The 57,671-nt window shown below is 73.3% G+C and carries 29 protein-coding genes (1 of these 29 running past the window's edge); 22 read left to right on the top strand and 7 right to left on the bottom strand.

The window, feature by feature from the left end; translation table 11 throughout:
* The 14 genes from ACWEF6_RS07455 to ACWEF6_RS07390 form a co-directional block, all read left to right on the top strand.
* Positions 1-10,255 carry the 3' portion of an SDR family NAD(P)-dependent oxidoreductase gene (locus ACWEF6_RS07455; RefSeq protein ID WP_449682133.1) on the top strand. It extends 4,829 nt beyond the left edge of the window, so the window shows 10,255 of its 15,084 coding nt (coding positions 4,830-15,084); its start codon lies off the left edge, out of view; the stop codon is at positions 10,253-10,255.
* A gap of 10 nt (positions 10,256-10,265) precedes the next feature.
* Positions 10,266-15,551, top strand: a complete 5,286-nt coding sequence (locus tag ACWEF6_RS07450; protein WP_449682132.1) for a beta-ketoacyl synthase N-terminal-like domain-containing protein — start codon at positions 10,266-10,268, stop codon at positions 15,549-15,551.
* Between the two features lie 99 nt (positions 15,552-15,650).
* A complete protein-coding gene (locus ACWEF6_RS07445; RefSeq protein WP_449682131.1) occupies positions 15,651-20,753 on the top strand; it encodes an acyltransferase domain-containing protein in 5,103 nt (1,700 codons plus the stop codon).
* 48 nt (positions 20,754-20,801) lie between these two features.
* A complete protein-coding gene (locus tag ACWEF6_RS07440) occupies positions 20,802-31,064 on the top strand; it encodes a beta-ketoacyl synthase N-terminal-like domain-containing protein (RefSeq protein ID WP_449682130.1) in 10,263 nt (3,420 codons plus the stop codon).
* A 17-nt stretch (positions 31,065-31,081) separates the two neighbouring features.
* Entirely contained in the window at positions 31,082-31,858 is a 777-nt protein-coding gene (locus tag ACWEF6_RS07435; protein ID WP_449682129.1) for an arylamine N-acetyltransferase, read from the top strand.
* Between the two features lie 19 nt (positions 31,859-31,877).
* The gene (locus tag ACWEF6_RS07430) at positions 31,878-32,066 is read left to right on the top strand and encodes a hypothetical protein (RefSeq protein ID WP_310967772.1); all 189 of its coding nucleotides are present in this window, start codon (positions 31,878-31,880) and stop codon (positions 32,064-32,066) included.
* Positions 32,063-33,118 (top strand): 3-dehydroquinate synthase family protein, encoded by a 1,056-nt coding sequence (locus ACWEF6_RS07425; protein WP_449682128.1) that lies wholly within the window; start codon positions 32,063-32,065, stop codon positions 33,116-33,118. Before ACWEF6_RS07430 ends, ACWEF6_RS07425 begins: the two co-directional genes overlap by 4 nt.
* Complete coding sequence (locus tag ACWEF6_RS07420; protein WP_449682127.1) at positions 33,115-34,410, top strand: 3-deoxy-7-phosphoheptulonate synthase class II; 1,296 nt, start codon at positions 33,115-33,117, stop codon at positions 34,408-34,410. The genes ACWEF6_RS07425 and ACWEF6_RS07420 overlap by 4 nt, the downstream gene beginning before the upstream one ends.
* Before the next feature lie 19 nt (positions 34,411-34,429).
* On the top strand, positions 34,430-35,221 hold the full coding sequence (locus tag ACWEF6_RS07415; RefSeq protein WP_449682126.1) for a shikimate dehydrogenase family protein: 792 nt from the start codon (positions 34,430-34,432) through the stop codon (positions 35,219-35,221).
* 139 nt (positions 35,222-35,360) lie between these two features.
* Complete coding sequence (gene rifK, locus ACWEF6_RS07410) at positions 35,361-36,527, top strand: 3-amino-5-hydroxybenzoate synthase (RefSeq protein ID WP_449682125.1); 1,167 nt, start codon at positions 35,361-35,363, stop codon at positions 36,525-36,527.
* Positions 36,524-37,594 carry a Gfo/Idh/MocA family protein gene (locus ACWEF6_RS07405; RefSeq protein WP_310967767.1) on the top strand — a complete coding sequence of 357 codons (1,071 nt, stop codon included), beginning with the start codon at positions 36,524-36,526 and terminating at the stop codon, positions 37,592-37,594. Before rifK ends, ACWEF6_RS07405 begins: the two co-directional genes overlap by 4 nt.
* A gap of 12 nt (positions 37,595-37,606) precedes the next feature.
* Positions 37,607-38,305, top strand: coding sequence for an HAD-IA family hydrolase (locus ACWEF6_RS07400; protein WP_310967765.1), 699 nt, complete (start codon positions 37,607-37,609; stop codon positions 38,303-38,305).
* 5 nt (positions 38,306-38,310) lie between these two features.
* Positions 38,311-39,255, top strand: a complete 945-nt coding sequence (rifN, locus tag ACWEF6_RS07395; RefSeq protein ID WP_449682124.1) for a kanosamine kinase — start codon at positions 38,311-38,313, stop codon at positions 39,253-39,255.
* Positions 39,248-40,471, top strand: coding sequence for a cytochrome P450 (locus ACWEF6_RS07390; RefSeq protein ID WP_449682123.1), 1,224 nt, complete (start codon positions 39,248-39,250; stop codon positions 40,469-40,471). Before rifN ends, ACWEF6_RS07390 begins: the two co-directional genes overlap by 8 nt.
* 57 nt (positions 40,472-40,528) lie before the next feature.
* Here ACWEF6_RS07390 and ACWEF6_RS07385 read toward each other — a convergent pair whose 3' ends face one another.
* Positions 40,529-41,719, bottom strand: a complete 1,191-nt coding sequence (locus tag ACWEF6_RS07385; RefSeq protein WP_449682122.1) for a cytochrome P450 — start codon at positions 41,717-41,719, stop codon at positions 40,529-40,531.
* 276 nt (positions 41,720-41,995) lie between these two features.
* Complete coding sequence (locus ACWEF6_RS07380) at positions 41,996-43,447, bottom strand: MDR family MFS transporter (RefSeq protein WP_449682121.1); 1,452 nt, start codon at positions 43,445-43,447, stop codon at positions 41,996-41,998.
* A gap of 90 nt (positions 43,448-43,537) precedes the next feature.
* Here ACWEF6_RS07380 and ACWEF6_RS07375 point away from each other — a divergent pair, with 90 nt between their 5' ends.
* From ACWEF6_RS07375 to ACWEF6_RS07355, 5 genes are all read left to right on the top strand, one after another.
* Positions 43,538-44,116: a TetR/AcrR family transcriptional regulator gene (locus ACWEF6_RS07375; protein ID WP_449682120.1), complete on the top strand. Its 579-nt coding sequence runs from the start codon at positions 43,538-43,540 to the stop codon at positions 44,114-44,116.
* A 116-nt stretch (positions 44,117-44,232) separates the two neighbouring features.
* Positions 44,233-45,414 carry a cytochrome P450 gene (locus ACWEF6_RS07370; RefSeq protein WP_449682119.1) on the top strand — a complete coding sequence of 394 codons (1,182 nt, stop codon included), beginning with the start codon at positions 44,233-44,235 and terminating at the stop codon, positions 45,412-45,414.
* 38 nt (positions 45,415-45,452) lie between these two features.
* A complete protein-coding gene (locus ACWEF6_RS07365; protein WP_449682118.1) occupies positions 45,453-46,271 on the top strand; it encodes a methyltransferase domain-containing protein in 819 nt (272 codons plus the stop codon).
* Between the two features lie 118 nt (positions 46,272-46,389).
* Positions 46,390-46,884 (top strand): nuclear transport factor 2 family protein, encoded by a 495-nt coding sequence (locus ACWEF6_RS07360; protein WP_449682117.1) that lies wholly within the window; start codon positions 46,390-46,392, stop codon positions 46,882-46,884.
* A gap of 277 nt (positions 46,885-47,161) precedes the next feature.
* Positions 47,162-48,484 carry a cytochrome P450 family protein gene (locus ACWEF6_RS07355; RefSeq protein ID WP_449682116.1) on the top strand — a complete coding sequence of 441 codons (1,323 nt, stop codon included), beginning with the start codon at positions 47,162-47,164 and terminating at the stop codon, positions 48,482-48,484.
* Between the two features lie 134 nt (positions 48,485-48,618).
* Here ACWEF6_RS07355 and ACWEF6_RS07350 read toward each other — a convergent pair whose 3' ends face one another.
* The 3 genes from ACWEF6_RS07350 to rfbH are packed head-to-tail and all read right to left on the bottom strand — an operon-like array spanning position 48,619 to position 51,592.
* Positions 48,619-48,948 carry a non-heme iron oxygenase ferredoxin subunit gene (locus tag ACWEF6_RS07350; protein WP_310967747.1) on the bottom strand — a complete coding sequence of 110 codons (330 nt, stop codon included), beginning with the start codon at positions 48,946-48,948 and terminating at the stop codon, positions 48,619-48,621.
* 12 nt (positions 48,949-48,960) lie between these two features.
* A complete protein-coding gene (locus ACWEF6_RS07345; protein WP_310967746.1) occupies positions 48,961-50,226 on the bottom strand; it encodes a cytochrome P450 family protein in 1,266 nt (421 codons plus the stop codon).
* Between the two features lie 58 nt (positions 50,227-50,284).
* A complete protein-coding gene (gene rfbH / locus ACWEF6_RS07340; RefSeq protein ID WP_449682115.1) occupies positions 50,285-51,592 on the bottom strand; it encodes a lipopolysaccharide biosynthesis protein RfbH in 1,308 nt (435 codons plus the stop codon).
* Between the two features lie 140 nt (positions 51,593-51,732).
* On the opposite strand from rfbH, the gene ACWEF6_RS07335 reads away from it, so the two are divergent.
* Positions 51,733-52,944 carry a glycosyltransferase gene (locus ACWEF6_RS07335; RefSeq protein ID WP_449682209.1) on the top strand — a complete coding sequence of 404 codons (1,212 nt, stop codon included), beginning with the start codon at positions 51,733-51,735 and terminating at the stop codon, positions 52,942-52,944.
* A gap of 29 nt (positions 52,945-52,973) precedes the next feature.
* Positions 52,974-53,597 (top strand): dTDP-4-dehydrorhamnose 3,5-epimerase family protein, encoded by a 624-nt coding sequence (locus ACWEF6_RS07330; RefSeq protein ID WP_449682114.1) that lies wholly within the window; start codon positions 52,974-52,976, stop codon positions 53,595-53,597.
* 55 nt (positions 53,598-53,652) lie between these two features.
* On the opposite strand, the gene ACWEF6_RS07325 is transcribed toward ACWEF6_RS07330, so the two are convergent.
* Positions 53,653-54,951 (bottom strand): aminotransferase family protein, encoded by a 1,299-nt coding sequence (locus ACWEF6_RS07325; RefSeq protein WP_449682113.1) that lies wholly within the window; start codon positions 54,949-54,951, stop codon positions 53,653-53,655.
* Positions 54,952-54,953: 2 nt separating this feature from the next.
* Positions 54,954-55,955: a Gfo/Idh/MocA family protein gene (locus ACWEF6_RS07320; RefSeq protein WP_449682112.1), complete on the bottom strand. Its 1,002-nt coding sequence runs from the start codon at positions 55,953-55,955 to the stop codon at positions 54,954-54,956.
* A gap of 168 nt (positions 55,956-56,123) precedes the next feature.
* Here ACWEF6_RS07320 and ACWEF6_RS07315 point away from each other — a divergent pair, with 168 nt between their 5' ends.
* Positions 56,124-57,533: an NDP-hexose 2,3-dehydratase family protein gene (locus tag ACWEF6_RS07315; RefSeq protein ID WP_449682111.1), complete on the top strand. Its 1,410-nt coding sequence runs from the start codon at positions 56,124-56,126 to the stop codon at positions 57,531-57,533.
* Positions 57,534-57,671: the final 138 nt, after the last annotated feature.

The following is a 57,671-nucleotide window of genomic DNA, read 5'->3' as shown; positions in this document are numbered from 1 at the left end:
GCTCGCCGGGCGGCCCGCGGAGGAGCAGGAAGCGGTCCTGCTGGGCATCGTCCAGACCGAGGCCGCCGCGGTGCTCGGCTTCAACGCGCCCGAGCTGGCCCAGGGCACCAAGGGGTTCAGCGACCTCGGCTTCGACTCGCTGACCGCGGTCGAGCTGCGCAACCGGCTGAGCGCGGCGACGGGCGTCAAGCTGCCCGCCACGCTCGTCTTCGACTACCCGACGCCGGTCGCGCTCGCCCGGCACCTGCGTGAGGAACTGGGGGAGACCGTCGCCGGGGCGCCCGCCGCGCCGGCCACGGTCGCCGCGGACGCGGGCGAGCCGATCGCCATCGTCGGCATGGCCTGCCGCCTGCCCGGCGGGGTGCTGAGCCCGGACGACCTGTGGCGGATGGTCGCCGAAGGCCGCGACGGCATGTCGGCCTTCCCCGAAGACCGCGGCTGGGACCTGGACGGCCTGTTCGACTCCGACCCCGAGCGCCCGGGCACGGCCTACATCCGGCAGGGCGGCTTCCTGCACGAAGCCGCGCAGTTCGACCCGGGCTTCTTCGGCATCTCGCCGCGCGAAGCGCTGGCCATGGACCCGCAGCAGCGCCTGCTGCTCGAAGCGTCCTGGGAAGCCCTGGAGCGCGCGGGCATCGACCCGACGAAGGCCCGCGGCGACGCCGTCGGCGTCTTCTCCGGCGTCTCCATCCACGACTACCTCGAGTCCCTGAGCAACATGCCCGCCGAACTCGAAGGCTTCGTCACCACGGCCACCGCGGGCAGCGTGGCCTCGGGCCGGGTGTCCTACACCTTCGGGTTCGAAGGCCCGGCGGTCACCGTGGACACCGCGTGCTCGTCGTCGCTGGTGGCGATCCACCTCGCGGCGCAGGCACTCCGGCAGGGCGAGTGCACGATGGCGCTGGCCGGCGGGGTCGCCGTGATGGGCTCGCCGATCGGGGTCATCGGCATGTCGCGGCAGCGCGGCATGGCCGAGGACGGCCGGGTCAAGGCGTTCGCCGACGGCGCGGACGGGACCGTCCTGTCCGAGGGCGTCGGCATCGTCGTCCTCGAACGGCTTTCGGTGGCCCGCGAGCGCGGCCACCAGGTGCTCGCCGTGCTCCGCGGCAGCGCGGTCAACCAGGACGGCGCGTCGAACGGCCTCACCGCCCCGAACGGCCCTTCGCAGCAGCGGGTGATCCGGGCCGCGCTGAGCACGGCCGGGCTGCAACCGTCCGAAGTGGACGCCGTCGAGGCGCACGGCACTGGCACCGCCCTGGGCGACCCGATCGAGGCGCAGGCGCTGCTGGCCACCTACGGCAAGAACCGGGAAACGCCGTTGTGGCTCGGCTCGCTGAAGTCGAACATCGGCCACACCCAGGCCGCCGCGGGCGTGGCGGCCGTCATCAAGATGGTCCAGGCGCTGCGGCACGACACCCTGCCGCCGACCCTCCACGTGCAGGAACCCACCAAGCAGGTGGACTGGTCCGCGGGCGCGGTCGAGCTGCTCACCGAAGGCCGCGAGTGGGCCCGCAACGGCCACCCGCGCCGGGCCGGCGTCTCGTCGTTCGGCATCAGCGGCACCAACGCGCACCTCATCCTCGAAGAGGCCCCCGCCGAGGAGCCTTCCGAGGCGGACGTGCCCGAAGGTGTCGTGCCGGTCGTGGTGTCCGCGCGCAGCACCGGCTCCCTGGCGGGCCAGGCCGCCCGGCTGGCCGACTTCCTCGACGACGACGTCCCGCTGACCCGCGTGGCCGGGGCCCTGCTGTCGACCCGGGCGACGCTGACCGACCGGGCCGTCGTCGTGGCCGGCTCGGCCGCGGAAGCCCGGGAGGGCCTGACCGCACTGGCCCGCGGCGAGAGTGCGACCGGCCTGGTCACCGGCACCGCCGGAATGCCCGGCAAGACCGTGTGGGTGTTCCCCGGCCAGGGCACGCAGTGGGCCGGCATGGGCCGCGAGCTCCTCGACGCGTCCCCGGTGTTCGCCGAGCGGATCACCGAATGCGCCGCCGCGCTGGAGCCGTGGACCGACTGGTCGCTGCTGGACGTCCTCCGCGGCGAGGGTGACCTGGACCGCGTCGACGTGCTGCAGCCCGCGTGTTTCGCGGTGATGGTCGGGCTGGCCGCCGTGTGGGCGTCGGTCGGGGTCGTGCCGGACGCCGTCCTGGGCCACTCCCAGGGTGAGATCGCCGCCGCCTGCGTGGCCGGTGCACTGTCCCTTGAGGACGCGGCGAAGGTGGTCGCGCTGCGCAGCCAGGCGATCGCGGCCCGGCTGTCCGGCCGCGGAGGCATGGCGTCGGTCCAGCTCGGCCACGACGAGGTGGCCGCCCGGCTCGCGCCGTGGGACGGACGGGTCGAGATCGCCGCCGTCAACGGCCCGGCCTCGGTGGTGATCGCCGGTGACGCCGAAGCGCTCACCGAGGCCGTCGAAGCCCTCGGCGGCCGGCGGGTGGCGGTGGACTACGCGTCCCACACCCGGCACGTCGAAGACATCCAGGACACCCTCGCCGAGACCCTGGCCGGGATCACCGCCCAGGCGCCGGTCGTGCCGTTCTACTCGACCGTCACCGGCGAATGGATCACCGAAGCCGGGATCGTCGACGGCGGCTACTGGTACCGGAACCTGCGCAACCAGGTCGGGTTCGGCCCGGCCGTGGCCGAGCTGCTCACCCAGGGCCACGGCGTGTTCGTCGAGGTCAGCGCGCACCCGGTGCTGGTCCAGCCGATCACCGACGTGGTGGACGGCACCGAGGTCGACGCCGTCGTCACCGGAACCCTGCGGCGGCAGGACGGCGGCCCGCGGCGGCTGCTGACCTCGATGGCCGAGCTGTTCGTCCGGGGCGTCCCGGTCGACTGGGCCACGATGGCGCCGCCCGCGCGCGTCGAGCTGCCGACGTACGCCTTCGACCACCAGCACTTCTGGCTCAGCCCGCCCGCCGCGGCCGACGCGCCCGCGCTCGGCCTGGCCGGGGCCGATCACCCGCTGCTCGGGGCGGTCGTTTCCCTGCCGCAGTCCGGTGGCCTGGTCTTCACCTCGCGCCTCTCGGTGCGGACCCACCCGTGGCTCGCCGACGGCGTCCCGGGTGCCGCCCTGGTCGAGCTGGCCGTGCGGGCCGGTGACGAAGCCGGGTGCCCGGTCCTCGCCGACCTGACCGTCGAGACACCTCTGGTGCTGCCCGAGAGCGGTGGCCTGCGGGTGCAGGTCGTCGTGGGCGGCGAGCGCACGGTCGACGTGTATTCGCAGCGCGAAGGCGACGAAGACTGGACCCGGAACGCCACCGGGCACCTCGCGGCCACCGCCCCGGCGGCCGAGCCGTTCGACTTCACGGTGTGGCCGCCCGCCGGTGCCGAACCGGCCGGCGGCGGGTGGCGGCGCGGCGAGGAGCTCTTCGCCGAGGTCGCGCTGCCCGAGGGGCAGGACGCCGGCGCGTTCGGCATCCACCCGGCGCTGCTGGACGCGGCCCTGCGCCCGGCCCTCGCCGACGACGAGCAGCCGGCGGAGTGGCACAACGTGGTCCTGCACGCCGCGGGCGCCTCGGCGCTGCGGGTGCGGCTGGTGCCCGGCGGCGTCCTCCAGGCGGCGGACGAAACCGGCGGCCTGGTTGTCACGGCGGAATCGGTCGTGGCCCGGCAGTTCTCGGCCGGGCAGGCCCGCGCCGGATCGCTGTACCGCGTCGACTGGACCGAAGTGTCCCTTGTGGACGGTGTGGTGCCGGATCGGGTCGAGGTGCTCGAAGCGTCCGGCGAGGAGCCCCTCGACCTGACCGCCCGGGTGCTGGAAGCCGTGCAGACGTTCCTCGCCGGCGCGGGGGAGGAAGCCCGGCTGGTCGTGGTGACCCGCGGTGCGGTCCGCGACGTGACCGACCCGGCCGGAGCGGCCGTGTGGGGTCTGGTCCGGGCCGCGCAGGCGGAGAACCCCGACCGGATCGTCCTGCTCGACACCGACGGCGAACTCCCGCTCGGCGCGGTCCTGGCGAGCGGCGAGCCCCAGGTCGCCGTGCGCGGCGGGAAGTTCTTCGTGCCCCGCATCGCCCGCGCGGAGCACCGCGGTGACGCCGTGTTCCGCCCGGACGGGACGGTCCTGATCTCGGGCGCCGGCGCGCTCGGCAGCCTGGTGGCCCGGCGCCTGGTCGAACGCCACGGCGTGCGGAAGCTGGTGCTGGCTTCCCGGCGCGGCCCGGCCGCCGAAGGCGTGGCGGAACTGGTCGCCGAGCTGGCCGCGGACGTGTCGGTGGTGGCGTGTGACGTCTCCGACCGCGCCCAGGTGGCGGCCCTGCTCGACGAGCACCGGCCGACCGCCGTGGTGCACACCGCCGGGGTCCTCGACGCCGGTGTCATCGAGACGCTCGACCGCGACCGGCTGGCCCGGGTGTTCGGCCCCAAGGTCGACGCCGTCCGGCACCTCGACGAACTGACCCGTGACCGGGATCTCGACGCCTTCGTCGTCTACTCCTCGGTTTCGGCCGTGTTCATGGGCGCGGGCAGCGGCAGCTACGCCGCGGCGAACGCCTTCCTCGACGGCCTGATGGCCCACCGCCGGGCCGCGGGCCTGCCGGGCCTGTCGCTGGCGTGGGGCCTGTGGGACCAGAGCACCGGCATGGCGGCCAACACCGACGAGGCCACCCGGGCCCGGATGAGCCGCCGCGGTGGCCTGCAGATCATGACCCAGGACGAGGGCATGGACCTGTTCGACGCGGCCCTGCCTTCGGCGGAATCGCTGCTGGTGCCGGCCAAGCTGGACCTGCGCGGGGTGCGCGCCGACGCTGCCGCGGGCGGGACCGTGCCGCACCTGCTGCGCGGCCTGGTCCGCGCGGGCCGCCAGCAGGCGCGCACGGCGTCCACTGTGGACAGCGGGCTGGCCGGCCGGCTGTCCGGGCTCGCCCCGAAGGACCAGCTCACCCTGCTGCTGGACCTGGTCCGGGCGCAGGTGGCGGCCGTGCTCGGGCACGCCGACGCGAACGCCGTCCGCGTGGACACCGCGTTCAAGGACGCCGGCTTCGACTCGCTGACCGCGGTCGAGCTGCGCAACCGGATGCGGACCGCCACCGGGCTCAAGCTGCCCGCGACGCTGGTCTTCGACTACCCGAACCCCCAGGCCCTCGCCCGGCACCTGCGCGAGGAACTCGGCGGCGCGGCCGAGACGCCGGTGACCACGGCGGTCGCGAAGGCCGACCTCGACGAGCCGATCGCCATCGTCGGCATGGCCTGCCGCCTGCCGGGCGGTGTCGCCGGTCCCGAGGACCTCTGGCGGCTGGTCGCCGAGGGCCGGGACGCGGTGTCGGAGTTCCCGGCCGACCGCGGCTGGGACCTCGAGAGCATCTACGACCCGGACCCGGCCCGTCCGGGCAAGACCTACACCCGGCACGGCGGGTTCCTGCACGAAGCCGGCCTCTTCGACGCGGGCTTCTTCGGGATCTCGCCGCGCGAGGCCGTCGCCATGGACCCGCAGCAGCGGCTGCTCCTGGAGTCCTCCTGGGAGGCCATGGAAGACGCCGGGGTCGACCCGCTTTCGCTCAAGGGCACCGACGTCGGCGTGTTCACCGGCATGTTCGGCCAGGGCTACGTGGCCCCGGGGGACAGCGTCGTCACCCCGGAGCTGGAGGGCTTCGCGGGCACGGGCGGGTCGTCGAGCGTGGCGTCCGGCCGCGTGTCGTACGTGTTCGGGTTCGAAGGCCCGGCCGTGACGATCGACTCGGCGTGCTCGTCCTCGCTGGTCGCGATGCACCTCGCCGCGCAGTCCCTGCGGCAGGGCGAGTGCTCGATGGCGCTGGCCGGCGGGGCGACGGTGATGGCGAACCCCGGCGCGTTCGTGGAGTTCTCCCGCCAGCGGGGCCTCGCCGTCGACGGGCGCTGCAAGGCGTTCGCCGCCGCGGCCGACGGCACCGGCTGGGCCGAGGGTGTCGGCGTGCTCGTCCTCGAACGGCTTTCCGTGGCCCGCGAACGCGGCCACCGGATCCTGGCCGTGCTGCGCGGCAGCGCGGTCAACCAGGACGGCGCGTCCAACGGCCTGACCGCCCCGAACGGGCCCTCGCAGCAGCGGGTGATCCGGCGGGCCCTGGCCGGTGCCGGGCTGGCACCGTCCGATGTGGACGCCGTCGAAGCGCACGGCACCGGGACCACGCTGGGTGACCCGATCGAGGCGCAGGCCCTGATCGCCACCTACGGCAAGGACCGCGAGACGCCGTTGTGGCTCGGCTCGCTCAAGTCGAACATCGGCCACGCGCAGGCCGCGGCGGGGGTCGCGGGCGTGATCAAGATGGTGCAGGCGCTGCGGCACGAAGTCCTGCCGCCGACGCTGCACGTCGACGAACCGACCCCCGAGGTGGACTGGTCCGCCGGGGCGGTCGAACTGCTGACCGAGGCGCGCGAGTGGCCGCGCACCGGCCGGCCGCGCCGGGCCGGGGTGTCCGCGTTCGGCGTCAGCGGCACGAACGCGCACCTGATCCTGGAGGAGGCGCCCGCCGAAGAGCCGGTGCCCACGCCCGAGGTGCCCGTGGTGCCGGTCGTGGTTTCCGCCCGCAGCACGGCTTCCCTGGCCGCCCAGGCCGGCCGGCTCGCCGGGATCGCGGCGGGTGACGCGCCGCTGGCGGGCGTGGCCCGGGCACTGGTGGCGAACCGGGCCGCGCTGACCGAACGCGCGGTCGTCGTCGCGGGCTCCCGCGAAGAAGCCGTGACGGGCCTGGAAGCGCTGGCCCGCGGCGAAGACACGGCCGCGGTGGTCACCGGCCGGGCGGGGGCGCCGGGCAAGCTCGTCTGGGTCTTTCCTGGCCAGGGCTCGCAGTGGGCCGGCATGGGCCGGGCGCTGCTCGAAGAGTCCCCGGTGTTCGCCGAGCGGGTCGCCGAGTGCGCGGCGGCGCTGGCGCCGTGGGTCGACTGGTCGCTGCTCGACGTGCTGCGCGGGGACGCCGACCTGCTGGACCGCGTCGACGTCGTGCAGCCGGCCAGCTTCGCCATGATGGTCGGCTTGGCCGCGGTGTGGCAGGCCGCCGGCGTGCGGCCGGACGCCGTGGTGGGGCACTCCCAGGGCGAGATCGCCGCCGCCTGCGTGTCGGGGGCGTTGTCGCTGCAGGACGCGGCGAAGGTCGTGGCCCTGCGGAGCCAGGCGATCGCCACCCGGCTGGCCGGCCGCGGCGGCATGGCCTCGGTCGCGCTGAGCGAAGAAGAAGCGACCGCCTGGCTGGCGCCGTGGGCCGACCGGGTCCAGGTGGCCGCGGTCAACAGCCCCACCTCCGTGGTGATCGCCGGGGAAGCCCAGGCCCTCGACGAGGTCGTCGAAGCGCTGTCCGGGCAGGACGTCCGCGTCCGGCGGGTGGCCGTGGACTACGGGTCCCACACCAACCAGGTCGAAGCGATCGAGGACCTGCTCGCCGAAACCCTGGCCGGGATCGAGGCGCAGGCCCCGGAGGTGCCGTTCTTCTCGACGCTCACCGGCGACTGGATCACGGAACCGGGTGTCGTGGACGGCGGCTACTGGTACCGGAACCTGCGCAACCGGGTCGGGTTCGGCCCGGCGGTGGCCGAGCTCGGCCGCCAGGGCCACGGCGTGTTCGTCGAGGTCAGCGCGCACCCGGTGCTGGTCCAGCCGCTCAGCGAGATCAGCGACGACGCGGTGGTGACCGGGTCGCTGCGGCGCGACGACGGTGGCCTCCGCCGCCTGCTGACATCGATGGCCGAGCTGTTCGTCCGGGGTGTGGCACTCGACTGGACCGCGGTCCTGCCTGCGGCCGGCCGGGTCGACCTGCCCAAGTACGCCTTCGACCACCGGCACTACTGGCTCCGGCCCGCCGAGTCCGCGACCGACGCGGCCTCGCTGGGCCAGGCGGCGGCCGACCACCCGCTGCTGGGCGCGGTCGTCGAGCTGCCGCAGTCCGACGGCCTGGTCTTCACCTCGCGGCTGTCGGTGCGGACGCACCCGTGGCTGGCCGACCACGCGGTCGGCGGTGTCGTGATCCTCCCGGGCTCCGGGCTGGCCGAGCTGGCCGTGCGGGCCGGTGACGAAGCCGGGTGCACCACCCTCGACGAGCTGATCATCGAGGCGCCGCTGGTCGTGCCCGCCCAGGGCGCGGTCCGCGTTCAGGTCGCGCTGAGCGGCCCGGACGAGACCGGCTCGCGCACGGTGGACGTCTACTCGCAGCGCGACGGCGGCACCGGCTGGACGCGGCACGCCACCGGCGTCCTGTCGTCGGCACCCGCCCAGGCTGCGGCGTTCGACTTCCGGGCCTGGCCGCCCGCGGACGCCGAGCGCGTCGACGTCGGCACCTTCTATACCGGCCTCGCCGACCGGGGTTACGGGTACGGGCCGGCGTTCCAGGGGCTGCGGGCGGTGTGGCGGCGCGACGGCGACGTCTTCGCCGAGGTCGTGCTGCCGGAGGACCTGCGCAAGGACGCGGGCCGGTTCGGCGTCCACCCGGCACTGCTCGACGCGGCCCTGCAGGCCGCGACCGTCGGTGGTGAGCCCGGTGAGCCGGTGCTCGCCTTCGCGTGGAACAGCCTCGTCCTGCACGCCGCGGGCGCCTCGGCCCTGCGGGTCCGGCTTTCGCCGAGCGGCTCGGACGCGCTGTCCGTCGAAGCCGCCGACGAGACCGGCGGCCTGGTCCTGACCATGGACTCGCTGGTGTCCCGGCCGGTTTCGGCCGAGCAGCTGGGCGCCGCGGCCGGCCCGGGCCACGACGCGATGTTCCGCGTCGGCTGGACCGAGCTCCCCGGGGGCCGGCTGACGGCCGCCGTCGAGGACGCCGAAGTCCTGGAGGTCGCCGGAGGTGACTCCGCGCTGGCCGCGACCACCCGGGTCCTGGAGAAGCTCCAGGCGTGGTTGGCCGGACCCGAAGAGGAACGCCTGGTCGTCGTCACGCGCGGGGCGGTGCCCGCCGGGGGCGACCACACGCTGACCGACCCCGCGGCGGCGGCGGTGTGGGGCCTGGTCCGGTCCGCCCAGGCGGAACACCCGGACCGGATCGTCCTCCTGGACACCGACGGCGAACTCCCCCTGGACGCCGTCCTGGCCTCGGGCGAGCCGCAGCTCGCGGTCCGCGGCACGACCCTCCTCGTGCCCCGGCTGACCCGCGCCACCCGGATCGCGGACACGCCCGCCGCGTTCGACCCGGACGGCACGGTCCTGGTCTCGGGCGCCGGAGCGCTGGGCACGCTGGTGGCCCGGCACCTGGTGACCCGGCACGGCGTGCGGAAGCTCGTCCTGGCCAGCAGGCAGGGCCTGGACGCCGACGGCGCGAAGGACCTGATCAGTGACCTGCCCGACGCGGACGTGTCCTTTGTGGCCTGTGACGTCTCGGACCGCGACCAGGTGGCCGCTCTCCTCGCGGACCTGCCGGAGCTCACCGGGGTGGTGCACACCGCCGGCGTCTTCGAGGACGGCGTGATCGAGGCGCTGACCCCCGACCAGTTGGCGAACGTCTACGCGGCGAAGGTCGACGCGGTCCGCCACCTCGACGAGCTCACCCGGGACCGGGACCTCGGTGCGTTCGTCGTGTTCTCGTCCGTCGCCGGGGTCATGGGCGGCGGCGGCCAGGGCCCGTACGCGGCGGCCAACGCCTTCCTGGACGCGGCGATGGCCCACCGCCGGGCCGCGGGCCTGCCGGGCCTGTCCCTGGCCTGGGGCCTGTGGGAACGCAGCGGCGGCATGGCCGCCCACCTCAGCGAGGTCGACCACGCGCGGGCCGGCCGCAACGGCGTCCTGGAACTGAGCCGGGCCGAGGGCCTGGAGCTGTTCGACCTCGGGCTGCGGATGGCCGGCTCGCTGCTGGTGCCGATCAAGCTCGACCTGGCCGCCCTGCGGGCGGGCGCGGTACCGGTGCTGTTCCGCGGCCTGGTGCGGCCGGTCCGGAGCCAGGCCCGTTCGGTGTCCACTGTGGACAAGGGGCTGGCCGGGCTCGCCCCGGCCGAGCGGGAGGCGCGGCTCGTCGACCTGGTCCGCGGGCAGGTCGCGGTGGTGCTCGGCTACGACGGCCCGGAGGCGGTCCGCCCGGACACCGCGTTCAAGGACACCGGGTTCGACTCGCTGACGTCGGTGGAGCTGCGCAACCGGCTGCGCGAGGCGACCGGGTTGAAGCTGCCCGCCACGCTGGTCTTCGACTACCCGAACCCCCTGGCCGTGGCCCGGTACCTGAGCGCGCGGCTGGTACCGGAGAGCACCGGGAACGGGCACGGCGGGGACGGCGACCGGCTGCGGCACGCGCTCGCGGCCGTCGTGACCGAAGAGCCGTCGATCGCCGAGCTCGGTGTCGACGACCTCGTGCAACTGGCTTTCGGCGACGAGTGATGGGGAGCAAGTGGTGAGTGCGTCGTATGAAAAGGTCGTCGAGGCGCTGCGCAAGTCCCTCGAAGAGGTCGGCACGCTGAAGAAGCGGGTCAGCGCCGCCAGTGAGCCGATCGCGATCGTCGGCATGGCGTGCCGGCTGCCCGGCGGCGTCACCGGCCCCGCCGACCTGTGGCGGCTGGTGGCCGAGGGCGGCGACGCCGTGTCGGGGTTCCCCACCGACCGCGGCTGGGACCTGGACACCCTGTTCGACGCGGACCCCGACCACGCGGGGACGTCGTACACCGACCAGGGCGGCTTCCTCCACGACGCGGCCCTGTTCGACCCGGGCTTCTTCGGGATCTCGCCGCGGGAAGCGCTGGCCATGGACCCGCAGCAGCGGCTGCTGCTGGAGGCGTCCTGGGAAGCCCTGGAAGACGTCGGCCTCGACCCGACGTCGTTGAAGGGCACCGACGTCGGCGTGTTCACCGGCGCCGGCGGCTCGGGCTACGGCGGCGGCCTGACCGGGCCGGAAATGCAGAGCTTCGCGGGCACCGGGCTGGCGTCGAGCGTGGCGTCGGGCCGGGTGTCCTACGTCTTCGGGTTCGAAGGCCCGGCCGTCACGATCGACACGGCGTGCTCGTCGTCGCTGGTCGCGATGCACCTCGCCGCGCAGGCCCTCCGGCAGGGGGACTGCTCGATGGCGCTGGCCGGCGGCGCGATGGTGATGTCGGGCCCCGACTCGTTCGTCGTCTTCTCCCGGCAGCGGGGCCTGGCCGCGGACGGCCGGTGCAAGGCGTTCGCCTCGGGCGCCGACGGCATGGTGCTCGCCGAGGGCATCAGCGTGGTCGTGCTGGAACGGCTGTCGGTCGCCCGGCAGCGCGGGCACCGGGTGCTGGCCGTGCTGCGGGGCAGCGCGGTGAACCAGGACGGCGCGTCCAACGGCCTCACCGCCCCGAACGGCCCTTCGCAGCAGCGGGTGATCCGCGCCGCGCTGGCGAACGCCGGCCTCGGACCGTCCGATGTGGACCTCGTCGAGGCGCACGGCACCGGGACGAGCCTGGGTGACCCCATCGAGGCGCAGGCGCTGCTGGCCACCTACGGGCAGGAGCGGGAGACGCCCCTGTGGCTCGGCTCGCTCAAGTCGAACATCGGCCACACGCAGGCCGCCGCGGGCGTGGCGAGCGTGATCAAGGTCGTCCAGGCGCTGCGGCACGGCGTCATGCCGGCGACCCTGCACGTCGACGAGCCCAGCGCCCAGGTGGACTGGACCGAAGGCGCGGTGGAACTGCTGACCGAGAGCCGTGCCTGGCCGCGCGGCGAGCGGCCGCGCCGGGCCGGGGTGTCCTCGTTCGGGGTCAGCGGCACGAACGTGCACCTGATCATCGAGGAAGCCCCCGCCGAGCCCGTCGTGAGTGAAAAAGCGGGTTCTAACCCTCCTTACCACTCACGACCGGCCGTGGTGCCGCTCGTCGTGTCCGCGCGCAGCACCGGTTCCCTGGCCGGGCAGGCCGGCCGGCTGACCGGGCTGGACGTGCCCCTGGCGCAGCTCGCCGGGGCGCTGGTGTCCGGGCGCGCGGTGCTGGAGGAACGCGCCGTCGTCGTGGCCGGTTCGGACGAGGAAGCCCGCGCGGGACTGGCCGCGCTGGCCCGCGGTGAGGCCGCGCCCGGCGTCGTGACCGGGTCCGCGGGCAAGCCGGGCAAGGTCGTCTGGGTGTTCCCGGGTCAAGGGACGCAGTGGGTCGGCATGGGCCGGGAGCTCCTGGATGCCTCGCCCGTGTTCGCCGAGCGGATCAAGGAGTGCGCGGCCGCCCTCGATCAGTGGACCGACTGGGCCCTGCTCGACGTCCTCCGCGGCGAAGGCGACCTGGACCGCGTCGACGTGCTGCAGCCCGCGTGCTTCGCGGTGATGGTCGGGCTGGCCGCCGTCTGGGCGTCCGTGGGGGTCCGGCCGGACGCCGTCGTCGGGCACTCGCAGGGCGAGATCGCCGCGGCCTGCGTGTCGGGCGCGCTGACGCTGGACGACGCCGCGAAGGTGGTGGCCTTGCGCAGCCAGGCGATCGCGGCGCGGCTGTCCGGCCGCGGCGGGATGGCGTCGGTCGCGCTGAGCGAAGCCGAGGCGGACGCGCGGCTGGCGCTGTGGGACGGCCGGATCGAGGTCGCCGCGGTCAACGGCCCGGCTTCGGTGGTGATCGCCGGGGACGCCCAGGCGCTGAACGAAGCCCTGGAAGTGCTGGCCGGCGACGGCGTCCGCGTCCGGCAGGTCGCCGTCGACTACGCCTCCCACACCCGGCACGTCGAGGACATCCGCGACACCCTCGCCGAGGCACTCGCCGGGATCACCGCGCAGGCCCCGGCCGTGCCGTTCTTCTCGACCGTCACCGGCGAGTGGGTGCAGGACGCCGGCGTCCTGGACGGTGGCTACTGGTACCGCAACCTGCGCAATCAGGTCGGGTTCGGCCCGGCGGTGGAAGCCCTGATCGCGCAGGGGCACGGCGTGTTCGTCGAGGTCAGTGCGCATCCGGTGCTGGTGCAGCCGATCAGCGAGCTCACCGACGCGGTCGTCACCGGGACGCTCCGGCGCGACGACGGCGGCCCGCGGCGGCTGCTGACGTCGATGGCCGAGCTGTTCGTCCGCGGCATCGACGTCGACTGGGCCACGCTGGTCCCGCCCGCCCGCGTCGAGCTGCCGACGTACGCCTTCGACCACCAGCACTTCTGGCTCCGGCCGGCCGCGCAGGCGGACGCCGTCTCCCTCGGCCAGGCCGAGGCCGGGCACCCGCTGCTCGGCGCGGTCGTGCGGCTGCCGCAGTCGGACGGCCTCCTGTTCACCTCGCGGCTGTCGCTGCGGACCCACCCGTGGCTGGCCGACCACACCATCGGCGGCGTGGTGCTCTTCCCCGGTACCGGGCTGGTCGAGCTGGCCGTGCGGGCCGGGGACGAGGCCGGCTGCCCGGTCCTCGACGAGCTCGTGACCGAAGCGCCGCTGGTCGTGCCCGCGCAGGGCGGCGTGAACGTCCAGGTCACGGTGAGCGGCCCGGACCGGAACGGCTCGCGCACGGTCGACATCCACTCCGAGCGCGACGACGGGTGGACCCGGCACGCGACCGGCACGGTCTCGGCGACCCCGGCCACCGGCACCCGGTTCGACTTCACCGCGTGGCCGCCGCCGGACGGGCAGCGCGTCGAGATCGGCGACTTCTACCCCGACCTCGCCGAGCGCGGATACGCGTACGGGCCGCTGTTCCAGGGCGTGCGGGCGGTGTGGCAGCGCGGCGAAGAGGTGTTCGCCGAGGTCACCCTGCCCGGCGACCGGCGGGACGACGCCGCCCGGTTCGGCCTGCACCCCGCGCTGCTCGACGCGGCCCTGCAGACCGGGACGATCGCCGCGGCCGCGTCCGGACAGCCCGGCAAGTCGGTCATGCCGTTCTCCTGGAACCGGCTGGCGCTGCACGCGGCGGGGGCCGCGGGCCTGCGGGTCCGGGTCGCGCCCGGCGGACCGGACGCGCTGACCGTCGAGGCCGCCGACGAGACCGGTGCGCCGGTCCTGACGCTGGCCTCGCTGATCCTGCGGGAGGTCGCCCTCGACCAGCTCGACACCGCGCGCACCAGCTCGCTGTACCGGGTCGACTGGCCCGAACTGACCACTGTGGACAGTGTGGCCCCGGCGGGCCGGGCCGAGGTGCTGGAAGCCTTCGGCGAGGAGCCCCTGGCGCTGACCAGCCGGGTCCTGGAGGCCGTGCAGGCGTTCCTCACCGACGCGCCGGACGAAGCCCGGCTCGTCGTGGTGACCCGCGGCGCCGTCCGTGAGGTGACCGACCCGGCCGGGGCCGCGGTGTGGGGCCTGGTCCGGGCCGCGCAGTCGGAGAACCCGGACCGGTTCGTCCTGTTCGACACCGACGGCGAGGTGCCCCTGGACGCGGTGCTGGCCACCGGCGAGCCGCAGCTGGCGTTGCGCGGCACCACGTTCTCGGTGCCGCGGCTCGCCCGCGTCACCGAACCGGCCGAAGCGCCCCTGACCTTCCGCCCGGACGGGACGGTCCTGGTCTCCGGGGCCGGGACGCTCGGTGCGCTCGCCGCCCGCGACCTCGTCACCCGGCACGGCGTGCGCCGGCTGGTGCTGGCCAGCCGCCGCGGCCGCGACGCCGACGGCGTCGAAGACCTCATCACCGAGCTGACCGGGCACGGCGCGTCGGTGTCCGCGGTGACCTGTGACATCTCCGACCGGGACCAGGTGGCCGCGCTCCTCGAGGAGCACCCGGTGACCGCGGTCGTGCACACGGCGGGCGTGTTCGACGCCGGGGTCACCGGGGCGCTGAACCGCGACCGGCTGGCCAAGGTCTTCGCCCCCAAGGTGGACGCCGGCCGCCACCTCGACGAGCTGACCCGCGACGCCGACCTCGACGCGTTCATCGTCTACTCGTCCGCCTCCTCGATCTTCATGGGCGCGGGCAGCGGCGGGTACGCGGCGGCGAACGCCTTCCTCGACGGCCTGATGGCCGCCCGCCGCGCGGCGGGCCTGCCCGGCCTGTCGCTGGCCTGGGGCCCGTGGGAGCAGCTCACCGGCATGGCCGGCACCATCGACGACCTCACCCTGGCCCGGATGAGCCGGCGCGAAGGCCGCGGCGGCGTCCGTGCGCTCGGGTCCGCCGAGGGCATGGCGCTGTTCGACGCCGCACTCGCGGCCGGAGAAGCCCTGCTGGTGCCGATCGAACTCGACCTGCGCGAGGTCCGGGCCGACGCGGCCGCCGGCGGCACCGTCCCGCACCTGCTGCGCGGCCTGGTCCGGGCGGGCCGGCAGGCGGCGCGCACGGCGTACGGCGACGACGGCGGCCTGGCCCGCAAACTGGCCGGGCTCACCGTCGCCGACCAGGAAACGCTGCTGCTCGACCTCGTCCGCGGGCAGGTCGCGGTGGTGCTCGGGCACGCCGACAGCTCCGGCGTCCGCGCCGACGCGGCGTTCAAGGACGCCGGGTTCGACTCGCTGACGTCGGTGGAACTGCGCAACCGGCTGCGCGAGGCGACCGGCCTGAAACTGCCCGCCACGCTGGTCTTCGACCACCCGAACCCGCTGGCACTGGCCCGGCACCTGCGGACGGAACTCGCCGTCGAGGAAGCGTCCCCCGCGGACGCGGTGCTGGCCGGCCTCGCCGGGTTGGAGGCGGCCATCACGGCCGTCGCCGACAGCCCGGACGGCGACCGGATCACCGCGCGGCTGCGGGAACTGCTCAAGACCGCCGAAGCCCGGCCGGACCAGACCGACGATCTCGACACGGCCAGCGACGAGGAGCTCTTCGCCCTCGTCGACGGGCTCGACTGAAACCAAGCTGTGACATCCGGGGCTTCGCCCCGGGCCGGGGGCTTCGCCACCCGGACCCCCGAAAAGCGAGACAAGCGAAACTTCTGGGAGTTGAGTTCAGTGGCTGACGAGGGACAGCTCCGCGATTACCTCAAGCGGGCGATCGCCGACGCCCGCGACGCCCGCACGCGGCTGCGCGAGGTCGAAGAGCAGGCGCGGGAGCCGATCGCCATCGTCGCCATGGCGTGCCGCTACCCGGGCGGGGTGGCCTCGCCCGAGGACCTGTGGCGGCTGGTGGCCGACGGGACCGACGCCGTCTCCGCGTTCCCCGCCGACCGCGGCTGGGACGTCGACGGCCTGGTCGACCCGGACCCCGACCGCCCCGGCACGACGTACACCGACCAGGGCGGCTTCCTCCACGACGCCGGCCTCTTCGACGCGGGCTTCTTCGGGATCTCGCCGCGCGAGGCCGTCGCGATGGACCCGCAGCAGCGGCTGCTGCTGGAGACGTCCTGGGAAGCCCTCGAACGCACCGGCACCGACCCGCTTTCGCTGAAGGGCAGCGACGTCGGCGTGTTCACCGGCGTCGCGAGCATGGGCTACGGCGCCGGCGGCGGCGTGGTCGCCCCGGAACTGGAAGGTTTCGTCGGCACCGGCGCGGCACCCTGCATCGCGTCCGGCCGCGTGTCGTACGTCCTCGGCTTCGAGGGCCCGGCGGTCACCGTCGACACCGGGTGCTCGTCGTCGCTGGTGGCGATGCACCTCGCCGCGCAGGCGCTGCGGCGCGGTGACTGCTCGATGGCCCTGGCCGGCGGCGCGATGGTGATGGCCCAGCCCGGCTCCTTCGTGTCCTTCTCGCGGCAGCGCGGGCTCGCCCTGGACGGGCGCTGCAAGGCGTTCGCCGAAAGCGCCGATGGGATGGGGCTGGCCGAAGGCGTCGGCGTGGTCGTGCTGGAGCGGCTGTCGGTCGCCCGCGAGCGCGGCCACGAGGTCCTCGCGGTGCTGCGCGGCATCGCGGTGAACCAGGACGGCGCGTCGAACGGCTTGACCGCGCCCAACGGCCCGTCGCAGCAGCGGGTGATCCGCGCCGCGCTGGCCGAAGCGGGCCTGGCACCGTCCGATGTGGATGCCGTCGAAGGCCACGGCACCGGCACGACGCTGGGTGACCCGATCGAGGCGCAGGCCCTCCTGGCCACCTACGGCAAGGACCGCGAGACACCGTTGTGGCTCGGGTCGATCAAGTCGAACATCGGGCACACCCAAGCGGCCGCGGGCGTGGCCAGCGTGATCAAGATGGTGCAGGCCCTGCGCCACGGCGTCCTGCCCCCGACGCTCCACATCGACCAGCCGTCCACCGAGGTCGACTGGTCGGCGGGCGCGGTCTCGCTGCTGACGGAGGCGCGGGAGTGGCCGCGCGAAGGCCGTCCGCGCCGGGCCGGGGTGTCCTCGTTCGGGATCAGCGGCACCAACGCGCACCTCATCCTGGAAGAAGCGCCCGAAGACCTCGTGAGTGAAAAAGCGGGTTCTAACCCTCCTTTCCACTCACGACCGTCCGTGGTGCCGGTCGTGGTGTCGGCTCGTGGGCCGCTGGCCGGTCAGGCCCGGCGGCTGGCGGGGTTCCTCAGCGCATCCGACGTGCCCCTGCCCGCGGTCGCCGGAGCGCTGGTGTCCGGCCGCTCCCGGTTCGACGACCGGGCCGTCGTGCTGGCGGCCACCCGGGACGAGGCCGTGGCGGGCCTGGAAGCGCTGGCCCGCGGGGAAGACGCGGCCGCGGTCACCGGCCGGGCCGGTTCGCCGGGGAAGGTCGTGTGGGTGTTCCCGGGCCAGGGCTCGCAGTGGGCCGGCATGGGCCGGGAACTCCTCGACGCCTCGCCGGTGTTCGCGGCGCGGATCGCCGAGTGCGCGGCCGCGCTGGAGCCGTGGATCGACTGGTCGCTGCTGGACGTCCTCCGTGGCGAGGGCGACCTGGAGCGGGTCGATGTGCTGCAGCCCGCCTGCTTTGCGGTGATGGTGGGGTTGGCCGCGGTGTGGGAGTCGGTCGGTGTCCGGCCGGACGCGGTGGTGGGCCACTCGCAGGGCGAGATCGCCGCCGCCTGCGTGGCGGGTGCGCTGTCGCTGCAGGACGCGGCGAAGGTGGTCGCCCTGCGCAGCCAGGCCATCGCGGCGAAGCTGGCCGGACGCGGCGGCATGGCGTCGGTCGCGCTGAGCGAGGAAGACGCGCTCGCCCAGCTGACGCCGTGGGCGGACCGGGTCGAGGTGGCCGCGGTCAACAGCCCGTCGTCGGTCGTCATCGCCGGCGACGCCGAAGCCCTCGACCAGGCCCTCGAAGCGTTGGCGGGCCAGGAAATCCGGGTCCGGCGGGTGGCCGTGGACTACGCCTCGCACACCCGGCACGTCGAGGACATCCAGGAGCCCCTGGCCGAGGCACTGGCCGGGATCGAGGCCCAGGCGCCGGCCCTGCCGTTCTTCTCCACCCTGACCGGCGGCTGGATCCGCGACGCCGGCGTCTTCGACGGTGGCTACTGGTACCGGAACCTGCGCAACCAGGTCTGCTTCGGCCCGGCCGTGGAAGCCCTGATCGCGCAAGGGCACGGCGTGTTCGTCGAGGTCAGCGCGCACCCCGTGCTCGTCCAGGCGATCAGCGGGATCGCCGACGACGCGGTCGTCACCGGGACGCTCCGGCGCGACGACGGCGGCCTGCGGCGGCTGCTGACATCGATGGCCGAGCTGTTCGTCCGCGGCGCCGACGTCGACTGGGCCACGCTGGTGCCGCCCGCCCGGGTCGCCCTGCCGACGTACGCCTTCGACCACCAGCACTACTGGCTGCGGTACCTCGAGACGGCGACCGATTCGGCCGGCCCGGTGGTGCGGCTGCCGCAGACCGGCGGCCTGGTCTTCACCTCGCAGTGGTCCCTGAAGTCGCAGCCGTGGCTGGCCGACCACACCGTGGACGACGTCGTGGTCGTACCCGCCACCGCGCTCGTCGAACTGGCCGTCCGGGCCGGTGACGAGGCCGGGACCCCGGTGCTGGACGAGCTTGTCATCGAGACGCCGCCGGTGGTACCGGACCGCGGCGCGATCCGGGTGCAGGTCAGCGTGTCCGGGCCCGCCGAAGACGGCACCCGGACCCTGCAAGTGCACGCCCAGCCCGATGACGCCACCGACGAGTGGACCCGGCACGCCACCGGCACCCTCTCGGCGACGCCGTCGCCTCCGGGCGCGTGGCAGGGCGGCGACGAGATCGTCACCGAAGTCTCCCTGCCCGACGGCGTGGACGCCGGCGCCTTCGCCCTCCACCCGGCGCTCCTGAACGCGGCCCTATCCGGCGAAGACGGCGTCACGCAGCCCATGGAATGGCGCGGCCTGACGCTGCACGCCGAAGGCGCGTCGACCTTGCGGGTCCGGCTGGTGCCCGGAGGTGCCCTGGAAGCGGTCGACGGCGCCGGCAACCTGGTCGTCACGGCGAAGGAAGTGGTGCTGCGGCCGGTGTCCGCCGGGTCGCCGAGCGGCACCCAGGACGCGCTGTTCCAGGTGAACTGGATCGAGCTCCCCGGGAGTCACGAGGCCGACGGCGTCGCCGACGTGCTGGAAGTCCCCGGCGGCGAATCCCCGCTCGCGGCGACGTCCCGCGTCCTGGAGAAGCTGCAGACCTGGCTGACCGAGCCGGAGGCGGAGCGGCTGGTCGTCGTCACGCGCGGCGCGGTGCCCGCCGGGGACACCCCGGTCACCGATCCGGCCGCGGCGGCGGTCTGGGGTTTGGTCCGGTCCGCGCAGGCGGAAAACCCGGACCGGATCGTCCTGCTGGACACCGACGGCGAAGTCCCGCTCGGCGCGGTGCTGGCCACCGGGGAGCCGCAGGTCGCCGTGCGCGGCGCCGCCCTCCACGTCCCGCGCCTGGCTCGCGCCGACGCCGCACCGGTGTCCGGTCTGCGCGGGCCGGTCCTGGTCTCCGGAGCCGGGGTGCTCGGCGAGTTCGTCGCCCGGCACCTGGTCACCCGGCACGGCGTGCGGAAGCTGGTCCTGGCCAGCCGCCGCGGCCTGGACGCCGACGGCGCGAAGGACCTGGTCACCGACCTCACCGCGGCCGGCGCGGACGTCTCCGTCGTCGCCTGCGACCTGGCCGACCGCGACCAGGTGGCCGCCCTGCTCGACGCGCACCGCCCGGCGAGCGTCATCCACACCGCGGGCGTCCTGGACGACGGCGTCATCGGGACGCTCACCCCGGACCGGCTGGCCAAGGTCTTCGCGCCCAAGGTCGACGCCGTCCGCCACCTCGACGAACTCACCCGCGACTGGGACCTCGACGCCTTCGTCGTGTTCTCCTCCGGCTCCGGCGTCTTCGGCTCGCCCGGCCAGGGCAACTACGCGGCCGCCAACGCGTTCCTGGACGCGGCGATGGCGAGCCGCCGGGCCGCGGGCCTGCCCGGCCTGTCGCTGGCGTGGGGCCTGTGGGAGCAGGCCACCGGCATGACCGCGCACCTCGGCGGCGCCGACCAGGCCCGGATGAGCCGCGGCGGCGTGCGGCCGATCACGGCCGAGGAGGGCATGGCCCTGTTCGACGCCTCGCTGGGCGCCCGGCCCGCGCTGCTCGTGCCGGTCAAGCTCGACCTGCGGGAGCTGCGGGCCGGCGGCACCGTGCCGCCCCTGCTGCGCGGCTTGGTCCGGACCGGGCGGCGGCAGGCGCAGAGTGCGTCCACAGTGGACAACGACCTGCTGCGGAAGCTGGCCGGGCTGGGCGCGCCCGAGCAGGAGGCCCTGCTCGTCGACCTGGTGCAGAACCAGGTCGCGGCGGTGCTCGGCCACACCGGGCCGGACGCCGTCCGCGCCGACACCGCGTTCAAGGACGCCGGGTTCGACTCGCTCACCTCGGTCGACCTGCGCAACCGGCTGCGGGAGAGCACCGGGCTGAAACTGCCCGCGACGCTCGCCTTCGACTACCCGACCCCGCTGGTCCTCGCCCGGCACCTGCGCGACGAACTCGGCGCCGGCGACGACGCGCTTTCGGTCGTGCACGCCCGGCTCGAAGACGTCGAGGCCCTGCTCGGCGGGCTGGTCCTCGACGAATCCACGAAGACCGGCCTCACCCTCCGGCTGCAGGGCCTGGTGGCCCGGTGCAACGGGGTGAGCGACGCCCCGGACGGCGAAACGCTGGCGGACCGGCTCGAGGCCGCGTCCGCCGACGAAGTCCTCGACTTCATCGACGAGGAGCTGGGCCTCACCTGACCCGGTCCGAGACCCACGCTCCCAGCAAACCCTTGTGAGGACCCAGGAATGGCCACGGACGAGAAACTCCTCAAGTACCTCAAGCGCGTCACGGCGGAACTGCACAGCCTGCGCAAGCATGGGGCTCGGCACGCCGACGAGCCGCTCGCCGTCGTCGGCATGGCCTGCCGGTTCCCCGGTGGCGTGTCCTCGCCCGAAGACCTGTGGCGGCTGGTCGCCGACGGGGTCGACGCCCTGTCGGGCTTCCCCGACGACCGCGGCTGGGACCTGGACGGCCTGTTCGACCCGGACCCGGACAACCCCGGGACGTCCTACACCAGCCAGGGCGGGTTCCTGCGCGGTGCCGGGCACTTCGACGCGGGCCTGTTCGGCATCTCGCCGCGCGAGGCCCTCGTCATGGACCCGCAGCAGCGGGTGCTGCTGGAGACGTCGTGGGAGGCCCTGGAGGACGCCGGGGTCGACCCGCTTTCGCTGAAGGGCAGCGACGTCGGCGTGTTCTCCGGCGTCTTCACCCAGGGCTACGGCGCCGGGGCGATCACGCCGGACCTGGAAGCCTTCGCGGGCATCGGGGCGGCGTCGAGCGTGGCGTCGGGCCGGGTGTCCTACGTCTTCGGGCTCGAAGGGCCGGCCGTCACCATCGACACCGCGTGCTCGTCGTCGCTGGTGGCCATCCACCTCGCCGCCCAGGCCCTGCGCGCGGGCGAGTGCTCGATGGCGCTGGCCGGCGGCGCGACGGTGATGCCGACGCCCGGCACGTTCGTGGCCTTCTCCCGGCAGCGGGTGCTGGCCGCCGACGGCCGCTCCAAGGCCTTCTCCTCGACCGCCGACGGCACCGGCTGGGCCGAGGGCGCCGGCGTCCTCGTCCTCGAACGGCTTTCGGTGGCCCAGGAACGCGGGCACCGGATCCTCGCGGTGATCCGCGGCAGCGCGGTCAACCAGGACGGCGCGTCCAACGGCCTCATCGCGCCGAACGGGCCTTCGCAGCAGCGGGTGATCCGCAAGGCCCTCTCCGGGGCCGGGCTGGTCGCGTCCGATGTGGACATCGTCGAGGCGCACGGCACGGGCACCGCGCTCGGCGACCCGATCGAAGCGCAGGCACTGCTGGCGACCTACGGCCAGGGCCGCGAACGGCCCCTGTGGCTGGGCTCGGTCAAGTCGAACTTCGGGCACACGCAGGCGGCCGCCGGGGTCGCGGGCGTGATCAAGATGGTCCAGGCGCTGCGGCACGGCGCCATGCCGCCGACCCTGCACGTGGCCGAGCCGACGCCGGAGGTCGACTGGTCGGCCGGTGCGGTCGAGCTGCTGACCGAGGCGCGCGAGTGGCCGCGCGAAGACCGGCCCCGCCGGGCCGGCGTGTCCGCGTTCGGGATCAGCGGCACGAACGCCCACCTGATCCTGGAGGAGGCCCCGCCCCAAGACCTCGTGAGTGAAAAGGCGGGTTCTAACCCTCCTTTCCACTCACGACCGGTGGCGCTGGTCGTGTCGGCGGGCAGCCCGGCCTCTTTGGCCGCTCAGGCCGGTCGCCTGGCCGACGTCCTGGAGTCCGGCGCGTCACGGGCCCACGTGGCGAGCGCGCTGCTGACGAGCCGGGCGCTGCTGAACGACCGCGCGGTCGTCGTCGCCGGAACGGCCGAAGAGGCCGTGGCCGGGCTGCGGGCACTGGCCCGCGAAGAACGCGCACCCGGCGTGGTCACCGGTTCGGCCGGGCCGGGCAAGGTCGCCTACGTCTTCCCGGGCCAGGGTTCGCAGCGGCTCGGGATGGGCCGCGAGCTGTACGACCGGTACCCGGTGTTCGCGACGGCGTTCGACGCAGCCTGCGCGGAACTGGACAAGTGCCTGGCCGGCCGGGGCGGGCACCCCGTGCGGGACGTCGTGCTGGGCGCGGTGCCGGCCGGCACCGGGCTGCTGGACCAGACGATGTTCACCCAGGCCGGGCTGTTCGCGGTGGAGAGCGCGCTGTTCCGGCTCGCGGAGTCCTGGGGCGTCCGGCCGGACATCGTGCTCGGCCACTCCATCGGCGAGCTCACCGCCGCCTACGCCGCGGGCGTGTTCTCGCTGCCGGACGCGGCCCGGATCGTCGCGGCCCGCGGGCGGCTGATGCAGGCGCTGGCGCCGGGCGGGGCGATGGTGGCCGTCGCCGCGTCCGAAGCCGAGATCGCCGGACTGCTCGGGGACGGCGTCGAACTCGCCGCCGTCAACGGCCCGTCCGCGGTGGTCCTCTCCGGGGACGAAGACGCGGTCCTCGCGGCCGCCGCCCGGATGCGCGAGCGCGGGCACAAGACCAAGCAGCTCAAGGTTTCCCACGCCTTCCACTCCGCGCGGATGGAGCCGATGCTCGCCGAGTTCGCCGCCGAGCTGGCCGGCGTGACCTGGCACGAGCCGGAAATCCCGGTGGTCTCCAACGTGACCGGCCGGCTCGCCGAACCCGGCGAGCTCACCGAGCCGGGCTATTGGGCCGAGCACGTCCGGCGGCCGGTGCGGTTCGCCGAGGGCGTCACGGCCGCGGCGGAGTCCGGCGCCTCCCGGTTCGTCGAGCTCGGGCCGGGCGCGGCGCTGACCGCCCTCGTCGAGGAGACGGCCGAGGTCACCTGCGTCGCGGCCCTGCGGGACGACCGCCCGGAAGACACCGCGCTGATCGCCGCGGTCGCCGAGCTGTTCGTCCGCGGGACAGCGGTCGACTGGTCCGCGCTGCTGCCGCCGGTGACCGGGTTCGTCGACCTGCCGAAGTACGCCTTCGACCAGCGGAACTATTGGCTGCACCCGGCCGCGCAGGCCACCGACGCGGCTTCGCTCGGGCAGGTCGCGGCCGACCACCCGCTGCTGGGCGCGGTCGTGCGGCTGCCGCAGTCGGACGGCCTGGTCTTCACCGCGCGGCTGTCGCTGAAGTCGCACCCCTGGCTGGCCGACCACGTCATCGGCGGGGTCGTGCTGGTCGCGGGCACCGGGCTCGTCGAGCTGGCCGTCCGGGCCGGGGACGAAGCCGGCTGCCCGGTCCTCGAGGAGCTCGTCATCGAGGCCCCGCTGGTCGTCCCCGACCACGGCGGGGTCCGGATCCAGGTCGTCGTGGGCGCGCCGGGGGAGACCGGGTCGCGCGCGGTCGAGGTGTACTCCCTGCGCGAGGACGCCGGGGCCGAGGTCTGGGCCCGGCACGCGACCGGCTTCCTGGCCGCTTCCGCGGAAGCGGCCGAGCCGTTCGACTTCACCGCCTGGCCGCCGCCCGGCGTCGAGCGCGTAGACGTCGAGGACTTCTACGACGGGCTCGTCGAGCGCGGGTACGCCTACGGGCCGTCGTTCCGGGGCCTGCGGGCGGTGTGGCGGCGCGGCGACGAGGTGTTCGCCGAGGTCTCGCTGTCCGAAGACGACCGCGCGGACGCGGCCCGCTTCGGCATCCATCCCGGCCTGCTGGACGCGGCCCTGCACGCGGGTATGGCCGGTGCGGCCACGACGGAAGAGCCCGGCCGTCCGGTGCTGCCGTTCGCCTGGAACGGCCTGGTCCTGCACGCCGCCGGGGCGTCCGCGCTGCGCGTCCGGCTCGCTCCGAGCGGCCCGGACGCGCTGTCCGTCCAGGCCGCGGACGAAGCCGGCGGTTTCGTCGTGACGGCGGATTCGCTGGTCTCCCGGCCGGTGTCGACCGAACAGCTCGGCGCGGCGGCGAACCGGGACGCGCTGTTCCGCGTGGAGTGGACCGAAATTCCCCCGGCTGGAGACGTTCCGGCGGACCACGTCGAGGTGCTCGAAGCCGTCGGCGAAGACCCCCTGGAACTGACTGGCCGGGTCCTGGAGGCGGTGCAGACCTGGCTCGCCGGCGCAGCCGACGACGCTCGCCTGGCCGTGGTGACCCGCGGCGCCGTCCACGAGGTGGCTGACCCGGCCGGTGCCGCGGTGTGGGGCCTGATCCGGGCCGCGCAGGCGGAAAACCCGGACCGGATCGTGCTGCTGGACACCGACGGCGACGTCCCGCTGGGCCGGGTGCTGGCCACCGGCGAGCCGCAGGTCGCCGTCCGCGGCACCACCCTGACCGCCCCGCGGCTCGCCCGCGCCGCGGCTGCGGAGGCGCCGGCCGTGACCGGCGGGACGGTCCTGATCTCGGGCGCCGGCTCGCTCGGCGTGCTCACCGCCCGGCACCTGGTCGCCCGGCACGGCGTCCGGCGGCTGGTGCTCGTCAGCCGCCGCGGCCCCGACGCCGACGGCATGACCGAGCTGACCGCGGACCTCACCGCGCAGGGCGCCGAGGTCTCCGTGATCGCCTGCGACTTGGCCGACCGGGACCAGGTGGCCGCGGTGCTGGCCGAGCACCGGCCGACCGCCGTCGTGCACACGGCCGGTGTTCTCGACGACGGCGTCTTCGAGTCGCTGACGCGGGAGCGGCTGGCGAAGGTCTTCGCGCCGAAGGTCGACGCGATCCGCCACCTCGACGAGCTCACCCGCGACCTCGACCTCGACGCCTTCGTCGTGTTCTCCTCCGCCTCCGGGGTCTTCGGCTCCGCCGGGCAGGGCAACTACGCCGCCGCCAACGCGTACCTGGACGCCGTGGTGGCGAACCGCCGGGCCGCGGGCCTGCCCGGCACGTCGCTGGCTTGGGGCCTGTGGGAACAGACCGACGGGATGACCGCGCACCTCGGCGGCGCCGACCAGGCGCGGGCGAGCCGCGGCGGGGTCCTCGCCATCTCACCCGCCGAAGGCATGGAGCTGTTCGACGCAGCTCCGGACGGGCTCGTCGTCCCGGTCAAGCTCGACCTCCGCAAGACCCGCGCCGGCGGGACGGTGCCGCACCTGCTGCGCGGCCTGGTCCGCCCGGGACGGCACCAGGCGCGTCCGGCGTCCACTGTGGACAAGGGACTGGCCGGGCGGCTCGCCGGGCTCGCCCCCGCGGAGCAGGAGGCGCTGCTGCTCGACGTCGTCCGCACCCAGGTCGCGCTGGTGCTCGGGCACGCCGGACCGGAGGCCGTCCGCGCGGACACGGCGTTCAAGGACACCGGCTTCGACTCGCTGACGTCGGTGGAACTGCGCAACCGGCTGCGCGAGGCGAGCGGCCTGAAGCTGCCCGCCACGCTGGTCTTCGACTACCCGACTCCGGTGGCGCTGGCCCGCTACCTGCGTGCCGAACTCGGCGACACGGTGCCGGACGCGCCGGCCGTGGCGGTGACCGCCGCGGACGCCGGCGAGCCGATCGCCATCGTCGGCATGGCGTGCCGGCTGCCCGGCGGCGTCACCGACCCCGAAGGCCTGTGGCGCCTGGTGCGCGACGGCCTCGAAGGGTTGTCGCCCTTCCCCGAGGACCGCGGCTGGGACCTGGAGAACCTGTTCGACGACGACCCCGACCGCTCGGGCACGACGTACACCAGCCAGGGCGGCTTCCTCGAAGGCGCGGGCCTGTTCGACGCGGGCTTCTTCGGCATCTCGCCGCGCGAGGCGCTGGCGATGGACCCGCAGCAGCGGTTGCTGCTGGAAGCCTCCTGGGAGGCCCTGGAGGGCGTCGGGGTCGACCCGAGTTCGCTGAAGGGTGCCGACGTCGGGGTGTTCGCCGGCGTGTCCAACCAGGGCTACGGAATGGGCGCGGACGCGGCCGACCTCGAGGGCTACGCGAGCACCGCGGGCGCGTCGAGTGTCGTGTCGGGCCGCGTGTCCTACGTCTTCGGCTTCGAGGGCCCGGCGGTCACGATCGACACGGCGTGCTCGTCGTCGCTGGTCGCGATGCACCTGGCCGGGCAGGCCCTGCGGCAGGGCGAGTGCTCGATGGCCCTGGCCGGCGGGGTCACGGTGATGGGCACGCCCGGCACGTTCGTGGAGTTCGCCAAGCAGCGCGGGCTGGCCGGCGACGGCCGGTGCAAGGCCTACGCCGACGGCGCGGACGGCACCGGCTGGGCCGAGGGTGTCGGGGTTGTCGTGCTGGAGCGGCTTTCGGTGGCACGCGAACGCGGGCACCGCGTCCTGGCCGTGCTGCGCGGCAGCGCGGTCAACTCCGACGGCGCGTCCAACGGCCTGACCGCCCCGAACGGGCCGTCGCAGCAGCGGGTCATCCGCCGCGCCCTAGCCGGGGCCGGCCTGCAACCGTCCGATGTGGACGTCGTGGAGGGTCACGGCACCGGGACGGCGCTGGGCGACCCGATCGAGGCGCAGGCCCTGCTGGCCACCTACGGCCAGGACCGCGACCCGGAGCAGCCGCTGTGGCTGGGGTCGGTGAAGTCGAACTTCGGGCACACGCAGTCGGCCGCCGGGGTCGCCGGGGTGATCAAGGTGGTCCAGGCGCTGCGGCACGGCGTCCTGCCGCCCACCCTGCACGTGGACCGGCCCACCAGCCAGGTCGACTGGTCCGCCGGGGCGGTCTCGCTGCTGACCGAGGCCCGGGAGTGGCCCCGGAACGGCCGTCCCCGCCGGGCCGGGGTGTCCTCGTTCGGGATCAGCGGCACCAACGCCCACCTGATCATCGAAGAAGCCCCGGATCCGGGTCTGCCGCAGCTTGTCGTGAGTGAAAAAGCGGGTTCTAACCCTCCTTTCCACTCACGACCGGCTGTGGTGCCGCTGGTCGTGACGGCCCGCAGCGCCGGTTCCCTCGCCGGGCAGGCCGATCGGCTGGCCGCGGTCCTGGACGACCAGGCCCTCGCCGACGTCGCCGGTGCCCTGCCGGGCCGTGCCCGGTTCGGCGAGCGTGCGGTCGTCGTGGCGGAGACGGCCAAGGAGGCCCGCACCGGGCTGGCCGCCCTCGCCCGCGGCGAGGACGCGCCGGGCCTGGTCACCGGCCGGGTGTCCGCGTCCGGCCTGCCGGGCAAGCTCGTCTGGGTGTTCCCGGGCCAGGGGACGCAGTGGGCGGGCATGGGCCGGGAACTCCTCGAATCCTCGCCGGTGTTCGCCGCGCGGATCGCCGAGTGCGCGGCCGCGCTGGAGCCGTGGGTCGACTGGTCGCTGCTCGACGTCCTGCGCGGCGAAGGCCCCGGCCTGCTCTACCGGGTGGACGTCCTCCAGCCCGCGAGTTTCGCGATGATGGTCGGCCTGGCCGCGGTGTGGTCGGCGGCCGGGGTCGTCCCGGACGCGGTGGTCGCCCACTCCCAGGGCGAAATCGCCGCCGCGTGCGTGTCCGGCGCGCTCTCGCTCGAAGACGCGGCGAAGGTGGTCGCCCTGCGCAGCCAGGCCATCGCCGCGAAGCTCTCCGGCCGCGGCGGCATGGCTTCGGTCGCGCTGAGCGAAGAAGACGCCGTCACGCGCTTGGCGCCGTGGGCGGACCGGGTCGAGGTGGCCGCGGTCAACAGCCCCACGTCGGTGGTGGTCGCCGGGGACGCCGAAGCGCTCGCCGAAGCCCTCGAAACGCTGACCGGCCAAGGCGTCCGCGTCCGGCAGATCGCGGTGGACTACGCCTCGCACACCCGCCACGTCGAGGACATCGAGGAGACCCTGGCCGAAGCACTGGCCGGGCTCGACGCGCGGGCGCCGCGGGTGCCGTTCCTCTCCACCCTCACCGGCGAGTGGATCACCGGAGCCGGGGTCGTCGACGGCGATTACTGGTACCGGAACCTGCGTGGCCAGGTGCGGTTCGGCCCGGCCGTGGAAGCCCTGATCGCCCAGGGCCACGGCGTGTTCGTCGAAGTCAGCGCCCACCCGGTGCTGGTGCAGCCGATCACCGAACTCACCGACGCTGTCGTCACCGGCACTCTCCGGCGCGACGACGGCGGCCTCCGGCGGCTGCTGACGTCGATGGCCGAGCTGTTCGTCCACGGGGTCGACCTCGACTGGTCGGCGCTCGTGCCGCCCACCCGGGCGGACCTGCCGGCGTACGCCTTCGACCACGAGCACTACTGGCTCCGCGCGGCGGACACCGCGTCCGACGCCGTCTCGCTCGGCCTGGCCGGGGCCGATCACCCGCTGCTGGGCGCGGTCGTCGAGCTGCCGCAGTCCGACGGCCTGGTCTTCACCTCGCGGCTGTCGCTGCGGACGCACCCCTGGCTGGCCGACCACGCGGTCCGGGACGTCGTGATCGTCCCCGGCACCGGGCTGGTCGAGCTGGCCGTGCGGGCCGGCGACGAAGCCGGCTGCCCGGTGCTCGACGAGCTGGTCATCGAGGCGCCGCTGGTGGTGCCCCGCCGCGGCGGGGTCCGCGTGCAGGTCGCCCTCGGCGGCCCCGGCGCGGACGGCTCGCGCACGGTGGACGTCTACTCCCTTCGCGAAGACGCCGACAGTTGGGTCCGGCACGCCACCGGCGTTCTCCAGCCGGACGACCGGCCGCAGGGAACCGCCGCGTTCGACTTCGCGGCCTGGCCGCCGCCCGAGGCGAAGCCCATTGATATCGGCGGCGCCTACGACGTGCTCGCGGACGTCGGTTACGGCTACGGGCCGACGTTCCGGGCCGTGCGGGCGGTGTGGCGGCGCGGGGACGAAACCTTCGCCGAGATCGCCCTGCCCGAGGACGCGGAAGCCGGCCGGTTCGGCATCCACCCGGCCCTGCTCGACGCGGCCCTGCACTCGACGATGGTCAGCGCCGCCGCGGACACCGAGTCCTACGGCGACGAGGTGCGGCTGCCGTTCGCGTGGAACGGGCTGCGGCTGCACGCGGCGGGGGCCTCGGTGCTGCGGGTGCGCGTCGCCAAGCCCGAGCGGGACAGCCTGTCCCTGGAGGCCGTGGACGAGACCGGCGGCCTGGTCGTGACGCTGGATTCCCTGGTCGGCCGTCCGGTCTCGAACGACCAGCTCACGACGGCGGCGGGCCCGGCGGGTGCCGGTTCGCTGTTCCGGGTGGACTGGACCCCGTTGTCCTCTGTGGACACTTCGGCGCCGGTGCCGTCGTGGGTTCCGGTCGCCACCGCGGAAGAGGTGGCGACGCTGGCCGACGACGTCGAGACCGGCGTGGCCGAGGCCCCGGCGGTGGCCGTCATGGAGGCGGTGGCCGGCGCGGATCCGGTGCTGGCGCTCACCGTCCGGGTGCTGGACGTCGTCCAGTGCTGGCTGGCCGGCGGCGGGCTGGAGGCGACGAAGCTCGCGATCGTGACCCGGGGCGCGGTGCCCGCCGGCGACGGCGTGGTGACCGACCCGGCCGCGGCCGCGGTGTGGGGGCTGGTCCGGGCCGCCCAGGCGGAGAACCCGGACCGGATCGTCCTGCTCGACGTCGAGCCGGACGCCGACGTGCCGCCGCTGCTGGCTTCGGTGCTGGCCGACGGCGAGCCGCAGGTCGCGGTCCGCGGCACGACGGTGGCCATCCCGCGGCTCGCCCGGGTGGCCCGGCCGGACTCGCCCGCCGGGTTCACGACCCGCGGGCCGGTGCTGATCACCGGCGGCACCGGGTCGCTCGGCGGCCTGGCCGCCCGGCACCTGGTCGAGCGGCACGGCGTCCGGCAGCTCGTGCTGGCCAGCCGCCGCGGCCTGGACGCCGAAGGCGCGAAGGACCTGGTCACCGACCTCACCGCACTCGGCGCCGACGTCGCGGTCGCTGCCTGCGACGTCGCCGACCGGGACCAGGTGGCCGCGCTGCTGGCCGAGCACCGGCCGGCCGCCATCGTGCACACGGCCGGCGTCTCGGACGCCGGGGTGATCGGGACGGTGACCCCGGACCGGCTGGCCGAGGTGTTCGCGCCCAAGGTCGACGCGGTCCGCCACCTCGACGAACTGAGCCGCGACCTGGACCTCGACGCGTTCGTCGTTTACTCCTCGGTGTCCGCGGTGTTCATGGGCGCCGGCAGCGGCAGCTACGCCGCGGCCAACGCCTACCTGGACGGGCTGATGGCCCACCGGCGCGCGGCGGGCCTGCCGGGCCAGTCGCTGGCGTGGGGCCTGTGGGACCAGACCACCGGCGGCATGGCGGCCGGCACCGACGAAGCCGGCCGGGCCCGGATGACCCGGCGCGGCGGCCTGGTCGCCATGAACCCCGCGGACGGCATGGACCTGTTCGACGCCGCCATCGGGTCCGGGGCGGCGCAGCTGGTGCCCGCCCAGCTCGACCTGCGCGGCCTGCGGGCCGAAGCGGCGTCCGGCACCGAGGTGCCGCACCTGCTGCGCGGCCTGGTCCGCCCGAGCCGGCAGCAGGCCCGCACGGCGTCCACAGTGGACGAAGACTGGGCCGGCCGGCTGGCCGGGCTCGCACCGGCCGAGCGGGCGAAGGTCCTCCTGGAGCTGGTGCGCGCCCAGGTGGCCGCGGTGCTGGGCTACCGGGCCGCCCACCAGGTCGACCCGGACCAGGGCCTGTTCGAGATCGGCTTCGACTCGCTCACCGCGATCGAACTCCGCAACCGGCTGCGCGCCCGCACCGAACGGAAGATCGCGCCCAGCGTCGTCTTCGATCACCCGACGCCGGCCCTGCTCGCCGCGCACCTGACCGAGCTGCTCTGAAAGAAGGTGGATGGACGTTGTTCGACGTGGAGACCTACCTCCAGCGGATCGGCTGCGCCGGCGAAACCGGCGTGGGCCTCGAGACGCTCGCGAAGCTGCAGAAGCACCACCTGATGGCGATCCCGTACAACAGCCTCGCCTACCAGCTGCGGGACGCGGTGAACGTCGTCGACCTCGACGAGGACGACGTGTTCGTGACCAGCATCGCCGAAGGCAACGGCGGCGCCTGCTACCACCTGAACCGGCTGTTCCACCGGCTCCTCACCGAACTGGGCTACGACGTCACGCCGCTCGCGGGCAGCACCGCCGAAGGCCGGGAGACCTTCGCGACCGACGTCGAGCACATGTTCAACCTGGTCACCCTGGACGGCGGCGACTGGCTCGTGGACGTCGGCTACCCCGGCCCCACCTACGTCGAGCCGCTGCCGGTCTCGCCCGCGGTGCAGACCCAGTACGGGAGCCAGTTCCGGCTGGTGGAGCGGGAAACCGGGTACGCGCTGCAACGCCGGGGCGCGGTCACCCGCTGGAGCGTCGTCTACACCTTCACCACGCAACCGCGGCAGTGGCGCGACTGGAAGGAGCTGGAGGACAACTTCCGGGCCCTGGTCGGGGACACCAGCCGCACCGACACGCAGGAAACCCTGTGCGGCCGGGCGACCGCGAACGGCCAGGTCTTCCTGCGGCAGCGCCGCTACCTGACCGTCGAGGACGGCCGCGAGCAGGTCCGCACGATCACCGACGACGAAGAACACCGGACGCTGGTGGCCCGTGTGCTGTCCGGCGACCTCGGCTGAACTGGGGAAAGGCACCACGATGACGGAAAAAGAGGGCCTGCTGGCGAAGTTCGCCGGCCTGTGCCGGACGGCGTACCGGCAGCACTACGTCCCCTACCTGAACTTCTTCTACGGCGGCGAATACCTCCACCACGGCAGCGAGCCGGTCTCCCGGATCGCCGACCTGCCCTACCTGACGCTGCCGGAGCCGCGGGAGCCCTCGCCGTGACGACGACGATCCCGGTACGCCTGGAAGAACGTTCCTACGACGTGCTCGTCGGCCCCGGGGTGCGGCACGCGCTGCCCGGGGTCGTCCGGCGGCTCGGCGCCCAGCGGGCCGTGGTCGTCTCGGCCCGCCCGGCGGAGTGGGTGCCGGACACCGGCGTCGAGACGCTGCTGCTGCCGGCGCGCGACGGCGAGCCGGACAAACGACTGTCCACAGTGGAAGAGTTGTGCGGTGAGTTCGCGCGGTTCGGGCTGACCCGGTCCGACGTCGTCGTTTCCTGCGGCGGCGGCACGACCACCGACGTCGTCGGGCTCGCGGCCGCGCTGTACCACCGGGGGGTCGCCGTGGTGCACCTGCCGACGTCCCTGCTCGCGCAGGTGGACGCCAGCGTCGGCGGGAAGACCGCGGTGAACCTGCCGGCGGGCAAGAACCTCGTCGGCGCGTACTGGCAGCCGAGCGCGGTGCTGTGCGACACGGACTACCTGACCACCCTGCCGCGGCGGGAGCTGCTGAACGGCCTCGGCGAGATCGCGCGCTGCCACTTCATCGGCGCACCCGACCTGCGGGGGCTCTCGCTGCCGGAGCAGATCGCCGCCAGCGTCACCCTCAAGGCGGGCATCGTCGCGCAGGACGAGCGCGACACCGGGCTGCGGCACCTGCTCAACTACGGCCACACGCTGGGCCACGCGCTGGAGATCGCCACGGACTTCGCGCTGCGCCACGGCGAGGCGGTGGCCATCGGCACGGTCTTCGCGGGCCGGCTCGCGGGCGCGCTCGGCCGGATCGACCAGTCCGGAGTGGACGAACACCTCGATGTCGTCCGCCACTACGGCCTGCCGGCCGCGCTGCCCGAGGACGTCGACCCGGCGGTGCTCGTGCGCCAGATGCACCGGGACAAGAAGGCGATCACCGGGCTCGCCTTCGTGCTGACCGGGCCGCGGGGCGCGGAGCTGGTCAGCGACGTGCCGCCGGAGGTGGTCACGGACGTCCTGGCCGGGATGCCCCGCGACCGCCTGGAGAACCTGGTGGGGGCGACGGAAGCGGCGGCGCCGTGAACCGGCTGCGCACCGGCCCGGCGGCCGATCGGGTGCTGGCCGCCCGGCTGAGCGCGGCGCTGGCCAAGCCGGCCGCGCAGCAGCCGTGCTGGCCGGACGCCGCCCGGGCGGAGGCGGTGGTCGAGCTGCTGCACAACGCCGAGCCGATCGTGGCGCCGGAGGAGACCGCGCGGCTGCGCACGCGGCTCGCGTCGGTCGCCCGCGGCGAGGCGTTCCTGCTGCAGGGCGGGGACTGCGCGGAGACGTTCGCCGGCAACACCGAACCACACCTGCGGGCCAACCTGGGCCTGCTGGAGCGGATGGGCGAAGTGCTGGCCGAGGCGGCCGGCCTGCCGGTTGTCAAGATCGCCCGGATGGCCGGGCAGTTCGCCAAGCCGCGGTCCAAGACCGTCGACTCGCTGGGACTGCCGGTCTACCGCGGCGACATCGTGAACTCCCCGGAGTGCTCGGCCGCGGCCCGGACCCCCGACCCGCACCGGATGCTGATGGCCTACGCCCACGCGGCCAGCGCGATGGACCTCGTCCGCAAGCTCTGCGCCGAGGGCATCGAAGAACCGCTGCCGGCGCTCGCCGGTGCGTCCCACCGCGGCGAGTCGTGGTTCGCCGAGGACGCCCGGCCGCCACGGCCGAGCGAGATGTACGTCAGCCACGAGATGCTGCTGCTCGACTACGAGCGGGCCGTCCTGTCGGCGGACACCGGCGGGCCGGAACCGCGGCTGTCCAGCGGGCTGGCGCACTTCCTGTGGATCGGCGAACGCACCCGGCAGCTCGACGGCGCCCACATCGCGTTCGCGGAGCTACTGACCAACCCGATCGGCCTGAAGCTGGGGCCGTCCACCACGCCGGAACAGGCCGTCGAGTACGTGCGGCGGCTCGACCCGCACCGCACGCCCGGCCGGCTGACGCTGGTCAGCCGGATGGGGCACGCCCACGTCCGCGAGCTGCTCCCGCCGATCGTGGAGAAGGTCGCCGCCTCCGGGCACGAGGTGATCTGGCAGTGCGACCCGATGCACGGCAACACCCGGACCTCGGGCAACGGCTACAAGACCCGGCACTTTGGCGACGTCGCCGACGAGCTCGCCGGCTTCTTCGCCGTCCACCGGGCGCTCGGCACCCACCCGGGCGGCATCCACGTCGAGGTGACCGGCGACGACGTGACCGAATGCCTCGGCGGGGCCGCGGGCATCGCCGAGGCCGACCTGCCGGACCGCTACCTGACCGCCTGCGACCCGCGGCTCAACGCCGACCAGTCGGTCGAACTCGCCCACGCGATCGGGAAGATGCTGCGCTAGCCGCAGCGGGAAGGCCGAGATGACCATCAGCGGCACCACCCGCCTGTACGTCGTGCTGGGCGATCCGGTCGCGCAGGTCCAGTCGCCCGGGCTGCTGAACCCGCTCTTCGCGGACCTCGGCGTCGACGCCGTGCTCGTCCCGGTGCACGCGCCGGCGCCGGACTTGGAGCGGATCGTCGCCGGGCTGAAGGCGGTGGGCAACCTCGACGGCATCTTCGTCACCGTGCCGCACAAGGTGGCCGTGGCCGGGCTCGCCGACCGGTGCAGCCCGATGGTCGAGATCACCGGCAGCGCCAACGCGTTGCGCCGGGAAGCCGACGGCCGGTGGTACGCCGAGAACTTCGACGGCACCGGCTTCGTGGCCGGGCTCGTCGAAGCCGGCCACGACCCGAAGGCCCGGACGGTCGCTCTCGTCGGCGCCGGTGGAGCAGGCAGTGCCATCGCGGCCGCGGTGCTGGCCGCGGGCGCCGACCGGCTCGCGGTGTGCGACCCGGACACCGCGAAACTGACGGCGTTGCAAGCCCGGCTGGACGCACACTGGCCGGGCCGGACGTCGGTGTCGGCCGAACCGGACCTCGTTGGCGCCGAGATCGTCGTCAACGCGACGCCGCTGGGCCTGCGTCCCGACGACCCGCTGCCGTTCCGGCCGGAGGAGCTGGCGCCGGGCCGCGTGGTCGCCGACATCATCATGAAACCGCGCGAAACCCGCCTTCTGCGCGAAGCGGCCGCTCTCGGCCACGACGTCCACTATGGAATTCACATGCTCGGCGGGCAGCTCGGCTCCTATCGCGCTTTCTTCGGCCTGGGCTGAAGATCGGCACTACCAAGCCGGGGGATGTGAGGGTGTCAGCGCCGACCTAGCCTGGTCTTGACGCTGATATTTCGCAGCATTCCGGACACGGCACGGGCTTTTTTCTGCCATTCGAACCCCAGCGGAGATTCGGAGAACCATGAACGCGCGAAAGGCACCGGAATTCCCCGCGTGGCCGCAGTACGACGACGCCGAGCGGGACGGCTTGGTCCGCGCGCTCGAACAGGGTCAGTGGTGGCGCATGGGCGGGGACGAGGTGAACTCCTTCGAGCGCGAGTTCGCCGCCCACCACGGCGCCGCGCACGCGCTGGCGGTCACGAACGGCACGCACGCGCTGGAACTCGCCCTGCAGGTCATGGGCGTCGGCCCGGGCACCGAGGTCATCGTGCCCGCCTTCACCTTCATCTCCTCCTCGCAGGCGGCCCAGCGGCTCGGCGCGGTCACCGTCCCGGTCGACGTCGACGCGGCCACCTACAACCTCGACCCGGAGGCGGTCGCGGCCGCCGTCACCCCGCGCACCAAGGTGATCATGCCGGTGCACATGGCCGGGCTGATCGCCGACATGGACGCGCTGGCGAAGATCTCCGCCGACACCGGCGTCGCGCTGCTCCAGGACGCCGCGCACGCGCACGGCGCCCGCTGGCAGGGCAAGCGCGTCGGCGAGCTGGACAGCATCGCCACCTTCAGCTTCCAGAACGGCAAGCTGATGACCGCCGGCGAAGGCGGCGCGGTCGTCTTCCCCGAGGGCGAGACCGAGAAGTACGAGACGGCGTTCCTCCGGCACAGCTGCGGCCGTCCCCGCGAAGACCGCCGGTACCTGCACAAGATCGCCGGCTCCAACATGCGGCTCAACGAGTTCTCCGCGTCCGTGCTGCGCGCGCAGCTGGCCCGCCTCGACGAGCAGATCGCCGTCCGCGACGAGCGCTGGACGCTGCTGTCGGAGCTGCTCGGCGAGATCGACGGCGTCGTGCCCCAGGGCGGCGACGTGCGCGCCGACCGCAACTCCCACTACATGGCCATGTTCCGCGTCCCCGGGCTCACCGAGGAGCGGCGCAACGCGCTGGTCGACCGGCTCGTCGAAGCCGGCCTGCCCGCCTTCGCCGCGTTCCGCGCGATCTACCGCACCGACGCCTTCTGGGAGCTCGGCGCCCCCGGCGAGAGCGTCGACGCGATCGCGGAACGCTGCCCGAACACCGACGCGATCAGCCGGGACTGCGTCTGGCTGCACCACCGGGTGCTGCTGGCCGACGAGCCGGCGCTGCAGGCGACCGCGGAGATCATCGCCGCCGAAGTGGCGCGGGCATGAGTGTCCGGGCCGCGGTGGTCGGGCTCGGCTGGGCCGGGCGGGAGCTGTGGCTGCCCCTGCTGCGCGAGCACGCCGACTTCGAGGTGGTGGCCGCGGTCGACGCCGACCCGGCGTCCCGGCAGGCGTTCACGAAGGCGACCGGCATCCCGACGCACCCCGCGGTGTCCGCGCTGACCGCGCGCGACGTCGACCTGGCCGTCGTCGCCGTGCCCAATTACCTGCACACCGAGGTGGCGGGCGCGCTGCTCGCCACCGGGATCTCCGTCTTCCTCGAGAAGCCGGTCTGCCTGACCTCGGCCGAGATCGACGTCCTCGCGGCGGCCGAACGCAGTGGCGGCATGCTGCTGGCCGGCAGCGCCGCCCGCTACCGCGGTGACGTCGGCGCGCTGCGGGACGTCCTCCCGGACCTGGGCGACATCCGGCACGTCGCGATGGGCTGGATCCGGGCCCGCGGGGTGCCGCGTGCGGGCGGCTGGTTCACCCAGCGCGAGAAGGCCGGCGGGGGAGCGCTGTACGACCTCGGCTGGCACCTGCTCGACACGCTCGCGTTCCTGCTCGGCCCGGCCGCCTTCACCCAGGTCATCGGCGTGACGTCGGACGACTTCGTCAACGCGGGCGCCTGGCGCGCGGCCTGGCGGCAGGACCAGCTGGGCGCCGACGCCGCCGACGTCGAGGACACCGCGCGCGGCTTCCTGGTCCGGGACGACGGCGTCTCGGTCTCGCTGCGCGCGAGCTGGGCCTCGCACCAGGCGCGGGACGTCTCGGTGATCCACGTCGAGGGCAGCGCCGGCACCGCGGACCTGCGGTGCACCTTCGGCTTCAGCCCCAACCGCGAGCCCGAGCCGGTGCTGACGGTGACCCGCGAGGGCACCACCACGCAGCTGCCGGTGCCGATCGAGCGGATCGGCGTCGAGTACACGCGCCAGGTGAGCGACCTCGCCGCGATGCTGGCCGACCCGGGCAGCCGCGGCCGGGCCGTCGCCGAAGCGCGGCCGATCGTCTCGATGATCGAGGACTTCTACGCCTCCGCCGGTTCGGTGCGGGGCGCGGTCCCGGCGTACCAGTAGAGAGGGCGCTCCATGACTTTCCCGATCGTCGATCGGCCGGACACCGGGGCCGATCCCTCGGTGCCGGTCCGGCACGCGGTCATCTTCGACCTCGACGGCGTCGTCGTCGACAGCTTCGCGGTGATGAGCGAGGCCTTCGCCATCGCCTACGCCGAAGTCGTCGGCGACGGCCCCGCGCCCTTCGAGGAGTACCGGCGCCACCTCGGCCGCTACTTCCCGGACATCATGCGGATCATGGACCTGCCGCTGGAAATGGAGGAACCCTTCGTCCGCGAGAGCTACCGCCTCGCCGGCGAGGTCCAGGTCTTCGACGGCGTCACCGAGCTGCTGGTGACGCTGCGGGCGCGCGGGCTGCGGCTGGCCATCGCCACCGGCAAGAGCGGGCCGCGGGCCCGGTCCCTGCTGGACAACCTCGGCCTGCTGCCGTTCTTCGAGCACGTCATCGGCTCCGACGAGGTCGCCCGGCCGAAGCCGGCCCCCGACATCGTCCGGCACGCGCTCACCCTGATGGACATCGAGCCGGAGCGGGCCATCATGATCGGCGACGCGCCGACCGACCTGGCCAGCGCGCGCGGGGCCGGTGTCGCTTCGGCCGCCGCGCTGTGGGCGCCCCCGGACGACATCGGCGAGCTGCTCGCCGCCGGTCCGGACGTGGTGCTGCGGCAGCCGGCCGACCTGCTCGCGCTCTGCCCGTCGGTGCCCGGCCGCTGACCGACGTGCGCACCCCGTACCACCTCGGCATCGACGTCGGCGGCACCAAGGTCGCCTTCCGCGTCGAAACCGGCACCGCGTGCGTCGAGGAGACGTCGTTCGGCTGGGGTCCCCGGCACCGCGCCGAGGCCGACCTCGCGCAGCTGGCCGCGCACGTGGCCGCGCTGCGCGACCGCCTCGGCGCGCCGCTGGAGGCGGTCGGGGTCGCGATGCCCGGCACGGTCGGCCCGGACGGCCGGGTCGTCACCTGGCCGAGCCGTCCGGAGTGGACGGACGTCGACCTGAAAGCGGTGCTGCACGAGCTGTTTCCCGAAGCGGCCGTCGCCTGGGCGGACGACGGCGACCTCGGCGCGCTCGCCGAAGCGCAGGCTTCGGGCTGCGAAAACCTGCTGTACGTGGGAATCGGTACCGGCATCGGCGGCGGCCTGGTCCTCGGCGGCGTGCCGTGCCCGGGCCTCGGCCGCGGCTCGTTCGAGATCGGGCACGTCATCGCCGAGCCGGACGGCCCGCGGTGTGTCTGCGGCCGCCGCGGCTGCCTCCAGGCGCTCGCCTCCGGCCCGGCGACCCTCCGCCGCGCCGGAGCGCTGCGCGGCGCGGACGTCACGTTCGACGACCTGCGCGAGGCGGTGGCCGCCGGACAGCCGTGGGCGATCGAGGCGATCGACACGACGGCCCGGGCGCTGGCCGCCGCGGTGACGAGCGTCCAGGAGCTCGTCCACCCGGAGCGCGCCCTGCTCGGCGGCGGCTTCGCGGCCGGGTTCCCTTCGCTGGCCGGCCGCGTGGCCGCGCACCTCGGCACGCTGGCCCGCCCCGGACTGTCCCCGCTGCCGCTGGCACCGGCTGCGCTGGGCGGCCTGTCCTCCCTGCGCGGCGCGGTGGCCCTCGCCCGCCTGATCGCCGGCGGGTCCGGCGAGAGGGAGAACGTCACACAATGGAGTACACATGACTGAAACGACCGTCGACGCCCGCTGCCCGGTGGCCTTCCCGCTGGAACGCCCGGCACCGCCGGAACCGGCCGCCGAGTACCGCCGGCTGCGCGCCGAGGACCCGATCATCAAGGTCTCGCTGCCGACCGAGCAGGAGGCCTGGCTGGTCACCAGACACGCCGACGTCCGGGCGCTGCTGGTCGACGAACGGATGAGCGCCGACCGCAGCCACCCCAACTTCCCGCTGCGCCGGCCGGTGCAGCAGGTGCTGCGCAAGGGGTTCAGCGCCCAGGCCAAGTCGCTGCTCGCGCTGGACCTGCCGGAGCACACCGCGCCCCGGCAGATGCTGGCCAACGAGTTCACCCTCCGCCGGATCAACACGCTGCGGCCGATCATCCAGCAGATCGTGGACGAGCGGATCGACGCGATGCTCGCCGCGGGCCCGCCGGCCGACCTGGTCAGTGACCTGGCGACGCAGGTGCCGTCCCGGATGATCTGCGAGCTGCTCGGCGTCCCGCTGGACAGCCGGGAGTTCTTCCAGGACCGCACCCTGGTCCTGCAGCTGCCGGGCAGCACCCCGCAACAGCAGCTGGCGGCGGCCGACGACCTCAACAAGTTCCTGGACGAACTGGTCACGGAGAAGGAGCTGGTGCCGAGCGACGACGTGCTCGGCCGGCTGATCGTCCGCAACCGGGGCACCGGGGTGTACACCCACGACCTGCTGGTCGGCATGGCGCAGAACCTGCTCATCGGCGGCCACGAGACCACGATCAACGCGATCGCCCTCGGCACCATCGGCCTGCTGCAGCGCCCGGAGGTCATCGCCGAGCTGCAGGCCGACCCGGGCCTGATCGTCTCGACGGTCGAGGAGATCCTGCGCTACTACCCGATCTTCGACGTGATGGTCCGGGTGGCCAAGGAGGACATCGAGATCGGCGGCGTCACGATCAAGGCGGGCGACGGCGTGGTGCTGGCGCTCGGTTCCAGCAACCGCGACGAGGAGCGCTTCGCCGACGCGGACACGTTCGACGCCCACCGCGGCGACCGCCACCACATCACCTTCGGCCACGGGATCCACCAGTGCCTCGGCCAGAACCTGGCCCGGGTGGAGCTGGAGATCGTGTTCAGCACCCTGTTCCGCCGCATGCCGACGCTGCAGCTGGCGGTCGACGTCGATTCGGTGCCGTTCAAGGTGACCTCGACGATCACCGGGGTGTTCAGCCTGCCGGTCACCTGGTAGCCGTCGTGAGTGGTAAGGCGGGTTAGAACCCGCCTTACCACTCACGACCGGCCGGGGTCACCAGGCGACCGGGAGCTCCACCAGGCCCGTGAAGGACTCCCCGGGGTTGACCGGGATCTCGTCCGCCGCCACCGCGAGGCGCAGGTTCGGCAGGCGCTTCACCAGCGTGCCGAAGGCGATCTCCATGATCGCGCGCGCCAGGTCCAGGCCCACGCACTCGTGGGGGCCCGAGCCGTAGCCGAGGTGGTCGCCGGTGTCGGAGCGGTGCCAGTCCAGGACTTCCGGCTGCCCGTAGTGCTCCCCGTCCCGGTTGATCAGGGAGAGCACGAAGAACACGCCGTCGCCCTCGGCGATGGTGGTTCCGTCGACGTCGATGTCGGCCGCCGCCACCCGCTGGATGCCGTCGGTGACCGCGGCGACCCGGCTCAGCTCGTCGACGGCCGCGGGCAGCAGCGCCGGGTCGGCGCGCAGCTCGGCGAGCCGCTCGGGGTGCTGGAGCAGCGCGCTGGCGCCGATCGCGATCGAGCTCGACGTCGTGTGGTGGCCGCTCACCAGCATGATGAGCAGCAGCTGGAGCACCTCCGCGGCACCGTCGTCCCCGACGACGGTGAGGTAGGCGTCGAGGAGGCTGTCAGCTGGGTGCTGCCCGGCCAGCTTGGCCACGTACGCCACGAGCTCGTCGTAGGCCGTCACCGCGGCCGGTCCGAACAGCTGGCCGGTCTGCTGCTTGAAGTACTCCTGGTCTTCGCGCGGAATGCCCAGCGCCTCGTACAGCGAGAACAGCGCGGCGGGCGAGGCGAAGGCCGAAACGAGGTCGGCGGGCGCACCGTGGGCGACCATCTCGTCCACCTGCCGGTCGGCGACCGCCTGGAGCTTCGGCCGCAGGGCGTCGATCAGCCCGGGCGTGAACCCCGCCTCGGCGACTTCCCGCCGGGCGCGGTGTTCCGGATCGTCGACCCCGACGAGCGCGGTGAGCCGGCCGATGACCTTCTTCTGGTCCGCGCCGAAGTTCCGCGCCGCGGCGGCGGCCGCGTTGGCCACCGGCCACGCGGGATCGCTGTGGTCACTGGAAATCCGCGGATCGGCGAGCAGCCGCCGGGCCAGCGCGTACCCGGTGACGGCCCAGGCTTCCCGGCCGTCGTAGAGGCTGATCCGCGAGAGCGGCCGCCGGTCGGCCAGCAGCCGGTAGCCCGGCGCCGGCCGGTAGGGGCAGGTCCGGTTCTGGGGAAAGGCAACGGGTTCGGTCATCAGGCTCTCCTCGGGGAAGGAGCCGCGTCACCGAAACCGGCTCCGCCGGACAACGGTAGGAACGCGCGCCCGGCCGAGGATCCCCCATCCTGATAGGACTTTCGCGCAGGGCCACGGCGGATTGGTTTCGTGGCAGGGGTTACGCACCGCAGGCGGCCCGGCCGGGCAGGTCGGCGACAAGGACCGGCAGCGCCCCGAACAGGAGGGCCTCTTCAGTCCGGCCGGCCGGACTGAAGAGGCCACTCGACTGAGCCGTCGACGGGGGAGATCGGCGGCTCAGGCTTCGACGGCCACGCCGGGGGCGGGCTCGGACACCGGCGCGGGCTTGGGGCGGCCCGGCAGGAACAGGCACAGCGGCACCGCCAGCGCGGTGAAGCCGATCGACCACCAGAACGTGGTGCCGTAGGCGTGGATGAGCGCGTCCGGCGTCTTCGCGCCGGCTGAAGCGTGCTGGAGGATCATCGCCAGGACCGCGATCCCCAGCGAGCCGCCGATCTGCTGGATGATGAGCACCAGGATCGTGGCGTTCGGGATCTGGGCGTGGTCGAGCCCGATGTAGGCGGAGCTGGCGAGCGGGATCGTCGCGACCCCCATGCCGAGGCCGCGCACCAGCAGCAGCGCCATCAGCAGCACGTCCGGGGTGCCGGCGGTGACGAACGCGAACGGCACGGTGGTCAGCACCACGGCACCGAACCCGACCAGCGCCACCGTGCGGGGGCCGATCTTGTCGGTGTAGCGGCCGGCGACCCACCGGGACAGCAGCGTGCCGACGCCCTGCGGGATGAGCAGCAGCCCCGCGCCGAGCGCGTCCACGCCCCGGGCCTGCTGCCAGAACAGCGGGAGCAGCAGCATCGCGCCGTACAGCGTCGCGCCGCTGAGGAAGTACAGCACCGACGACGACGCCACCGACCGGTGGCCGAAGAGCCGGACGTTCACCAGCGCCCCGGCGCCCCGCGGGAGGGCCCAGACGACGAACCCGGCGATCAGCGCGAGGCCGATCAGGAGCGGGACCAGCACGTCGGGGCTGCCGAAGCCGGCGCCGGTCCGGGACAGGCCGAAGACGAGGGCGACCGCACCCGGCGACAGCAGGAGCAGGCCGACGACGTCGAGGCGGCCGCGGTCCCCGCCGGCGGGGCGGTCGGCGGGGAGGTTCCGGTACGCGAGCCAGAGGCCGGCGACGCAGAACGGGATGTTGACCAGGAACAGCAGCCGCCAGTCGCCGGTGGCCAGCAGGAGGCCGCCCAGCACCGGGCCGAGGATCGGACCGAGCGCGATGGGCAGCGAGATGGTCGCCATCACGCGGCCGGTGTTGCGGCCCTGGGCGGCCTGCATGATCAGGGTCATCATCAGCGGCATCATCAGGCCGCCGCTGATGCCCTGGACGGCCCGGAACACGATGAGGCTGGTGGCGTCCCACGCCACCGAGCACAGCACCGAACCGATCAGGAAGAGCGCGAGCGCGCCGAGCCACAGCCGCTTCCCGCCGAGCGCCGACTGGGCCCACCGGACGATCGGGATCGTGGCGAACATGGCCAGCAGGTAGCCGGTGCTGACCCACTGGATCGTGGCGATCGGCGCGTGCAGCTCGCCGGCCAGGTCGTTGATGGCGACGCTGACGATCGTGGTGTCGAACATCGCCGCCAGCGCCCCGACGATGATCGTGAACGCCAGCCGCCACACCGCGGGATCGACGCGGTCGGCCGGCGTGGACTCGCTGGAGGAAGACACGGACACTCCTAAGATACGTCTGTGTTTCTTATTTGGTCATCGTAAGCTGGCGTGAATAAGATGCGCAAGTGTTTCTTGAGGGAGGCCGGCATGGGTGAGCGGCGACGGGGCGCGGTCCTGGAGCAGGCGCTGCTGGACGCGTCCTGGCAGGAGCTCGAAGAGGGCGGCTACGCGCGCTTCACCATGGACGCCGTCGCCGCGCGCGCCGGGACCAGCCGCCCGGTGCTGTACCGCCGCTGGAGCGACCGGTCCGAGCTGCTGCGCGCGACGATCGTCCACGCCCTGCAGCGCAACCGCGTCCGCGCGCCCGAGGACACCGGCTCCCTGCGCGGCGACCTGCTGGCCCTGATGTCGGAGATCAGCCGGACCCGGGCCGAGTTCGTCACCATGATGAGCGTCCACCTGGCCGGGTACTTCGAAGAAACCGGCACCGACCCCACGGCCCTGCGCGAGGTCATCGGGCACGACCAGCCGCACGCGCTGGACGTCGTGTACGAGCGTGCGGCGGCCCGGGGCGAAGTCGACCTCGCCCGGCTCTCCGCCCGGGTCAAGGCCCTGCCGTTCACCCTGCTGCAACTGGAACTGCTCACCACGCTCAAGACCGTGCCCGTCGCGGCCCTCGAAGAAATCCTCGACACGATCGTGCTGCCGCTGCTGGGGACGGACTGACGGCCGTGCGCACCGATTCCACCAGGACTGAGGATGTCCCGGCCCCGAGTGGGCGGGCAGGCTGGGGTGCCGTCACCGGCCGGTCGCGTCCCGCGGCCACCACCGAAGGGAACGTCATGGTCGCTGTTGCCGACACCTGGGGAGCCCCGCAGTCGCTGTTCTGGCTGCACGGGCAAACGCCGGCCGAACCGGTCACCTTCGACCCGGCCACCAAGGTGTGGAACGTCTACGGCCATGCCGACGCGCTGCGGATCCTCAACGAGCCGGCCACCTTCTCCTCCGCGGTCCAGCGCAAGATCCCGATCGACGACCGGGTCAACGAGGGCAACCTGCTGCGCATGGACGGCGTGCCGCACGCCAAGCTCCGCAAGATCGTGAGCCGCGTCTTCACTCCGAAGGTGGTGGCGGGCCTCGAACCGAGGATCACGGAGCTGACGAAGGAACTGCTCGCCGACGTCGGCGAGCGCGACCGGTTCGAGCTGGTCGAGCAGCTGGCCTACCCGCTGCCGGTCATCGTCATCGCCGAGCTGCTCGGCGTGCCCGCCGAGGACCACCCGCTGTTCAAGCAGTGGGTGGACATGATGTTCCGCGGCCGCGAAGAGATCTTCATCGAGGCGGACGGCGACGAGAAGGTCGTCATGGACGGCGCCGAGGAAGTCCTCCGCTACATCGCCGAGCACGTCGCGCAGCGCCGCTCGAACCCCGGCGCCGACCTGCTCTCCAAGCTCGTCGAAGCCGAGGTCGACGGGGAACGCCTCAGCGACGCCGAAGTCGTGAACTTCGGCTTCGTGCTGCTGCTCACCGGGCACATCACCACGACCATGCTGCTGGGCAACGCGGTGCTCTGCCTGGACACCTACCCGGAGTGGCAGGACCGGGTGCGCGCCGACCGGTCGCTGGTGCCGCCGGTGATCGAGGAGTCCCTGCGGCTGCTCCCGCCGTTCGCCGCCGTTTCCCGGCTCACCAACGAAGAAGTCGAGCTGAGCGGGCAGCGGATCCCGGCCGACGAGCTGCTGATGGTGTGGCTCGCCGCGGCCAACCGGGACGCGACCGCGTTCCCCGGCCCGGACACCTTCGACCCGTCCCGCGACCCCAACAACCACCTGTCCTTCGGGCGCGGGGTCCACTTCTGCATGGGTGCGCCGCTGGCCCGGCTCGAAGGCCGCGTCGCGCTGAACACCCTGCTGGACCGGTTCCCGCGGCTGAGCACCGATCCGCAGGACCGTCCGGTGTTCAAGACCATCCCGATCATGACCGGCATCGACAAACTCCCGCTGCGCACCGGTTTCACCGGCTGAGCGCGACCCGCCCGAAGAACTTCTGCTGAGGAGCACAGGTGACGACGAATCCGGCGCCGTTCAAGGTCGGCGAGGCCTACGACAGTTTCGCGGAGCTGCTCGACCGGCTCTGGGGTGACAACCTGCACCACGGGTACTGGGACGACGCCGACGGCGGCATGACGCTCGAGGACGCCACCACCCGGCTGACCGACAAGCTGGCCGGGCTGCTGACCATCGAGCCGGGCGACCGGCTGCTCGACATCGGTTGCGGCATCGGCGAACCCGCCATCCGGCTGGCCGCCGCGCACGACATCACCGGGGTCGGGATCTCGATCGCGGCGGGGCAGATCGAGCGGGCGAACGCGCGCGCGGCCGCCGCCGGGCTGGCCGGGCGGCTGTCGTTCGAGCTCGCCGACGCGATGCAGCTGCCGTTCCCGGATGAGTCGTTCGACGTCGTCTGGGCGCTGGAATCGTTGCACCACATGCCGGACCGGTGGCACGTGGTCGAGCAGGCGGCCCGGGTGCTGCGGCCGGGCGGCCGGATCGCGATCGGCGACTTCATCCTGCGCGGCGGCGGGAAGACGCCCGACGCGTCCAGTGTGGACCTGGTCGAGATGGGCGCGCTGAAGCTCGTCGACGTCGACGAGTACCGCTCCCGGCTCGAGGCGGCCGGGCTGGTGCCCGAGCGGGTCGAGGACGTCAGCGACCACACCCGGCCGTCGTGGGACAAGGCGGCGGAGCGGTTCGAAGCGCTGCGGGAGCCGGCGCTGCAGCACATCGGGTTGCAGCAGTTCGAAACCACACTCTCGCGGTTCCGCCAGTTCGCCGACGAACCGGCGGTGGGGTACGTCCTGCTGACCGCGCGCAAAGCATGAGCTTCCCGTTTTCCACCCGGAAGAAAATCGCAACAAGGCAGGAGACGCCAAGAACATGAATGCAGGAAGAGTCGGTCGGACCACACGTGGATCCCTCCGTGCGGTCGGGCTGCCGGCGGTGCTGTTCGCCGCCCTCGTCACCGCGGGTTGCGGTGCCGGCAGCGCGTCCGGTGCGGACGCCCCCAAGACCGACGACCGAGGTGAGATCACCCAGCAGATCTACCGGTTCTACGCCGACATGGAAGAGCGGCAGTTCGACAAGCTGAACACGGTGCTCGCCGACGGCGTCGTCGTGAAGACCCCCTTCGGCACCACCACCGGGCGCGACAAGGTCATCGCCCAGACGGCGGAGGCGGCCAAGCAGGAGGATCGCGCCCAGCACGTCGTCACCAACGTCCTGGTGGACGTGACCGGCGACAAGGCCACCGTGCGCGCGTTCGTGGACCAGCTCATCGGCAGCAGCAAGACGCCACAGGGCAAGATGGGTCCCCAGCCCACGACGACGGTCAGTTCCGTGATGCGCTACGAAGCCACCAAGACGCCGGACGGCTGGCGCCTGTCCCACATCGAGGGCGACGTCCTGTGGGCCGCGCAGGCTGCCGCCGGGCAGTGAAACCGCGGTTCTGAACAGCCGGTGGGGTGAACCACCGACTGGGGGCCCGAACTTCCGACCGGCCGCGGATCGTGTCTCGCGAGAGGCGCGGTCCGCGGCCGGTTCGTTTCCGAAAAGGACACTCCGGACATCGCACGCAAAACCTCCCCGATGATCGCGAATTCCGGCCTCTACCAGGCCAAAGGCGGGCCGAACTACCCACGTGAGTAATGGTTCCGGCGCTCCGGCTGGGCGAATCTTGGCTGAATTCACCTGATCGCCCCTCGGGAGGGGATACATGGATACCAGCAGCGAGACCTGCCCCGTGGACACCGGCAGCACCGGGACCTGCCCCCTCGACATGAACGATCCGGAGCTGCTCCGCGACCCGTTCGGGGGCTACTCGCGGCTGCGCGAGGAAGGCCGCGTCGTGCGGGCCCTGTGGCCCGGCTCGACCACCCCGCTGTGGCTGTTCACCCGCTACGACGACGTCAAGGAAATGCTGGCGGACAAGCGGTTCGCGAACAACCCCGGCAGCGTGCCCGGTGCGGACGTCGAGAAGGTCCACCAAGAACTGGTCGAGGCGCTCGGGCTCGAAGAGAAGTACATCAAGATCTTCACCAGCAGCCTGCTCGACGCCGACGGCGAGGACCACGTCCGGTTGCGCCGGCTGGTTTCGCGGGCCTTCACCGCGCGGCGCGTCAACGACCTGCGCCCCCGCGTGGAGGAGATCACCGCGCGCCTGCTGGACGACCTGGAGCGGCAGGCGGCCGTGGACGACGAGGACGGCATCGGCGTCGTCGACCTCCTCGAGTACTTCACCTACAAGCTGCCGATCAACGTCATCTGCCAGCTGATCGGCATCCCCGAGCGCTACTGGCCCCAGTGGCGGCAGTGGGGCAAGGACGCGTTCTCGCTCGTCCCCGGCGCGCAGAACGAGCCGATGCGCGGCATGGTCGACCAGATCACCGAACTGGTCGCGCTGCGCCGCGCCGAGCCCGCCGACGACCTGCTGACCGGGCTGATCAACGCGCACGACGACGACGGCGACGGGCTCACCGAGACCGAGCTGATCACCATGGTGCTGACGCTGGTGCTGGCCGGCACCGAGAACACCGCGCAGACGATCGGCAACGGCATGATCGCCCTGCTCACCCACCCCGACCAGCTGGCCGCCCTGCGCGCCGAACCCGAGCTCATGCCGGGGGCGGTGCACGAGCTGCTGCGCTGGTGCGGCGCGTTGCACAGCACGCAGTTCCGGCACGCGGTCGAGGACGTCGAGATCGCCGGCGCGAAGATCAAGCAGGGCGAGAAGACGATGGGCATGCTCGTGGCGGCCAACTACGACCCGCGCCACTTCGAGGACCCGATGCGGCTCGACATCCGCCGCCAGACCGACGGCCAGCGCGAACTCCACGTCGGCTTCGGCGCCGGTTTGCACTACTGCCTGGGCGCGCACCTGGCCAAGCAGGAGTTCGAGGTCGCCTTCACCGGCCTGATCAACCGCTTCCCCGACATGGAGCTGACCGGCCCGCCGGAGAACCTCGACCGCGGCAACATGCCGGGCTCGTGGCGGCTCAAGCGCCTGCCGGTCCGCCTGAAGGGCGGGGCGCAGGCCTAGCAAGGTCTGCCGCGGCTTGTCGTGAGTGGTAATTCGGGTTAGAACCCTGATTACCACTCACGACCCCCGTGTTGTTCGTGCGAAACCGAAAGGGCCGCTCACGGTGAACCCGTGAGCGGCCCTTCGCTTGTCGATCAGTTGACGGCGCTGCCGGCGTCCACGAACACGTCGTCACCTTCGACGTGGACCCGGTAGACGTCCACCGGTTCGGTGCCCGGCGGGACGGACGGTTCGCCGGTCCGCAGGTCGAAGCACGCGCCGTGCATCCAGCACTCGATGCCCTTGTCGGTCACTTCGCCCTCCGACAGGCGCTGGAACGCGTGCGAGCACTCGTCCCGCAGGGCGTGCACCTCGTCGCCGTCGCGCACCAGCACGATCGGGACGTCTCCGACCTTCACGGCGAACGGTTTCCGGTCGTCGAGGTCGGACAGCGAGCACACCTTGGTCACATTCGGCGAACGCATGGCCTTCTCCGTTCAGGACTTCGGCGTGGCCAGGCGCACCGGGAGGTCCTTGGTCCGGGTGAAGCCCGGCCGCAGGATCCACGGGATCTCCGAGCGCGGAACCGCCAGCGTCAGGTCCGGGAAGCGCGTGTACAGCCCGCGCAGCGCCACTTCCGCCTCCAGGTAGGCCACGTGCTGGCCGAGGCAGCGGTGGATGCCCTTGCCGAAGCCGAGGTGGCTTTCGCTGCCGACGGCGAGCCGGTCGATCTTCAGCTTCTCCGGCTCCGGGAACTTCCGCGGGTCGCTGTTGGCGGCCATGATCAGCGGCACGACCGGCATCCCGCGCGGGATCACCGTGCCGCCCACCTCGATGTCCTCGGTGGCGAACCGCGGCTGGCCGAACTGGATCGGGCCGAGGCGCTGCAGCTCGCGCACCGCCTGCGGCCACAGCGTCGGGTCCGCCTTCAGCCGGGCGAGCTGGTCCGGGTGCTCGTGCAGGGCCAGCACCGAGTTGCCGATCAGGTACGTCGTCGTCTGGTGGCCGGCGGTGACCAGGCTGAACAGGATGCCGACCAGCTCGTCGTCGGTGGCGATGCCGGGGTTCTTGGCCTGCGCCTCGACGAGCGCGGTGACCATGTCGTCCTTCGGCTCGGCCCGCCGCCGCTCGATCATCGCGCGCGCCGCGACGAGCGTCTTGCGGACCTCCTCGGGCAGCCGCTTGCCGTCCAGGGTGGCCATCGCGTCACTCCACGCGCGCCACTGCGGGCGGTCCTCCGCGTCGACGCCGACCAGCTCGCAGATCACCGTGACCGGCAGCGGGTAGCAGTACGCCTCGACCAGGTCCACCGGCGTGCCGTCGCCGCCGGCCGCCTCCAGCTTGTCGAGCAGCTCGGCGGTGAGGGCCTCGACGCGGGGGCGGAACTTGCCGACGCGGTGCGCGGTGAGCGCGTAGGAGACCAGCTTGCGCAGCCGGGCGTGCTCCTCGCCGTCGGAGGCGTTGATGAGGTTCTTCAGCCAGGGGATCAGCTCCTCCGGCATGTCGAGGTGCCGGAAGACGCCGTTGCGGATGTCCTCGGCGGGGGAGTCGGCCAGCGGGTTGCACTGGAACCGCTGGTCCATCAGGACCTGGCGCACGTCTTCGTAGCGGGCGGCCAGGTACATCGGCGGGCCGCCCATGAAGCCGCCGATCTGCAGCGTCGGTGCCTCGCGGACCGCCGCGTGCGCTCCCCACGGGTCGGCGACCACTTCCGGGGAGAACAGGTCGACCGGTTCGGCCGAAGTCTCGGCAGTGGTGGTCATGGTTCTTCCTTTCGTGTTGGATCCGGTAGCGCACAGTCCCTTGTGGACGCCCGCGCGGTCAGTGCGTGGCGACGAACTCCTTGAGCGTGCCGATCACGTACTCGATCATCTCCGTGGTGATCCCCGGGTAGACGCCGATCCAGAACGTCCGCTCGGTGACGATGTCGCTGTTGGTCAGCGGGCCGGCGATGCGCTGCGGCTTGCCGATGTAGGCGGGGTGGCGGGTCAGGTTGCCCGCGAACAGCCGCCGGGTCCGGATGTTGCGCGCCTCGAGGTAGTCGACGACCTGCGGGACGTCGAAGCCCGCGTCCGGTTTCACCGTGATGATGAACCCGAACCAGCTCGGGTCGCTGCCCGGCGTCGCCTCCGGCAGGATCAGCCCGGGCAGGCCGTCGAGGCCTTCGCGCAGCTGGCGCCAGTTCCGCTTGCGGGCCTCGATGAAGTCCGGCAGCTTCGCCAGCTGGCTCAGCCCGAGCGCGGCGTGGATGTCGGTGCTCTTGAGGTTGTAGCCGACCTCGGAGAAGACGTACTTGTGGTCGTAGGCCTCCGGCAGCGTGCCGAGGTGCAGCTCGAACCGCTTGAGGCAGCGGTCGTCCTCGCCCGGCTCGCACCAGCAGTCGCGGCCCCAGTCGCGGAACGACTTCGCGAGCTTGGCCAGCTTGATGTCCGAGGACAGCAGCATGCCGCCCTCACCCATGGTCAGGTGGTGGGCGGGGTAGAAGGACACCGTCGAGAACCGGCCGAAGGTGCCGGTGAGCTGCCCGTTGTAGGTCGAGCCGACGGCGTCGCAGTTGTCCTCGATGAGGTGGAGGCTGTGGCGCTTGGCGATTTCGGCGACTTCGGCCACGGGGAACGGGTTTCCCAGCGTGTGCGCGATCATGATGGCGCGCGTGCGCGGCGAGATCGCGGCCTCGACCCGCTCGGCCGTCGTGTTGTACGTGCCGAGCTCGATGTCGACGAACACCGGGATCATGCCGTTCTGCAGGATCGGGTTCACCGTGGTCGGGAAGCCGGCCGCGACCGTGACGACCTCGTCGCCCGGCTTGAGCTGCTCGTCGCCCAGCGTCGGCGAGGTCAGGGTGCTCAGCGCCAGCAGGTTCGCCGACGAGCCGGAGTTCGTCAGCACCGCCTTGCGCCGCTTGAGCTTCCGGGCGAAGGAGGACTCGAACTTCGTCGCGATGGTGCCGGAGGCGATGCGCAGGTCGAGCGCGGCGGCCACCAGGGCTTCGCGGTCGGCGGCGTCGAGCACGGCCCCGGACGACAGGATCGGTGTCTGCCCCGGGATGAACGGCGCCGGCCCGGAGGTCTGGGCGTCGTGGTAGTCGCGGACCTGCGCCAGCAGGTCCGATCGGGCTGAGTCGACCATGTCGTATCGATTCCCTACGGACGAGTGCGGGTTGTCGCGGACCTTGCGCTCAAGTCACGCTAGAAGCGCTGCGATCGGGCGACATCCCCCAACGTGGTAGGGCCGTGCCGGGCGGGCGGCGGAGACTACCCGCGTTGGTGATGGCCCCGGACGGCGGCGTGGGCAAGCTGGAGCCGACCACGAGCCAGCCCTGGGAGGACGATCTTGTGAAGGTTCTTAATCTTGCCGGGGTAGCCCCGTCGACCGTGTTCAGCCACGTCCCCCTCGCGAACGCGCTGCGCAACGTCGGGCACCAGGTCATGACGACCGCGTCGGTCGACGAACTGCTCGACACGATCGCCGGCGTGGGGCTGTCGGCCGTGCGCACGACCGCCGAAGGGGTGTCCCCGCGCCAGATCATCGCCGAGAGCGGCCTGACGCACGTGCCCGCGGATCCCCGGGAACGCGAGATCATGTCGGGCCGCTGGTACGCGCACATGGAGTACGTGACCCTCGACGCGCTGCTGGCGCTCAGCGAGGACTGGCGCCCGGACGTCATCATCAGTGGCGCCGCCTCCTACGCCGGCCCCCTGCTGTCCGCTCACCTGGGTGTGCCGTACGTGCGCCACGCCTGGGACATCCACAGCCCGGCGCTGATGGACTCCGCCGCCGTGGAGCAGCTGCGCGACCAGCTGACCGAGCTCGGCCTGGACGGCCTGCCCGAGCCCGCGATGACGATCGAGATCACGCCGCCGAGCCTGCTGACCGCGGACGCCGCCTCGGCGCAGCTGATGCGGTGGATCCCGGGCAACTCGCAGGCCGTGGTGGAACCGTGGATGTACACCAAGGGCGCCGGCACCCGGATCGGCGTCACCGTCGGCACCGGGGTGGCGAATTACCGCCAGTACGACTTCCTGCAGGGCATCGTCGAGCAGATCGCCACGCTGGACGCCGAGGTCGTCGTCGCGGTGACCGAGGACGCCCTGCCGGAACTGCGCGAGCGGCTGAAGAACGTGCGGGCGGGCTGGATCCCGCTGGACGTCGTCGCGCCGACGTGCGACGTCCTGGTGCACCAGACCGGCGGCAGCACCATGATGACGGGCCTGGCCCACGGCGTGCCCCAGGTGCTCATCCCCGACCCCAACCAGTACCGCGCCTGCGACATGGCCCGCCGGCTCGCCGAAACCGGCGCCGCGGCCGTGCTGACGCCGGACGAAGCCACCTCCGCGGTCATCGCGAAGACGTGCGGCGAGCTGGTCGCCGACCCGTCCTACGCCGCGGCCGCGCGCGGGCTCGCCGGAGAGATCGCCGCCCTGCCGTCGCCGCACGAAGTGGCGCTGCGCATCGAGCGGCTCGTCCGGGAAGCGTCCTGACCGAGATGGGCAGCGTCACGACCCGGAGCATGACCGTCCGGCCGCTCGCCATCGACGGCGCGCACCTCGTCTCGTCCAAGTCCTTCGGTGACGGGCGCGGCGACTTCTTCGAGGTCTACCGCGAAGACGTGCTGACCGAGGCGCTCGGCTACCGGCCGCGGTTCCTGCAGACCAACGTCTCGACGTCGTGCCGCAACGTGGTCCGCGGTGTGCACGGCGCGCTGACCCCGCCCGGCCTGGCCAAGTTCGTGACGTGCCTGCGGGGTTCGCTGCTCGACTTCGTCGTCGACGTGCGGACGGGCTCGCCGACGTACGGCCAGTGGGACATGATCGTGCTCAACGCCCACGGCGGCACGGCGGTGTACGTGGAGGAGGGCCTCGGCCACGCGTTCGTGGCCCTCGAGGACGACACGTGCGTCCAGTACCTGCTGTCCGACCTCTACCGGCCGGCGGAGGTGCTCACCGTGCAGCCGCTCGACCCCGAGATCGGCCTGCCGCTGAACCTGCCGGGCGAGCCGATCCTGTCCGAGCGCGACGCGGCCGCGCCGACCCTGCGGGAGGCCGGCGAGCTGGGCCTGCTGCCGCGGTACGACGAATGCCTGGCCCTGCGGGCCGCCCGCGTCCGGCTGACCGAGGCCGCGGCCGCTTCCTGAATTCCCGCAACGCAAGAAGGCCCCGGGACCGCGGTCCCGGGGCCTTCTGCCGTGCTCAGCTCAGCTGGGTCAGCGCCGTGCGCAGGGTCTCGCCGAGGAAGTCGAGGTCGGCGTCGGACGCGTTCAGCGGCGGGGCCACCAGCAGGCCTTCACCCGTGCGGTCGGGCCGGAAGCCGACGTACGGGTACAGCAGCAGCCCCTTGCTCCTGGTGATCCGCATGACGTCGCCGATGGTCCCGGGGGCCAGCTCGATGCCGTGGAAGTACCCCAGGCCGCGGACGTCGGTCACCACCGACTGGCCGCGCACGGCGTCGGCCACGAGCCGGCCGAGGGCGGCGCCGCGGACTTCATCGCGGTCGAGGGCGCCGAGGTCGTCCAGCACCGACAACACCGCCAGGCCGGCCCGGCCCTGCAGCGGCGTCGCCGACATCGTGCCCATCAGCGGCAGCCACTTGCCGCTCGTCATGATGTCCTCGGCCAGGTTCGGCGAGATCATCGTGGCGGCCAGCGGGACGTACCCGGCGCCGAGGCCCTTCGACAGCGTGACGATGTCCGCCGCCGAGCCCGGCGTGTGGTGCGAGGCCAGCGGGAGGCCGGTGCGGCCCAGCCCGGTGAGGACCTCGTCGTGGATGACCAGGACGCCGAACTCGTCGCAGACCTCGCGCAGCGCCTTCAGGTACCCGGCCGGCGGGACGTACCCGCCGCCGGTGGTGCCGTTGACCGGTTCCATCAGCACCGCGGCGACGGTCTCCGGCCCGGCCGCGACGATCGCGTCTCGCACCGCCCGCACGCACTCGACGCGGCAGGCGGGGAACGGGCAGTCGAGGTGCTGGCCGGGGTAGGGCGGGTTGAACGCAGGGGCGAGGCCGAAGCTGTCGTCCTCGTGCGGCCGCCGCGACCGGTGGCCCGACAGCGCCAGCACGAACGCGCTGTTGCCGTGGTAGCCCAGCGACGACGTCAGGATCTTGTGCCGGCCCTCTTCGCCGCGGGCGCGCTGCACCAGCCGGGCCAGCGCGATCGCCGACTCCGTCGCGTGCGTGCCGGTGGGGGTGAACATGACCCGGTCGTCCGGCCGGTGCACCGCCCGCGCGGTGGCCGCGGCCAGCTGCTCCATGAGGTCGGGCGCGAACGTGCCGGGGCTGGCGTAGGTGCAGATCCCGACCTGGTCCCGCAGCGCCTCGACCACCACCGGGTGGGCGTGGCCGATGTTCACGTTGACGATCCCGCTGGCGCCGTCGAGGTACCGCGTGCCGTCGGAGGCGAAGACCCACGACCCGGCGGCGTGGCTGTAGGGGATCGGGGGGATCTGCAGCCGGGCCGCCAGCAGCTGGGACGGCGCTTTCTGCACGGTCATCGTCACGATCGGATTCCTCCTGGCTCGGTGGCGTGATCGACGTGGAGCCTCGCCTTGGTGCGGATGTCGTCGACGAGCACGGCCTGCCGCAGCACGTCGTCGTTGTCGGGGAGCCGCCCCGAACGGACGGCGGCCGCGAACGCGTCCAGGGTGTTGGCCACCTGGTCGTCGGGCGGCAGCGGGATTTCCTCGACGCCCGTGCTCCGTTCGAGCCGCAGCAGCGGAACGTGCCCGGCGGGCGGGGTGAAGGCGTGGTCGAGGACGAGCCGCCCTTCGCTGCCCCAGAGTTCGTACCCGGACCGGTAGGCGTGGTCGATCCCGAAGGTCGCGGACGCGCCGACGCCGTCGCCGGTGCACAGCAGCGCCTGCCCGGCGGAGTCGACGGGGTGGCCGTGGCGCCGGGTGAGCACCGCCGAGACGACCTCGATTTCGCTGCCCAGGAACGACATCGCCGCGCGCACCGGGTAGACGCCGGTGTCCAGCAGGGCCCCGCCGCCGAGGTCGGCGCGGTGGCGGATGTCGCCGGGCGGCCGGGCCGGCACGGCGAACGCGGCGTGAAACGCCCGCAGTTCGCCGATGACGCCGTCGGCCAGCAGCTTCCGGACCGCCACGTGCTGGCCGTGGTGGAGGAACATGACGTTCTCCATCAGCACGAGCCCGGCCGACCGGGCGGCGGCGATCAGCTCGCGGGTCCGCGACACGCTGGTGGTCAAGGGTTTCTCGGCGAGCACGTGCTTGCCGGCGGCCAGCGCCCGCTCGATCCATTCGGCGTGCGAAGCGTTCGGCAGCGGGAGGTAGACGGCTTCGACGTCGTCGAGGTCCAGCAGCGCCGAGTAGCCTTCGACCGCGCGGCAGCCGTAGCCCCGGGCGGTGTCCGCGGCCTTGCCGGCGTCCCGGCTGGCGATCGCCGCGACCTCCGTGCCGGGCCGGGCCGCCATGGCCGGGAGCAGCTTCCGGACGGCGATGCTCGCGCAGCCCATGATCCCGATGCGCAGTGGGGCCACCGGATCTCCTTCGCGCGGTTCGGGCGTTGTCCGTCCTACACGCTAGGACCGCGCGCAGGCTCCGGGCATCCCTCGTCCTGATAGCGCCTCGACCGTCCTATCAGGTCGGGGGATGCCCGCCGCGGCGCGGCCGTCCTACGCTCGCCGGACGCCGAGGAAGGGAGTGACGTGGTCCACAGCGCGATTCACGAGGACACGGCCCGGGACGGACGCCCCGACGACGCGGTCATGTCCATGGCGGACTTCCACTCCTGGTTCAACGCGCGGGCGCGCGCGAACAGCTTCCGGGTGGACCGGATCCCGTTCGCGGACCTGTCCGGCTGGGACTTCGAGCCCGACACCGGCAACCTGGTGCACAGCAGCGGCCGGTTCTTCTCGGTCGAGGGCCTGCGCGTGCGGACCGACCGGCCCTGGGTGAGCGAGTGGGCCCAGCCGATCATCGTGCAGCCGGAGATCGGCGTGCTCGGCATCCTCGTCAAGCGGTTCGACGGCGTCCCGCACTGCCTGATGCAGGCGAAGATGGAGCCGGGCAACATCAACGGCCTGCAGATCTCGCCGACCGTGCAGGCCACCCGCAGCAACTACATGAAGGTCCACGGCGGCGCGGCCACCAAGTACATGGAGTACTTCCGGCCCGGCTCCCGCGGCCGCGTGCTGTTCGACGGCCTGCAGTCCGAGCAGGGGTCGTGGTTCCTGCACAAGCGCAACCGCAACATCGTCGTGGAGACCGATGACGACGTCCCGCTCGACGAGGACTTCTGCTGGCTGACGCTCGACCAGATCCGCCGCCTGCTGCGGCTGGACCACATGGTGAACATGGACTCCCGGACCGTCCTCGCGTGCGTCCCGCCCGCGCTGTCGCGGCCCGACGACCGGACCGACGGCGACGGCTCGTTCGCCGAAGCGGTCCACCGTTCGCTGTCCGGCCGCGGCCGGCCCCGGCACGAGCCGGGGCACGTCCTCAGCTGGCTCACCGAGGTGCGCGCCCGCCAGGAGCTGGTGCAGCGCCGGGTGCCGCTCAAGGAGATCGTCGAAGACGGCTGGCAGCTCGGCCACGAGGTCATCGACCACCGCGACGGCAAGTACTTCGACGTCGTCGCGGTGTCGGTGCAGGCCAGCAACCGCGAGGTCACGTCGTGGACCCAGCCGCTGGTGGCGCCCCGGCAGTCGGGCCTGCTCGCGTTGCTGGTCAAGCGGATCGGCGGCACGCTGCACGCGCTGGTGCAGGCCCGCAGCGACGCCGGCACGCTCAACATCGCCGAGCTGACCGCGACCGTGCACTGCCAGCCCGGCAACTACGCCGACGCGCCGGCGGAGCACCGCCCGGCCTACCTCGACTACGCGCTGGCCGCCCCGACCGGCCGCGTGCGGCTGGACGTCGTGCACTCCGAGGAAGGCGGCCGGTTCTACCACGCGCAGAACCGCTACCTGGTGATCGAGGTCGAGGACGGCTTCGCCCCCGAGCCCGACGACCGGTTCCTCTGGACGACGCTGAGCCAGCTGATGTCCCTGCTGTCGCACAGCAACTACCTGACGGTGGAGCTGCGCAGCCTGATGGCCGGCATGCGCAGCTTCTGACACCTGCCGCACTGTCGTGAGTGGTAAGGCGGGTTAGAACCCGCCTTACCACAACCACCAAGTGTAGACACACGGGCGCCAGCGGGTTTGGAAGGGGGCCCCCCCGGCGGCGAGCCCCCCCCGGCCCGCCGGGGCGGA

Source organism: Amycolatopsis sp. NPDC004772 (assembly GCF_053601215.1).
This window is presented reverse-complemented; position numbering and strand designations above follow the sequence as displayed.

What these genes read in the sequence shown, in the direction of transcription:
- rifK (WP_449682125.1), top strand. Translation starts at nt 35,361, where the DNA reads ATGAACGCGCGAAAGGCACCGGAATTCCCCGCGTGGCCGCAGTACGAC.
- ACWEF6_RS07405 (WP_310967767.1), top strand. Translation starts at nt 36,524, where the DNA reads ATGAGTGTCCGGGCCGCGGTGGTCGGGCTCGGCTGGGCCGGGCGGGAG.
- ACWEF6_RS07355 (WP_449682116.1), top strand. Translation starts at nt 47,162, where the DNA reads ATGGATACCAGCAGCGAGACCTGCCCCGTGGACACCGGCAGCACCGGG.
- ACWEF6_RS07370 (WP_449682119.1), top strand. Translation starts at nt 44,233, where the DNA reads ATGGTCGCTGTTGCCGACACCTGGGGAGCCCCGCAGTCGCTGTTCTGG.
- ACWEF6_RS07390 (WP_449682123.1), top strand. Translation starts at nt 39,248, where the DNA reads ATGACTGAAACGACCGTCGACGCCCGCTGCCCGGTGGCCTTCCCGCTG.
- ACWEF6_RS07440 (WP_449682130.1), top strand. Translation starts at nt 20,802, where the DNA reads ATGGCCACGGACGAGAAACTCCTCAAGTACCTCAAGCGCGTCACGGCG.
- rfbH (WP_449682115.1), bottom strand. Translation starts at nt 51,592, where the DNA reads ATGGTCGACTCAGCCCGATCGGACCTGCTGGCGCAGGTCCGCGACTAC.
- ACWEF6_RS07350 (WP_310967747.1), bottom strand. Translation starts at nt 48,948, where the DNA reads ATGCGTTCGCCGAATGTGACCAAGGTGTGCTCGCTGTCCGACCTCGAC.
- ACWEF6_RS07400 (WP_310967765.1), top strand. Translation starts at nt 37,607, where the DNA reads ATGACTTTCCCGATCGTCGATCGGCCGGACACCGGGGCCGATCCCTCG.
- ACWEF6_RS07430 (WP_310967772.1), top strand. Translation starts at nt 31,878, where the DNA reads ATGACGGAAAAAGAGGGCCTGCTGGCGAAGTTCGCCGGCCTGTGCCGG.
- ACWEF6_RS07325 (WP_449682113.1), bottom strand. Translation starts at nt 54,951, where the DNA reads ATGACCGTGCAGAAAGCGCCGTCCCAGCTGCTGGCGGCCCGGCTGCAG.
- ACWEF6_RS07330 (WP_449682114.1), top strand. Translation starts at nt 52,974, where the DNA reads ATGACCGTCCGGCCGCTCGCCATCGACGGCGCGCACCTCGTCTCGTCC.
- ACWEF6_RS07415 (WP_449682126.1), top strand. Translation starts at nt 34,430, where the DNA reads ATGACCATCAGCGGCACCACCCGCCTGTACGTCGTGCTGGGCGATCCG.
- ACWEF6_RS07385 (WP_449682122.1), bottom strand. Translation starts at nt 41,719, where the DNA reads ATGACCGAACCCGTTGCCTTTCCCCAGAACCGGACCTGCCCCTACCGG.
- ACWEF6_RS07335 (WP_449682209.1), top strand. Translation starts at nt 51,733, where the DNA reads ATGGCCCCGGACGGCGGCGTGGGCAAGCTGGAGCCGACCACGAGCCAG.
- ACWEF6_RS07345 (WP_310967746.1), bottom strand. Translation starts at nt 50,226, where the DNA reads ATGACCACCACTGCCGAGACTTCGGCCGAACCGGTCGACCTGTTCTCC.
- ACWEF6_RS07375 (WP_449682120.1), top strand. Translation starts at nt 43,538, where the DNA reads ATGGGTGAGCGGCGACGGGGCGCGGTCCTGGAGCAGGCGCTGCTGGAC.